The organism is Arthrobacter sp. R3-55 (assembly GCF_054161505.1).
The window spans coordinates 2343944-2401224 of sequence record NZ_CP096423.1 but is presented as its reverse complement, the minus strand read 5'-3'; the positions used below and the strand labels follow the sequence as shown (position 1 = coordinate 2401224).

The window sequence follows — 57281 nt, the reverse complement described above, 5'->3', positions numbered from 1 at the left end:
CCATGAACCGGACCTTGCCCGGATCATTGATCCCGTTGGTGTGCCACCACCCTGATGGTTTTCACCGTTGGATCCGCAGGATCCGGCAGGACCATCCCTGCCGCAGTTCCACTGCGCAGGTATTCGACCACCGCGGCGTTGATTCTTTCGCCGGGAAGGATTGCCGGCACTCCAGGAGGATAGGGCGTCAATTGTTCTGCCGCGATCCGGCCTGCAGCTTCTTCGGCCGGCACATTTTCCACGGGTCCGAAGAAAGCTTCGCGGGGCAGCAGGACGGTTTCCATTTCCAGATCTTCCGGAGCCGGAAGCTCCACCTTTGCCGGTTCGGGCATGTCCGGGGCCGCATCGATGAGCTGCCGCATGCCCTCGAGCAACCGAGCGGTGGTCTTGTCGTCGTCGGATTGGGACAGGGTCGCCTCGATGCGGCGGTGATCGTTGAGCCCCACGTCCAGTCGGCACTTATCACGCAGCCAATCCGCTGCCTGGTAGCCGCTAATGCCCAGCTCAGAGACATCGATCAGGACATGGAGGGGATCAAAGTCATGGGATGCTTCGGCCCGCACCAGTTCGGGTCCCAAAACATGGAGTCCGTCCAAGGCATCGAGCCCGGTTCGTACGTTCCCGGCAAGAGCCAGGGTCTTCTCCAGTACTGTTTGTCCCTCGAGGGCCATCTTCCGGCGCCAGCCGTCGATGGCCGCATAGATCATGACGTTGGCACTCGTGGTGGAGAGTAAGTCCGCGCACTGGCTGAGGCGGACGGGATCCACAAGATTGCCCTGGAGGTGGTAGACCGAACCCTGCTCGAAGCCCATGCCCATTTTGTGGACGCTGACCACACAGATGTCAGCGCCGGCGTCCATGGCCCAGGTGGGCAGCCGATCGTGGAATGGCAAGTGCGCGCCCCATGCTTCATCGATGATCAGTGGCTTTCCGCGGGAGTGGCAGATCTCGGCGATTTTTTGGATATCTGCGCATGTCCCGTAAGGAGTGGGGCTGGTAATGAGGGCCGCAGCAGCGTCCGGGTATCGCTGCCACATCTTCTCCACTTCCTCTGGAGACGGAGGGTGGGCAATGTGCAGGTCCCGGTCCCATTGGGGACGGATCCATCGGGGCTGCAGACCGGAAAGGATGATTCCGGCCACCACTGACTTGTGGGCGTCGCGCCCGATCAACAGATCGCCGCTGCCCTTGGTGACGGCCAGAATTGAGGCTTTGACCGAAAGAGAGCTGCCGCAGGTGGAGAAGAACGCTTTGTCCGCGCCCACCGCCTCGGCCATCAGTTCCTCCGCCTTGCTGAGGTACCCGCCTGAGGATTTACGATCATCGACGCCGGCCGTGGACAGGACATCGGAGCGGAAAGGGTCCGAACCCATGACTTCCAGGGAGCGGGGGTCGGCGCCGCGCCCTTGGCGATGGCCGGGTGGCGTAAAGCCATAACGGTCCAGGCGGTGGTAATCGGCCAAGGCGTCAACCAACGGTGCTTCGTTCTGGTCCATGGTCTTCTCCATCCCTCGCGCAGATCTGACTGACAATTCAGTGATCGGACTCTCCCTGTTAGTACCCGCCAAAGCACACGGTGAATCAGGAATGAATGGTGGGCAGGTTGGCCGAAGCTATGCTTCCGGCCCGCGGACATTTCACCGTCCCTCTCGCGGGTGAAGGGTGAAACTGAGTGAGAAGGGATTGAGGTTCGCCGGAAGACGTTCTGTTGGTTCCAGCCGCTTGGGCTCGTTGAGGAGAAAATCCGTGCGCTCTACGAGCTGGGCCAGGAAGGCACTTGTCAGCATCAGGACCAGTTGCCGGCCGGGGCAACGGACCGGGCCTTCGCTGAAGGGAACCAGTGCCCAATCCGGACTGTGATCCGGGCCCTGTCCGATCCAAAGCTCTGGTTGAAATAGCTCAGCTCCCGGAATCGCTCGAGCGTCCCGGTGGAAATAGGGTGCGAAGACCAGGACGCCGCAGTTCCCCGGCATCATGCCGTGGGGCCATTGAACCTCCCGGGTGGTTTGCCTCAGGATCATGGGGGTGGTGGGCCAAAGCCGGAGCGACTCCAGGACGCAAGCCCGGAGGTAGGGCAAATGGTGGTGCTCGGATGCGTCCCGGGAAAGTTCATGCCTGACGCTTTGGAGTTGGGGCCGGTGGGATGCCAGGAGGGCCAGCGTGCGGAAGGTGGCCATGCCCGCCGGGTCGAAAGCGAAGAGCCACTGCGGAATCTGGTCCGTCGGTGCCGTCTTTGGTGATCCATCATGTGCCTTCAAGGAATGCGCCAGGCTGCCAGGTTCTGCTGCAAGCATCCGTTGGCGGACTGTCGATAGGAAGGCCGCGCGCGTCGTGGAGCGCATGGGCTTCAAGGAGGACCAGTTGGCATCCTTGCGCAGGCGCGTAAGCTTCGCGGTCAAATCAACGTCGTCCGCGGCGTTGTTGCCGAAAACAATCCGTCGGACAACCCGGTCCCACGCGGCGGAAAACTGTTCCCAGTCCAGCTGCTTCTCCTCCGCCAGCCCTGCGATGAGGTGCCCGGCTTCCTCGTTGATGACTGGGAGGAAGTGGCTGGCAAGATGGTGAACCGGACTATGTGCGTCCAGGGCTTGTTCCTGCAGCGCCCGGCGGGCAGACCGTTCCCCGCCCGTGGAAATCAGCACGTTCCGAGGTTCAAAATGTGCCAAGGCGCCACGCTTTTCGCTGCTGGCGGGAGAAAAGGGATCGGGCGAGTTCTCCAGGACCAGGTGCACCTCTGAGGGGTGGAGGGCCACGGCCTGCTTCCGGAAAGGCAGGCGCAGGAGGAGGGGACCCTCCGGGTAGGTGCGGCTCAATTTCTGCATTCTGGCGACGGCCCTGGCATCCAGCCCGAACCGTTCGGCGGCGGCTTCCATCCGGGGCCTCCTCTTGATGGGCCCTTTGGCCACCGTGGGGAGGAACACTTCAGCAATGAATGCGGCCGTGTCCCGCACTGAGGCTTGAGGCAGTGAGGCAGGAGAACTCATGCCATAAGCATACTTAGTTTCTTTCGGCCAAGGCATTACGGCCGGATCGGGGATTACAGTGGATGTATGGCTGCAAGCCGCAATCCGCTCGATGAGTTGAGGGAAACCATTGGCCATCTGGCCAATCAGCTCAAGCTGCCAGGTTCAGAACGCGTCGATGACCTGGTAGGCGATCTTATGGGCGCCCGGCCCGGCCCGGCCCGGCCACTGTCCGAGGTGCAGGCTGAGCTCGATGCCCTGGTTGGGCTGGAGACGGTGAAGGAGCAGGTGCGGGCGCTGGTGGCACTGCTCCAGGTGCAGGCCCGTCGCAAAGCCCATGGCCTTCCTGAGGTGGCCACATCCCAGCATTTGGTGTTTCTCGGAAATCCAGGCACTGGCAAGACCACCGTTGCGCGGCTCCTGGCCGAGATGTACCGTGCGGTTGGCTTGCTGCAGAAGGGGCATCTGGTGGAGGTGGACCGATCCGGACTGGTGGGTCAGTACGTCGGGGCTACCGCCATCAAGGCGGACAGGGTGATCCGGCGGGCGCTGGATGGTGTCTTGTTCATCGACGAGGCCTACGCGTTGGCTCCGGAGGATGGCCGGATGGATTTTGGACCGGAGGCCATTGAGGTCTTGCTTAAGCGAATGGAGGATCACCGCCACCGCCTGGTGGTGATCGTGGCCGGGTACCCCCGGCTCATGGAGGCCTTTTTGCTCTCCAATCCCGGGCTTCGCTCCCGGTTTGCCCGGGAGATCACCTTCCCGGACTACTCCGTGGACGAACTCGAGACGATCTTTCATCAGATGCTGGCTCAACACCAGTACACGCTGGGGCCGGGCGCGGACCGGATGCTGCGGCGAATCCTCGCCGGGCTTCACGCCGGCGAGGATTCCGGCAACGCCCGGTTCGCCCGCACCCTGTTTGAGCAGGCCCTCAACCGTCAGGCGCTGCGGCTCTCACGCAATGAAGAGCAAAGTCTTGATGCACTTGATCGCGAAGCCGTTATAACGCTCACCGAGGATGACGTTGTTGAAGCCGCTCTGGCCCTTGGTCAGGAGCCGGAGCCTGAACCAACGCCGGAAGGTGCCCTGGAACGGCAACAACCGCGCTGGTGGCGCTGGCTGGCCTGAGGGAAATCAGGCCTGATCCTTGCGGCCGTGATCGTTCCCCGGCCGATGCCCGGAGATCGCGGCGCGGAGATCGCCTTCTTCGTGAGCGTCCTTCTTCTTCCCGAACGGCAGGACCTTGAGCAGCGGGTGGAGGATGACCATGATGACCAGACCCCAAATGGCGCCAAGAACAGCCGAGCACAACGTGTTCACCAACCAAGCCAGGAAACCGCCCACGACGGGGATCCCGGCAAAGGGTGACTCCAGGACATGCACGAGGTCGTAAGGGCCATGCCAGCCGAGATCGTACGCGCCCTGCAACATGATGTGGCCACCCACCCACAACATGGCAATGGTTCCGATGAGGGTGATCGCGGCCAGGACGGCGGGCATCCCCTTGACCAGTAGTCGTCCGAACCGCTGCGAACCTGCGGAGTCCTTGGTGGTCAGGTGCAGGCCGATGTCGTCCATCTTGACGATGAGTCCCACAGCGCCATAAACGATGACCGTGATGGCGATCGCGACAACGACGAGGATGAGCGCCCGGGCCCAGATGGATTCGGTGGCGACCTCATTCATGGCGATCACCATGATTTCGCAGGACAGGATGAAGTCGGTGGTGATGGCGCCCTTGGTTACTTTGGCCTCTGCTTCGGGGCCGCGTTGGACCGCGGGTGCCTTTTCGGTGGCAGCGTGGTGGCCACGGAGTTTGTGCCAGACCTTTTCAGCGCCCTCATAACAGAGGTAGCTGCCGCCCAACATGAGGATGAAGGGAATGATGCCCGGGATGAAGGCGCTGACCAGCAGCAGGGCCGGGAGGATGATCACCAGTTTGTTGCGCAGCGAACCCCAGAAGATCTTTTTGATCATGGGTAGCTCACGCGAGGGGTCCGCTCCGGACACGTACTGCGGGGTGACCGCGGCGTCGTCGATTACTACGCCGGCAGCTTTGGCGCCGGCCTTGGCGGCTCCTGCTGCGATATCGTCCACGGAGGCAGCCGCTATGCGGGCCAGGGCAGCGATGTCATCCAGCAGGGCGACGAGACCGCCGCTCACAGCGCTGCTCCGTCGTGGTTAGGGCAGGACGGCAGGGAATGGTCAACTGGTAAGAGGAGCGTGAAAGGCATGCTCGGAGTATACGTTGGCGGGCAAATATCCCGGAGGGCGTGACGCGCCTTTCAGTCGACATTGCCACGTGGAATTCACCTCGATGCGCGCAATGCGTGCCGGGCAACCCCGTGCCCTCGGCCTATGCTGGCTCCATGTCTACTGATGAAGAAAAAGACCCACCCGTCCCCGCTGACGTTGAAGGCAGGATGCCGAAAAAGGTTCACGACGCCCCCCGCAAAGCGGAGCCCGAAACCGGCAAAGAGGCGCCTGGGGAAAGGTAGCCGGCAGCGGCCTTGCAGGAGTGTTGACAGAGCCGAAGTAACGCGGGTAACCTAAGTCACATGCCCGGCAGGTAACGCGCGTTAGTCGCCTCATCTGCCGGGCTAGCCAAACAAGGAATGTTTGGCGCGGACCAAGAGAACACCGGAGCATTCGATGGCGAAAAGCACCACCCCTGGCAACCCCGCGGCTGTACGCCAGCGCGGGGTCACCATGAAGGACGTCGCCAAGCATGCCGGTGTCTCCAGGACTGCTGTTTCCTTTGTGTTGAGCAATCGTGAAAACGCGAGCATCTCGGAGGAAACCCGCACCCGGATCAATCACGCCGTGCAGGAATTGGGTTACCGCCCCAATGCAGGCGCCCGTGCGCTGGCATCCCGGCGCAGTGATTGGTACGGGATCGTGACGGAAATCGTCATGGCGCCCTTCGCTGTCGACATCATCAAAGGTGCCCAGGATCAAGCTTGGCTTGACCGCCGGTTCCTCCTCATCGCGCCCTCCGACCAGGCCGATGCCGTAGGACCGAACCAAGGCCTGGAAGATGCTGCGACTGAAAAGCTGCTTGAACAACGGGTGGAAGGACTTCTCTACGCAGCCACTTTCCACCGGGGCGTTCACGTTCCCGAGAGCGCCAATGAAGTGCCCACCGTTTTGATCAACTGCTTTGACGCTGACGGCAAGCTGCCCTCGATCGTCCCTGACGAGCGTGGCGGCGGCCGGGTCGCCGTCGAACGGTTGCTCCAAGCCGGCCACCAACGGATCGGAGTCATCAATCTTGACCCGGTTATTCCTGCTGCAGTGGGGCGATTGGAAGGTGCACGCGAAGCACTTGCCGTTGCCGGACTGGAACTGGACCCGGAACTGGTGGTGTCCGGATACGCAACGGCGGACGGCGGTTACGACGCCGCATGCCTGATCCTGGACCGTTATCCGCCGAAGGACAGGCCAACGGCGCTGTTCTGCCTCAATGACCGCATGGCCATGGGCGCCTATGACGCCATCAAGGAACGGGGCCTGACCATCCCCGGGGACATCGCTGTGATCGGCTTCGACAACCAGGAGCTTATTGCGGCCTACCTTCGACCGAAGCTGACTACGGTTGCCTTGCCCTTCGAAAAAATGGGCGCCTTGGGCGTCCAAACACTCTCCGCACTAACAGCAGGACAGCCGATCATTGCCGACCAGCAATTGGTCGACTGTCCGCTGCTAGAACGCTCTTCGGTCTGACCGCGAAATCAACGTCGAAGAGCAAACCCCTCACCCACCCCTTCACCTTGGACGATGAAGACAGGAAAGAGATAACCATCATGACACAACCCCGATACTTCCGGGCTGCCCGGATGACAGCGGCAAGCCTTGCCGTGGGCGCGATGCTGCTCACCGGCTGCACAGCCAATGTCACCAAGACAAGCACCTCCGACGCCGGAGCGAACGCCAGCGCATTCCTCACCATTCCCCGTGAGGACATGGGTACGTTCGTGCAGAACTTCAACCCGTTCGCTCCCACCGTGAATCCGATGGTTCAGCAGTCCATTTACGAATCCCTCCTGATTTTCAATCCGGCCAAGGGCGACACTGTGCCCTGGCTCGCCACCGAGTGGACGGCAGCAGAGGATGGCAAGTCCATCACCTTTACACTCCGTGACGGCGTGAAGTGGTCCGACGGACAGCCTTTCGTGGCCGACGATGTTGCCTATACCTTCGAACTCCAGAAAAAGATCAAGGGCGGCTTCGACTATCTGGACACCGTCACTGCTGAAGGCAACAAGGTCACCTTCAACTTCAACAAGCCATGGTCGCCTGCCCTGTACGACGTCGGTCAGCTCACCATCTTGCCCAAGCACATCTGGTCCGCGTTGCCGGACCCCGAAAAGGATGCGAACGCAAAGCCGGTAGGCACAGGACCGTACACCGAGATCGACAGCTTCCAGGCCCAGTCCTTCGTGCTGACGAAGAACCCCAACTACTGGCAGCCGGAAAAGCAGAAGATCGCAGGCATCAAGATGCTTGCTTTTGCAGGCAACGACGGCGCCAACCTCGCCGCTGCGAACGGCGATGTGGACTGGGCACCGCAGTACATCCCGAACATAGAAAAGACCTTCGTTTCAAAGGACAAGGAACACCGCCAGTACTGGTTCCCGGCTACCGGTGCCATGATCAACTGGCAGCTGAACACCACCAAAGCTCCGTTCAACGAAGTAGATGTCCGCAAAGCGCTGAGCATGGCCGTGGACCGTGACCAGGTCACCAAGATCGGCATGAGCGGCTACGCCAAGCCGGCGGACTGCACCGGGCTCTCCGGCAATTATGAGAAGTGGAAGAACTCCGCCGTCAAGGACAACTGCACGTGGACAAACCATGACGTCCAGAAGGCCAACGAGCTCCTGGACAAGGCAGGTTACCCCAAGGGAGCTGACGGGAAGCGCACGCTCAAGGACGGCAAGCCTTTCGAATTCAAAATCTCCGTAGGCGCCACGTCCTCGGACTGGCTCTCCGTAGCCAATGTCATCGCACAGAACCTGGCCGAAGTTGGCGTGACCGCCAAAGTGGAGTCTCCGGACTGGGCGGCAGTGGTTGCCGGCTACGAGACCGGGGACTTCGACTCCGGCATCGTCTGGAGCGCGAACGACCCCAGCCCGTACAAGTACTTCAACACTTCCATGGGCACCGCCAGTGTGAAGCCCGTTGGCACCAAGACGTTCGATAACTACCACCGCTTCGGCGATCCCAAGGCCGACGTCCTGCTTGCCGACTTCGCCTCAGAGGCGGACGAGTCCAAGCAAAAAGACCTCGCCAACAAGCTGCAGGAAGAGTACAACGACGTCGCACCGCTGGTGCCGCTGTTCTCCGGCCCTGAGTGGGGTGCCTTCAACGACACCCGCTTCACCGGATGGCCTACCGAAGGCAACCCCTACGCCACCCTCTCAGTGAAGTCGCCCACCACGGTCCTGGTTCTGACCACCTTGGAACCTCGCAAGTAATCCACCGGGTCATCTACGGCCTGACTTTGCACGCCCGGCGGCCCTGATGCCGAACCGCTCTTGCCGCCGGGCGTGCCGCCTTTCTTTCCGTAATTCCCGCAATTCCCGAATGGAGGGAAACCGTGCGCTTCATCCTGCGCCGCCTGGGTTTCTACCTGATCGCCTTCTGGGCGTCCATCACCCTGAACTTCCTGCTTCCGCGCTTCATGCCCGGGGACCCTGTCTCCCGGATGTTCGCCCGCTCCCAGGACCGAATGCAGCCCGAACAAATCGAAGCCCTGCGCAAGCTGTTGGGTGTTGACGACCGGCCCATGTGGGAGCAGTACGTCGATTACCTGCACAACGTCTTCACCGGGCAGATGGGTGTTTCCATTTCCCGTTTCCCCACCCCGGTCACGGAGGTCATTTCCTCGCAGATCGGTTGGACACTGTTGCTGGGCGGCACCGCCCTGGTGATTGCCGCCGTCGTGGGTAACTTGCTGGGCATCCTGGCCGCGTGGCGGCGTGGCGGAGCGATCGACTCCGCGCTTCCGCCGGTGCTGGTTTTCATCGGCTCGTTCCCGTACTTCTGGCTCGCCATGGGTGCGCTGTACCTCTTTGGCGTGGTGCTGGGCTGGTTCCCGATCCGCCACGCGTTCACCGACGGTTTGGAGCCGGCATTCACCTGGGAGTTCATCGGCGACGTCGGTGCGCACCTTGTGCTGCCGGCGCTGACGATCGTGCTGGTTTCGATCGGTGGCTGGATGCTGGGCATGCGAAACACCATGATCGCCACGAACTCCGAGGACTACATCACCATGGCAGAAGCCAAGGGACTCCGTCCGGGCCGCATCATGCTCCGCTACGCAGCACGCAACGCGATGCTCCCGTCGGTGACGAGTTTTGGCATGGGACTGGGGTTCGTCGTGGGCGGTGCGCTGCTCACCGAGGTGGTGTTCGCGTATCCCGGCGTGGGTTACCAACTCCTCAATGCCGTCCAAGGCCTGGACTACCCGCTCATGCAGGGTTTGTTCCTGACCATCACCGCCGCCGTCCTGCTCGCCAACTTCCTGGTGGACATCCTCTACGTCCGCCTCGACCCGCGCGTGCGCAGCAACTAGAGGACTGATCATGACAACCGCACTATTGAAGCAGCCAACATCAACACCGGCTGTCCGCAAGCCCAATCGCAGCTTCGTCCACGGCCTCCTCAGTAACAAGAAAGCATTGACGGGCTTGGCCGTGATGGTCATCTTCATTGCGCTGGCCCTGTTGGCACCGGTGCTGTTTCCCGGCGACCCGTCGAGGATCACGGCCATGGCTTCCATGGAACCATCAGCCGAACACTGGCTGGGCACCACGGCCAAAGGACAGGACGTGCTCGCACTGACCCTCCATGGCTCACGGAGTTCCCTGTTCGTTGGTTTGACCGTGGGCCTGGCATCCACGTTCATCGGCATCCTGGTGGGCCTCGCCTCCGCGTACTTCGGGAAGTTCATTGACGAAGCCCTTTCCTTGGTCACCAACGTCTTCCTTCTCCTGCCCGGCCTGCCGCTGCTGGTGATCCTGGCCGCCTTCCTTCCGCCGGGCCTGGGCACGGTGATCCTGGTACTCGTAGTTACAGGGTGGGCCGGTTCGGCCCGCGTCCTGCGCTCACAAGCGTTGTCCATCCGCTCCAAGGACTTCGTGGCCGCGGCGGTAGTGTCCGGAGAAAGGGCCGGCCGGATCATGTTCCGGGAAATTCTGCCCAACATGGCATCGATCGTCATGGGCACCCTGCTTGCCTGCGTGATCTACGGGATCGGCGCCCAAGCGGGCCTGGAATTCCTGGGCCTGGGAGATGTCAGTACGGTCTCGTGGGGCAACAACCTCTTCTGGGCCGGCAACGAAGGCGCCCTGCTCACCGGCAGTTGGTGGGTCTTCGTGCCCTCCGGCGTGTGCATCGCGCTGGTCGCCTTCGCCCTGGCCCTCATCAACTATGCCGTGGACGAGGTCACCAACCCACGGTTGCGCAAAATCAAAACGCCTCAATCAACACCCGTGAACACCGAAAGGAGCGCCGCCAAATGACCATCTCCCAAGTTTCCTTCGGTTCCCACGAACCTGTCCTGGACGTCAAGGACCTCACGGTCAAGTACATCGGCGATACCAGGTCCACCACCGCCGTCCAGCGCGTCTCCTTCAGTATTGGCACCGGTGAGGTGTTCGGCCTCGCAGGGGAGTCAGGCTGTGGGAAGTCCACTATTGCCAACTCGATCATGAGGCTCCTGAAGGATCCGGCAAAGATTGCTGGGGGCAGCATTTCCTTCGGTGGCAGGGACGTTCTGGCCATGAGCCCTGAGGAGTTGCGGCGTTTCCGTTGGCAGGACGTGGCCATGGTCTTCCAGTCCGCCATGAACTCGCTCAACCCGGTCCTGACCATCGGCGAACAGATCGTGGACATCTTCACCACGCATGCCGGCTACTCCCGCAAGGAATCCCTGCGGCGGGCCGGTGAGCTGCTGGAACTGGTAAGGATTGATCCTGCCCGGCTTAAGTCCTATCCGCACCAGCTGTCCGGAGGCATGCGTCAGCGGGCAGTGATTGCCATGGCCGTGGCCCTCAAACCGTCCCTGTTGATCCTGGATGAACCCACCACCGCGCTGGACGTAGTGGTGCAGCAGGAAATCATGGCACAAATCAAGGAACTCCAGCGTGAGCTCGGTTTTTCCGTTCTCTTTATCACGCACGACATGTCCCTCATGGTGGAACTCTCGCACCGAATGGCGGTGATGTATGGCGGCCGGATCGTGGAGACTGCGAAGGCCCAGGACGTTTACGCCAATCCCTGCCATCCGTACACGCAGGCCCTCATGGGCGCGTTTCCGCCGCTGACCGGCCCCCGGGTTCCACTGACCGGATTGCCCGACGGCGTGAAGTTCCGGAACATTCCGGACCTCGCCGAAGTGGCACCCGGCCATTTGGTGGCACCGTTTGGTGACGACATCCCGGTGATTGATTCAGTAAACCTGGAAGGAGCCGCACGATGAGCCACTCACTTATGACCCCATCGGCCGTGGCCGGGACCGGCACCCCCGCCCTTGAAATCCGGGGCCTGGGGAAGTCATTCCCTGTTGGCGGATTGTTTTCCAGGGATTCCGTCCGTGCCCTGCACGGGGTTGACCTGGCTATTGGCAGCGGCGAAATCGTGGCGCTTGTGGGGGAGTCCGGTTCCGGCAAAAGCACCTTGGCACGCTGCGTCGCCAGGCTCGAGAAACCCAGTTCCGGTGAGATCCTCATTGACGGCGTCGACGTCCTCAAACGGGATCGGTTCCAAGCTTCGCGTGCCTTTCGATCGCAAGTCCAGATGGTCTTCCAGGACCCTTTCGGGTCCCTGAATCCGGCGCACAGGATCGAACATTTCCTGCGGCGTTCGTTGGCGATCCACGGCAAGGGCGGCGGTTCCGAAGAAGCCACGCGGCGCCGGTTGGAAGAACTCATGACCACCGTTGGCCTGGAAGCGGATATGTTGAACTCGTATCCCCACGAGCTCTCCGGCGGCCAGCGCCAACGCGTCGCAATTGCCCGGGCACTGGCAGTTGAACCGCAGGTCATCCTGGCCGACGAACCCACCTCCATGCTGGATGTTTCGGTCCGCATCGGGGTGCTGAACCTCATGCGAAAGCTCCGCGATGAGCAAGGCATCTCCATGCTCTATATCACCCACGACCTCGCTTCCGCCCGTTACTTGGCGGACCGGACCGCGGTCATGTTCGCCGGTGAACTGGTGGAGGAAGGCGAGTCCTTGGACCTCCTGGCCAACCCGGCGCACCCTTACACCCAGCTCCTGGTCTCGGCCGTCCCGGACCCGGCCCGGGCAGGTTCCTACGATCCTGTCCGCAGGGCAGAACTGCGGCAAGCGGTGATGGCCTCGACGCGCTGCGCGTTCGACGGCGATCCGAACCAGCCCTGCTCCGCAGAGGAACCCGTCCGCCACCACGTAGGTGACCCCGCCAGCCGCCACTGGGTCCGCTGCCATCTCTATCGACCGTGGGCCGCCGCCGGCGCGCACGCATTGGCCAGCGAACCAACCAACCCCAGCCACCCGGCGTCGAACGCTCAAGAAGAGGCTCCCGCATGACTGAACTGACCCACCCGCTCGCTACCGTTCCGCAGGATGAGTTGGTGTCCCGCGCCGAAGCTGACTCCCTGAGGCCGCGCTTCCACTTTGTTTCACCGGCCGGTTGGCTTAACGATCCCAACGGTGTCAGCCAATGGGATGGCACCTACCACCTCTTCTATCAGTACAACCCGGAGGGTGCTTTCCACCATCGCATCCAGTGGGGGCACGCGACCAGCACCGACCTCGTCACCTGGAAGGACCAGCCGGTCGCCCTGGAACCGTCCGGTGGGCCTGACGCTGAGGGTTGCTGGTCGGGGGTTTTGGTGAACGACGACGGCACGCCCACCCTGGTGTACTCGGGACGATTCAATGACAGGGAGCTGCCCTGCGTTGCTGTGGGCTCCGCGGACCTGCTGACCTGGACCAAGGATCCCGGGAACCCCGTGATTGCAGCCCCGCCTGTTGGGGTAGACATCACCGCGTACCGCGATCACTGCGTGTGGCGGGAAGGAAGCACCTGGCGTCAGTTGGTGGGTTCTGGAATTCGTCACCGCGGCGGCACGGCGTTCCTTTATGAGTCTTCGGATCTGCGGTCCTGGGACTACGTCGGTCCGCTCTTCATCGGCGACGCCTCGAAGGGCGATCCTGCGGACACCGACTGGACGGGGACGATGTGGGAATGTGTGGACTTGTTCCGCGCCGGGAAGGGATCCTTGGGTTCTGAATCGGCTGAGGGCTCACCCGATGTGCTGGTTTTCTCGGCGTGGGACGACGGCGAAACCCGGCACCCGCTGTACTGGACCGGCCGTTACTCCGGCGATAGTTTCGAGCCCGAGGCGCTTCACCGGCTGGACTACGGCGGCCGGTTCTTCTACGCACCGCAGTCTTTCCAGGATGAGTCCGGCCGGCGTGTCATGTTCGGGTGGATGCAAGAAGGGCGAAGTGATGCAGCGATGGTCGAGGCCGGCTGGTCCGGTGTCATGAGCCTGCCCAGGGTCGCTACCCTGGGCGAGGATGGAACCTTGGAGTTCACTCCGGTCCGTGAAATCGAAAAGCTGCGCAGAAACCACCTCAGTGTTCCGGCCCGGGAGTTGGAGGAGCGTGATGCCCTGGCGGAAACCGGTGTGTCCGGCAACCAGTTGGACCTCGAGCTGGACGTGCAACTGGCTCCCGGTGCCGAAGTCCGGCTGGGAGTTCTTGGGTCCGCAGATGGTGCCGAGGAAACGGTGATGGTGCTGGGCCGGGATGCGGACGGAACAACCGCCGGCACCCTCCGTCTTGACCGTACCCGAAGCAGCCTTGATCCCGCCGTCGATGTGGAAGACAAGTCAGGCCCCGTTCCCATGCCGGACGGGCGGGTTCGGCTGCGTGTCCTGGTGGACCGGTCCGCCGTCGAAATTTTCGCCAACGGGAAGCCGCTCACGGCCCGGGTCTATCCGACCCTGGGCGGCGAGCGCGTGAGATTGACCGCCACCAAAGGTTCGGTGCGGCTCCTCTCCTTCGATGCCTGGACTATGGCCGGGGTGTTTGAAGAGACCCGCAGCCTGTTCCCGGAACGGAGCTAGGCCCATGGAAAAATCTCCGTCAGTATCACGCCGTGGTCTCCTGACCGGCGCCGGTGCCGCTGCCTTGGGCGGGTCCATTGCACTGTCCGCTCCTGGTGGACCTGCCATGGCAACAGGTGCCCCTCGAAAGGATCATCCCGAATGCGCCCCGTCTATCACTTCAGCGTGCCTGAGAACTGGAAGAACGATCCCCAGCGGCCCATTTACCTTGATGGTGAGTACCACTATTACTACTTGTACAACGCTGACTACATCAGTGGCGGTGGTGGCACATCATGGCGCCGGGCCACCACCACCGATCACGTGGCATTCAGGGACCGCGGTGTCGCGATTCCAAAGTTCAGCAACGGCAACGGTGACTGTTGGTCCGGATGCATGGTGGTTGATGAGGCCAACACTGCCGGATATGGAGCGGGGACGGTCATAGCCCTGGTAACCCAGGCGCCGGAAGGCCGGCAAGCACAGTACCTCTGGTATTCCACGGACAGGGGCCGCTCTTTCAAGCCCGGCGGTGAGGCTCCGGTGCTGCCGAATCCCGGTGTGCACGATTTCCGTGATCCCAAGGTTGTTTGGGATGCGGACCGTGGCCAGTGGTTCATGGCCAATGCCGAGGGGCAGAAGCTTGGCTTCTACACATCACCGGACCTGCGGTCCTGGAAGCGCGTTGGCGAGTTTGTCCGTGAGGACCTGGGCTTGCTGGAGTGCCCCGATCTCTTTCGGATGACGGCCGACGACGACACCTCGCATTGGGTCCTGGGCACCAGTGCGAACGGCAAGGGCCGCGGACTGCCAGCTACGTATGCGTATTGGACCGGAACGTTCGATGGCAGCTCCTTCACCCCGGACCGTCCGGAGCCGGAATGGCTGGACTATGGTTTCGATTTCTATGGTGCAGTTACGTACCCGCATTACGATGCATCGGGTGCGGAGGATCCAACCCTTCGCCGTGCGATCGGCTGGGCAAATTTCTGGGACTATCCCCACAACACGCCCACGCTTGCCACCGACGGCTACAACGGCGATGACATGATCGTCCGCGATGTGCGGCTTAAGCATGGAAATGGTGCCTACTACCTGGTCTCTTCACCCACATCTGCTCTGGGGGAGTATGTGAAGCGGACACATCGGCTCGGTGATGTGGCGGTTTCGGGCACTCATGATTTGTTGGTCCGCTCCAACGCCTATGACCTGAGCTGCGAGGTGGAGTGGGATCCGGCCGCACCGCCGGCCAATCTGGGCCTGGAAGTGTGCCGTGCACCAGGTGGCGGCAGGCATGTTGCTCCCGGCGCCTTCCTGCGGGGCCCGTTCACCTACGTCAATCGCCGCCCCACCATCAATCCCACCGCAGGGGAAAGCCAAGCACCTGTGGATCCCTCCACGGGGCGAGTCACACTACGGATCCTGGTGGATCGTTTGAGCGTGGAGATGTTCGTCGGGGATGGCCGTGTGGTGCACTCGCACCGCGTCTTCCCGCTCGAACGGGACGACGGCATCCGTCTCTATGCCCACGAGGGATCAGCCACGTTCCGGGACGTGACCATCCGTGAACTCAAGGCCGTGCGTTAGCCCGCCCCACCACGGGCCACCTGGAATGGATTCACCAAAGTCAGGGCCACTTTTACGGTGGCCCTGACTTTGTGCGTATGGTGCCGTTCCCTGCGCCCGCGGAGGCACGACTACCTCCAGTCAGTGGCCGGCGTCCGCATCGGCCTGCTTCCTGGCGGTCTTTTCCGCGTCCTTCCCGGCACGTACGGCTTCTGCGTCGTGCTGTTCTTCGGCCTTTTCCTGATGGATTACTTCAGCGAACAGCTTTTCCATTTCCTTGGCCACACCGGCGGCCGAGGCAGGATTTTGGCCGGTGACCAACCGACCATCCACCGCCACCTTTTCCTCAAAGACCCCAGCGGAGACGTGGCGCGCCCCCTGTTCCTCAAGCCGGTCTGCCAGGAAGAACGGGATGACCTTGTCTTTTCCTGCCGCAACTTCTTCATCGTTGGTGAAAGCGGCCACATCCCGGCCTTCGACCAGCCGGAACCCGTTGTCCAATTCGACGTTCAGCAAGCCGGCAGGCCCGTGGCAGACCGCCCCCACCAGTCCGCCGGAATTGTAGACACTGGCTATGAGATTCTGCAGGCCTTCGTTGTCGGGGAAGTCCCACATGGTGCCGTGGCCACCCACGAGGTAGATGGCGTCATATTGCGCGGGATCCACGACGTCCACACGGGCGGTGTTGTACAAGCCGGCCCTCGTTGTCTCATCTTGTGTGAAAGCAACTTGGATGGGGTCTCCCTCGTCCACCTCATCGCGTGGAGGCTGACCTCCCTTGATGGACGCAAAGTCAACAAAGTGGCCTGAATCTTTGAAGACCTTCCAGGGATGTGCAGCCTCGGCCACGTTGTAGCCGGTCTTTTCTCCCGTATCGCCGAGCTCGGAAACGCTGGTTAGTACCATGAGGATTTTCTTCATGAAGTGCTCCTTTCGTTCACCTTCCACCCTACGCCCACCTGTTTTCGGCATCTTGAGGAGGGCCTTGGTGCTGTCGCATGCTTAAGGTGTTCCCTCGATCAGGAGTGTGAGTGATATGCCCAAGACCGGCAAGAACGATCATGCCCGGAAAGACGAGTTGCCTTCGACCCTGCAACGCTCGGACCAGAAGGCGCAGGACACGTTCGCCAAAACGTACGACTCGGCCATGGATTCCTATGACGGCGATGAGAGCCGGGCCGCCCGGACGGCTTTTGCATCCCTGAAGCACAGCTATGAGAAGGTCGGAGACCATTGGGAACCCAAGGAAGAGCGGGGACCTTCCGATGACCGTGCTGAGGAAGGTTTACGCTCGGATAAGCCGTCGGCCGGAGGCGTGGATGCCAATGCTTCGAAGGAGCACCTCTATCGACGCGCCCGCGAGTTGAACATCAAGGGACGTTCAACCATGGACAAGGATGAGCTGGTCAAGGCACTGCAGAAGGCCAACGACGCCGCCACCCGAAAAGCGCGGGAAGGTTGATTCCTGCATTAGCACATGGAGCTCGGCTTCAAGGCACCTAGGGCGTTTTGCGGCACATTGTGACACGCGCGAGGAGGGTCTCGTTTTTGCTGCTGCAAGGAGGTAAGGCTAACCTAAATAGTCTCCCTTTCCCCATGCCCTCCCGTTCCGGGCATACATTGCAGGCGGTTCCCTTTGCGCACATTCAGCCGTTCCACAGCAGCCCTCGGGGTCGCTGCACTTCTTTCCTTGACCGGTTGCGGTCTCAGTGGGGGACAGACAGCCGCCACCGGGAAGGTGGCTGATACCAACCAGCGCATTGTGGTGGACAACTTCCGGGCACCCGTAGCCAACTGGGCATTGGAGTCCGACGCCGCCTACATCCTCTCGCTCTCCGGTTGCCTGGAGACCCTTACCAAATATGATTCCGCACAGGGCAAAGTTGTTCCGTTCCTGGCAACTGAGTGGAAGCAGGTCTCACCACTGGAGTGGGACTTCACCATCCGCGAAGGGGTGAAGTTTCAGGACGGCACCGACCTCACCGCAGAGGCGGTCGCTGCTTCACTGAATTCAGTCCTCAAGGCAAAAGTACCGGCCAGGGCTTTCAACCCGGGCATTGTCTCGGCCGTCCAGGCCACTGACGCCAAAACCGTTCGCGTGACCACACCGGCGGATAACCCCCTGGTGCCGTTCCGGCTGGCAAGCGTCAACACCGGCATCCTCGCCCCTGCTGCCTATGAAGGTGCCACGCTTGATCCCTTCGGCCACTGCACCGGACCGTTCACACCGGTATCGGAGAAAGCCAAGCAGTCCTTGACCTTGGACCGTAACGAGAACTACTGGGGTGGAAAGGTCCAGCTGGCCGGCGCCGAAGTCCGCTTCATCACCAACGGTGCTACCAGGGCGGCCCAGGTACAAACCGGCGAGGCGGATATCTCCCTGTCCATTCCAGCGTCCGCCCTCTCCACGCTGGAAGGGGTGCCGGATGTTTCTGTCCTGAAGGCAGACTCGCCCCGAACGGCGACTTTGTACATGAACAACGGCCGGGCACCGTTCAACTCCGTGGATTTCCGTAAGGCCCTCCGGTCCGCACTCAACCTCGAAGCGTTGGCAGCGAGCGTGTACGAAGGCGCTGCATTGCCGGCGGCTGGTCCGTTCGCACCTTCCGAGCCCTGGGCTTCCAGTGAAACCAACCCGCCCAAGCAGAACGTTGAAGAAGCGAAAAAGCTTCTGGCCGCTGCAGGGTACACCGCTGATAAGCCCCTGGAGATCATCGCAATCGTTGAGCGCACAGAGTTTGCCGACGTAGCAACAGTCATTCAGGACAACCTCAAGGACATTGGCGTTCCGGTGTCCATCCAGGCCAAGGAATATGCCTCGGCCGAGCCGGACGTCCTTGCGGGCAACTACGACATGATCTTGAGCCAGCGCAACAGGCTCATCGACATCGCCGATCCCATTGGCTTCCTCACCGCGGACTACACCTGCAAGGGCACCTACAACCTCAGCCACTTCTGCAACGAAGAGTACGACGCCATCATCAGCGAAGCCGCACGCACTTCCAACACCGAGGATCGGTACAAGCTCTACGCCAAGGCCGGTCAACTCCTGAACGACCAAGCCGTCAACTTGTGGTTGGTCAATGAACAAGCCACGGACGCCGTCCGCAGCAACGTTCTTTCCTACGTCCAGGATCCGCTGTCCCGTTACGTCCTGACCGCGCAAACGGCCCAGGCCGGCTCCTAGCAACGGGCTGAGACAACCAAAGCACGTATGATCACGTTCCTTGCGAAGCGGACGGCGACCCTGGTGGTCGCCGTCCTGTTGTCGTCTTTCGCCGTCTTCCTGATTCCGTTTGTTACTCCCGGCGATCCTGTCCGGAAAATCATCCGCTCCCGCGTGTCCGGAGACGTGGTGGACGAGGCCACAGTTCAGGCTCTGGCGGACAGCCTGGGCTTGAACGATCCCCTTCCGGTCCAATACCTGCGATGGCTGGGGGACTTCTTCACGGGGGACATGGGGTTATCGCACATCAGCAGGACCCCGGTCATTGATCAGGTGATGCCGGCTTTGGGCATCACCCTCAGCCTTGTGCTGGTGGCTTTGGGCACCGCCGTGGTGGTTTCCCTGCCCTTGGGCATCGTGGCGGCCTTGAAGCAAGGCAGCAAGACAGACAAACTCATCACCACTGTGACGCAGTCCTTTATCGCCATGCCGGAATACTGGTTGGCGCCCTTGCTGGTCTTGGTCTTTGCCCTGAAACTTGCCTGGTTGCCTTCGGCGGGCTGGAACACGGCGGCCTCCATTGTCCTGCCGGCCGCCACGCTCGCCCTTCGACCCATTAGCTTCTTCACCTCAGCTGTTCGCTCAGGCATGATCGATGCCTTGGAAGCGGAGCACATTCCTGCGGCCCGGGCCAGGGGCCTCAGCCGCGTGCAAACGGTCCTGCACCACGTCATTCCCAATGGCCTGGTACCCCTCTCCACCTTGTTCGCAGTGTGGTTCGCCGGTCTTCTGGGCGGTTCGGTCATTGTGGAAGTCATCTTCGCAATCCCCGGCATGGGTCGCCTGCTCTACGACGCCGTGATCAACAGTGATATCCCCTTGGCGCAGGGAGGCGTGGTGGTTGTGGTGGCGCTGGCCGTCGCGATCACCACCCTGGCGGACTTCCTGCACCGGATTCTCAGCCCTAAGGTGAGTGGCGCCCTTGCGTAAGCGGTCAGCGATCGACGGCGCCGCCGTCGTAATTCTTTTCCTGATAGTCGCAGCCGTGGCTGCTGCCCCGTTGCTGTCGCCTTTTCCGCCGAACGATCAGAACCTCGCCGCACGGCTTGCCTCGCCCAGCGCCGAGCATTGGCTGGGGACAGACCACCTCGGACGGGATACGCTCAGCCGCTTGCTCGACGGCGGTCGCTTCTCTTTGGTGGTGGCGGCACTGGCCACTGTGTTGACGGGAATCCTTGGGTTGGTGGTCGGCGTGCTCAGCGCCCGCCGTAAGGGTTGGGTAGATGAACTGTTTACCCGCACCAATGATGTCCTGTTGGCCCTGCCGGAGATGGTGGTGGCACTGTTTATTGTCGCTGCCATGGGCACGGGCTTTACTTCGCTGCTGGTGGCGCTGACTGTCACCGGGTGGACGCCGTTTGCACGGCTGGCCCGGACGCTTGCCTATGACGTCTCGGCACGTGGTTTTGTCGAAGCAGCACGGGTGGTGGGCTGTTCGCCGTCGTTCATTGTTTTTCGCCACATCATCCCGCACCTTGCCGCCCCCATGCTGGGGCAGGCAACGCTGCGCTTCGGGCAGCTCCTGATCAGCGTAGGAGCGCTGTCCTACCTGGGTCTGGGCGTCCAGCCGCCGCAGTCGGACTGGGGTTCCATGGTGGCGGCGGCCCAGCCTTACGCGGAACGGGCCCCGTGGGGGATTATCGCGCCTGGACTCACCATCTTCCTGGTTGCCCTGTGCGTGACGTTGATAGGTCAGCGGACATCGCGGCGGGCAACTGACCCTGTGGATGTCCTGGTGGTGGAGGGGCAGCATGCCTGAACTGGTGATCGAGGACCTGACGGTACTGGGGTCGGACGCAGGGCGGCCGGTCCTGTCCGGTGTCAGTCTCAACGTTCGTCCCGGTGAATTCGTAGCGCTCGTGGGAGGCTCGGGCTCCGGCAAGACCATGACGGCCCGGTCCGTCCTGCAACTATTGCCCCAACAATTGCGGATTGCCTCCGGCTCCATCCACGTGGGGTCCGTGGACGTGACCCGTGCCCCTGAGGCTGAACTGAACCGTATCCGCGGCGGCCGGCTGGGAATGCTGTTCCAACAGCCCAAAAAGATGTTCAATCCCAACAAGACCATCCGCGCCCACCTGAGGGAACCGCTCGGACTCCACGCGGGATTGCGCGGCACCGCCGCGGAGGCGAAGGTGCTTGAGTTGTTGGATGAAGTGGGATTCGACGATCCACTCTGGGGCGCAAAAGCATATCCGCATCAACTGTCCGGAGGCATGGCCCAACGTGCCATGACGGCCATGGCATTGGCGGGCCAGCCAGGAATCCTGCTTGCTGACGAACCGACCTCGGCTTTGGACAAAGTCCTTGAACGCCAGATCCTGCAGCTGCTGGATCGTGAACGGAACCAGCGCGGCCTGGGGATCCTTTACATCACCCACAACCTTGCCTCCGTGGCGGCTTTCGCGGACCGGGTGCTGGTGATGGACGCAGGGACAATCGTGGAGTCAGGCACCACTGAGGAAGTGCTGGGAAGTCCGAAGGTCCCGTACACGCAAAGACTCCTGGACGCATCGAACCTCCTGCCGTCGGGGTCTGTGAAGCAGCTTCCCCGGGAGGCAGGTGTGCTCACGTTGAACGGCGTGGTCAAGAATTTTGGACGCGGCCGGCGTCGACGGAGCCCGGCACTGGATGCTGTGTCCCTGGAGCTGAAGAAGGGTGAGATCCTGGGCGTTCTTGGTCAATCAGGATCAGGGAAAAGTACCCTCGCCCGCGCCATAGTGGGTCTCGACCAACTCAGCGGGGGCAGCATTACCCGGTCCCTGTCAGCAGAGCGTCTGAACGATCCGACTGCCGTCCAACTGGTCTTCCAGGAACCCCACGACGCCTTCGATCCCCGGATGACGCTCCGGGCCAGCTTGGAGGCACCGCTTCCCAGGAGGCTACCCGCCGGGGAAAAGGCCTCACGGTTGAAGAAAGCCATGACCGAAGTGGAACTGGATCCCGAACTGCTGGACAGACGTCCCGGGCAATGCTCGGGGGGTCAATTGCAACGGATCACCATCGCCAGGGCGCTCCTGTTGGAACCGGAAGTGCTCATTTGTGACGAAGCGACCTCTGCCCTGGACGCGCTGACGCAGCGGACCATCCTTGATCTGCTCCAACGCCTGCACGGGGACCGGGGACTATCCCTGATGATGATTACCCACGACATGGACGTAGTGCGCCATATGTGCCAGCGCGTAGCCGTCCTCTACCAAGGGCGCCTGGTAGAACTCACCGACACCGACAAATTCTTCACTGACCCGCAGCACCAGCACAGCAAGGACTTGGTCTCGGCCGCGATTCCCTGCCGAGGCCTGCACCTGAAAAAGATGAGGAATGCTCCCTAGGGGCGTTTCATGTCAGGTGATCGAAGTCTCCGCGTGCCCAGGCAGCGTGCCTCCGGGCCGAATCGCGCAGGATGGCCTTGGCGCTTGAGGCTATGACGTTGTTGAAATTTCCGTAGATACGGTCGAACTCCAGCGCATCCAACTGTGCTGCGATCCGCAACACCACGGGCCCTGAGAGCGGCAGGCGGTTCGGGTAGCTGCGCATGAAGGACACGGAGCGCCGATCCGGGTTGGGAAAGACGCTGTCCCCGCTCAAGAGAACCCCATTGCCGTTGGCTCCTGCCGCCCAATGCGCCACCGCGCTGCCGGGGAAGTGGCCGCCGGTCTGGTGCAGCACCAACCCGTCGGTGATCTGCCGGGCCCCTGACCAATGCACGATGTTTGCATCATCTACTCCCAGCCATTGTTTGTCTGCCTCAGCCACCAGCACAGGGACGCCGCCAAGGCGATGCGACCATTCCACCTGCACACCGAACATGTGCGGATGGCTGGCCGCAATCGCCAGCACGGGGCCTTGGTCAAGGACCATCTCCACCGCGGCGTCGTCGATGTATCCCACAGGGTCCCAGAGCAGTGAACCCCTCGGTGTCACCACCAATTGGGAAGTTTGGCCGATTCCAACTCCGGGTTCGGTGCTGATCCCGATCAGCCCGGGCTCGTTCTCCTGAAGAGAAATCTTCCGGCCCTCCTGTCTGAGAGCGTCGAGGGTGAGCCACCGTTGTCCTTCGTCAGGGATATATTGCCGTTCGTCCGTGCAGATGGGGCAAAGCTCCGGCACGGGTTCGGTACGTTCCACCGCGCAGGCTGCACAGATCAGCATTGAAGGTCCTTTCGGATCGGTCAGTGTCCTGCCATGCGGCAAAGCCACAGGGCAGTTGGCAGTGGACACAGGGCAGTGGGCACAGGGCAGTGGGCCAAGATTATTGCATGTGGGCCTCCGCCAGGAAGGGCAGGGTTCGATTCCACAGGTGTTGCCAAAGCCAAAGGACAGGCTCACAGTGGGTTACGTCAGGTCACGAACACGGCTGGGACCGTGTATGCGCCGTGGAGGTCACCCTATGAGCACCACATCCGACGATGTCTACCAGGCACCACCTTCAGATGGAGAACCGCAGCTCAAGCGCGTTCTTGGACCCAAGCTCCTGCTCCTGTTCATTGTGGGAGACATACTTGGGGCAGGTGTGTACGCGGTCACCGGAACGATGGCCGGAACAGTTGGCGGCATCGTCTGGCTGCCGTTCCTCCTGGCGTTCATCGTCGCGACGCTGACGGCGTTTTCCTACTTGGAGCTGGTGACGCAGTACCCCCAGGCGGCAGGCGCGGCCCTCTATACGCATAAAGCATTCGGGATCCACTTTGTCACATTCCTTGTGGCGTTCGCCGTTGTCTGTTCAGGCATTACCAGCGCGTCAACATCGGCCAACGTCCTCGCCCAGAACCTGTTCGGAGGCTTGGAGGTCAATGGGTGGATGGGAGCACCGGACCAAGGCATGATCACGCTGGTGGCCATGGCTTTCATGGTGTTGCTGGCAGTGATCAACCTCCGTGGAGTGGGCGAAAGCGTGAAGTTCAACGTTGTGCTGACTTCTGTAGAGGTGCTGGCCCTCTGCATCGTGATCGGCGTCGGTTTCTTCGTCATGGCGCAGGGAACCGGCAACATTCAGGAAATCACCGTCTTTACCGATTACCAGGACAAGGGGTTGTTCCTGGCCGTTACTGCTGCCACGTCCATAGCCTTTTTTGCTATGGTGGGCTTTGAGGACTCGGTGAACATGGTGGAGGAGACCAAGAACCCGGAGCGGATCTTTCCCCGCACCATGCTTACGGGCCTCGGCATCGCAGTGCTGCTCTACATGCTGGTGGCGGTGTCCGTAGTGAGTGTGTTGTCTCCTGCAGAATTGGGTGAGATCAGGGAATCCGAGGGGGCGGCGCTGCTCGAAGTGGTCCATAAAGGCTCCCCGGATTTCCCCATCGATAAGATCTTCCCGTTCCTGGCGGTGTTTGCGGTGGCCAACACGGCCTTGATCAACATGCTGATGGCGAGCCGGCTGATTTATGGGATGGCCCGCCAGCATGTCCTGCCCCGCGGTCTGGGCAAGGTGTTGCCCGGACGCCGTTCACCGTGGGCCGGCATCACTTTTTCCACCGTTCTGGCCTTGGGACTGATCTGGTACGTCAGTATTGATCCGGACAGCAATATTGTGGCCAACCTTTCAGGGACCACCGCATTTCTGCTGTTGTGCGTCTTTACGGTCGTCAACGTGGCATGTATGGTGCTTCGTCGCAAGAGGGACCCGAACCGCAAAGTGTTCTTCACCTCGCCCGGGCAGTTGCCGTTGGTGGCCGCAGTCCTCTGTGCGTTCCTCGCTGGTCCGTGGGTGGGCAGGAACCCCGTCCAGTACCAGGTGGCCGGTGGGCTGATGGCCATTGGAGTTCTGCTGTGGTTCATCACCTGGCTCATCACCAGAAAGGCCAACACCAAAAACCCTGACACCACAGCAGGGCCAAAGGACCACGTCCGGGAATGACAGGGAAGGGTTACGCCCAAAAGATCATCATGCTTACTATTGTGGAGCGGCGCTTGGCGTCAGAGCTTGAAACCACACATTGGAGCGGACATGGCACTGAGCAAGGGAACCCACGTGGAGTGGAACACCTCCCAAGGCAAGACGCACGGAAAAATCGTGGAGAAGAAGACCAGCGATTTCGTGCTGGACGGCAACACCCATCGGGCCACTGACGACGAGCCGCAGTATGTGGTGGAATCGGACAAAACCGGCGCACGAGCGGCGCACAAGGGCACCGCGCTGACGGAAAAGAAGTAGCGCAATGTCCCACCACCACGATGTAGTCATCATCGGCGGGGGCAATGCCGGGGTTTCGCTCGCGGCCCGACTGGGGCGTTACGGGGTGAAGAATATTGGCCTCATTGAGCCCAAGGACCATCACCTGTATCAGCCGCTGTTCTCCCATATTGCCGGCGGCCGGGCCCAGGTAAAGGAGGCCGTCCGCAGCCAGTCGTCAGTGACGCCCAAGGGGGTTGACTGGATTAAAGACAGGGCAGTGGGTGTAGATACCAAGGCAAACACTGTTCTGCTGGAGTCGGGCGCCGCTGTGGGTTACGAGCACCTGGTTCTCTGCCCCGGGCTGCAATATCGGTGGGATGACGTGCCGGGCTTGGCTGAGGCTGTCCATTCACCGTATGCCGCATCGCACTACGAATTCGAGCTTGCCTCAAAATCCTGGTCGCTTCTGAGCAGTGTCCGGTCCGGAACTGTGGTCTTCACCATGCCATCAGGGCCCATCAAATGCGCGGGTGCCAGCCAGAAGCCGATGTACCTGGCCTGTGACTACTGGCGTGAACAGGGCGTTTTGGACAAGATCCGGGTGGTGATGGTGCAGCCTTACCCCACCGTGTTCGGCATTCCGGACGTGGACAGGGAGCTCGAGCGGAAAATCGCCGAATATAGAATTGAACTCCGTACCAACAGTGAACTGGTGGCTGTGGATGCGGCCGGCAGGATGGCGAGCATCCGCAACAACGTCACCAACACTACCGAAGAGCTGGGGTACGACGTCCTGAACGCCGTCCCGCCACAATCGGCGCCTGACTGGCTCAAAGCCACGGACCTCCCGGCCCCAGGGCAGGGGGACGGATTTGTTGATGTAGACACTGAAACGCTGCGTCACAAGCGCTATCCCAATGTGTGGTCTCTGGGCGACGCTGCTGCCACCACCAACTCCAAATCCGGCGGGGCCCTGCGAAAACAGACCAAGGTGTTGGCGAAGAACCTCGTGGCGGCCCGCAAAGGCCTGGCGCCAACCATGAAATACAACGGATACTCGGTGTGCCCGTTCACTGTTTCCCGGCACACGGTGGTTTTTGCCGAGTTTGACCACAATTATGAGCCCAAGCCAACCATCCCCAAGGTTCCTACATGGAAGGAAAGCCGCTTTTCCTGGTGGGTGGACCGCAGCATGTTCCCCCAGGTCTACTGGCACTTGATCCTCAAGGGCCGGGCGTGAAGAGGGCGGTGCCGCCGAGCGTCCCAGGCCAGTGCTGCGCCGGCACCACGCGGGTCCATCACCCACGTGGTGCCGTTGCCGCCGTCCGCTAGGGCGTGGGGTTGCCTCCGTTGACGTTCAGCGTTTCTCCTACCACGTAACTGGATTCCGGCGAGGCAAGGAATACGTATGCCGGGGCGAGCTCTGCAGGCTGCCCGGCGCGGCCCAGGGGAGTGGAGTGTCCAAATTCGGGCAAGGCCTCCTTAGGCTGGCCGCTGCTGACCTGGAGTGGCGTCCAGATGGGACCCGGTGCCACGGCGTTGACCCTGATGCCCTTGGGGGCGAGCTGCTGGGCCAGTCCCTTGGTGAAGTTGTTGATGCTGGCCTTGGTGGTGGCGTAGTCAAGCAAGGTGGGCGAAGGATTGTAGGCCTGGATCGATGTGGTGTTGATAATGGTGGAACCGGCCGGCAGGTGGGGAAGGGCGGCCTTGGTCAGCCAGAACATCGCGTACACGTTGGTCTTCTGCGTGTGGTCGAACTGCTCGTCGGTGATGTCCACCAGGTCTTCCTGCGCTACTTGCTTGCCGGCGTTATTGACCAGGATGTCTACCCCGCCCAGGACGGCGACGGCGGTATCCACCACTTCCTGGCACGTGGCGGAGTCTTTGAGATCGCCGGGCACTTTGACGGCCTTACGGCCCGCGGCTTCGATGATGCCCGCGATCCGGTTTGCGTCCTCTTCCTCTTCGGGCAAGTAGGAAAGTACGACGTCTGCGCCCTCGCGGGCGAAGGCGATGGCTGTCGCCGCTCCGATGCCGGAGTCCGCTCCGGTCACGATTGCCTTGCGGCCCTCCAGCCTCCCGGTTCCGCGGTAGGTTTCCTCGCCAAGGTCCGCCTTGGGTGTCAAATCCGCATCCAGCCCGGGTTCGGGTTGGTGCTGTTTTGGCGGGGAAATCTGCTCGTAGGCGGTGACGGGGTTCCGGAACGTGTACTGATCAGTCATGGTGGTCCTCCAGATCTCTACGGGCAACGTTTCTTTGGGTACATCGCGACAAAGCTAAGGAAGCTTATGAATCCACCCTAAGCATGCCCGTGTCCGTCTGCAAAGCCCGGATCTCGTTCGTTGCCGATCCGGTGGCGGCTATCAGCCGCCGCTGCCTTTAGCGCCCGACGGCGGGAGGTCGCCGTCGGGCATCTGTTCCGTCGGCTCTGGATTGCTACTGGCTGGCAGTGCCGCTGCCGGGTCAATTGGCTCCTTGTGGTGGAGTTGCCGCAGGGCCAACAACGGAAACAGCAGGACGGAGAGCATGCCGGCCCCCACCAGCGCGGAGGCGAATCCGCTGGTGATGAAACCGTGCTCCCTGCCGATGGTGGTCACGGCCACGATGATCGGCAGGCCTGTTGCCCCTAACAGCATGAGCGCTCGTTTATCAGCCCGCGTGGAGCCTCGGGGCGCCGCCAGCAAGGACGGAATGCCGCGGATGATGAGCAGGAGTACCAGGAACAAGGGCACCAGGACGAGGGTCGCCGGACTCGAAGTCAGCGCGCCAAGGTCAAAGTCAATGCCGGTATCGATGAAGAAGACCGGCACCAGGAATCCGAAGGCAATGGCGTCGATTTTTGTTTCAATGACTTTTCGGTCAGCCTCGGGAGCACGCGCTATGGTCACCTGCCAGAGCACGCCGGCAGCGAAAGCGCCCAGCAGCATGTCCAGTCCCAGGATCATGCTCAAGACAACCAGCGAGCTAAGGATCAACATAATGGATCGCATGGCAAACTGGCTGCTGGTGTGGAGGGTCCGGGTGACCTGTGCGTGGAAGAGGGTGTGCCGTGCCTTTGAAGCGAAGAAGATGGCCACGCCAGTCAGGAGCACGAACCCCAACAACACCACTGATGCCATTCCCACGTGCTTCCCGCTGAAGAACAGCGAAATCGCAATCAGTGGTCCAAATTCCCCAACGGCACCCAGGGCGGCCACGGCCGTACCAATGGGTGACTTGGATTCGCCGGCATCGCGGATGATGGGCAGCAGGGTCCCCAAGGCTGTGGAGCACAGGGCCACTCCGATGATGACGGCGGCCTCCGGTGCGGGAGCCAGGACAAAGCCGGCGCCGATTCCTGCTGCCAGGGAGATGACCCAACCTGCCGAAGCGCGTCTTATGGGACGCCCCCTGATGGCCGTGAAATCTATTTCGTTTCCTGCAACAAAGAACAGCATGGCCAGGCCGAAATCTGCCAGGGTGTCTGTGAACGCTGTGGATTCGATCCACCCCAGCAGGCTCGGACCAAGCAGCATCCCCAGGGCAATCTCAAAAACCACGATCGGCACTTTGATCACACGATCAAGCAGTCGGACGGCTATAGGGGCAACAACTGCCAACGCTGCGATCAGGACCAAGGACGCGGACAGGCCCTGCATCTTAGGCTCCGGGCCGTCCGGGCCACTCCTTGCCTGCCCACGGATCGTAGTCGGCAAGCAGTTTCTCCTGCGGCGGGCGTTCGCTCTCCGGAACGTGCTGTAGGTTGACCCGAACCCTGTACCAGAGCGAGCTTGATCCCCTCATCCCGTCAACAAGGACATCCGCGGGGTGTAAGTGGGGGACAAGGTCCGGGTGCCGTTCCTTCCATTCCTCCAGTGAGGCGAGAGCCTCGGGTTTTGTTTTCGTACGTGCCACCTCCACCAGTGGCATGGTGGACATCCGGCGGCCGGAGCCGTCCCCGCTCCGCGGAGCTTTCTCTGCGGGGCCCAGTTCGGCAGCCAAGGCCAGCAGAGCATCAAGTGAACCCACGGCGTCGTCTATGCCCGCATGGGGATCGCCCACGTCGGCAAAGCGCCGGGGCACAGTGAGGACCGTGAAATCCTCCGGCCTGGCTGACCGTACTTCAGCCCAGGTCAGAGGTGTCGAGACGCGGGCATCGGGGAGTGAACGCACAGAGTAGGCAGAGGCAACGGTGCGGTCCTTGGCGTTTTGGTTGAAGTCCACGAACACGCTTTCGCCGCGTTCCTCCTTCCACCACCTGGCGGTAGCCATCCCCGGGGCCCGGTTTTCCACTTCACGGGCCAGGGTTTCGGCGGCGAGCCGAACATCCCGGTAGGACCAATGTGGAGCGATGCGCACCAGGATGTGGAGCCCGCGCGAACCGCTGGTCTTCGGCCACCCCACCAAGCCGACATCGTCAAGAACGTCCTGTGCGACGTACGCGACGTCCACTATCTGTGACCAATCCACCCCGGGCATGGGGTCGAGATCAACGCGAAGTTCATCAGGGTGGTCCAGGTCCTCGGCGCGCACCGGGTGGGGGTTGAGGTCGAGGCAGCCGAGATTCACCACCCAGGCAAGCCCCGCGGCATCCCGTATCACGGTCTCTTCAGCCGAGGTGCCGGAGGAGTAGTGAAGTGTAGCCGTGTCAATGAACGGGGGATGGTTTTCCGGCACGCGCTTCTGGAAGAACGGTTCATTATCAATGCCCTTGGGGAAGCGTTTGAGGACCATCGGCCGCCCGCCGGCTCCGCGCAGCGCGCCGTCCGCCACCGCAAGGTAGTACTGGACAAGATCGAGCTTGGTCAACCCGATTGCGGGGAAAACCACTTTGTCCGGGTTCGAGACTCGAACGTCGGCACCGTCGATGTCCAGAATCTCCGCCGGGGTCTTGGAGGGGCTCATGCGGTCACGCTAGCAACGAACGGCCGTCCCAGCCAGAGGTCCCGGAGGAAAAGTGCCCCGCGGGTTTTGCCAACAAGCCAATAATTTCACAACTGGCATTAAAAATAAAAGTAGGTATGGTGATGATAAAGCAACAACGAATGGAGTGATCGGAATGTCCGGAAAATCCCCTGATAGTGCAAAGTCGAAAAAGTCTGGAAAGACCATCCTGGAGAAACGGGCGGAAAAACGGGCCAAGACCGCCGGCAGCGAAAACATTTTCACCAAGCCACGGAAGAGCCAGCGATAGTTCCGGGCCCGCCAAGTTGGAGGCGGGTTGCCGGTCACCCTGCTGCCCGCCGCCAACCTTAACTTCGGGATGCCGACAATAAAATCGGCGGACTATTCTCACACTTATAAATGCCTTCATGAGACAAAATAATTGCAGCTTTGGCTGTGCCTGCCGGAATTTCATTGCCAATTCCCATGGTGCACCTTGGGCAGGATCTTCAAGTACGCCGGACACTGGAGCAGGGGAATGTGGAAACAATAAACGCCCCTTCGGGACCCTTTTGGCTCCATGGCTGCCATTCAGCGGCCACTGAGCCAAGCCGACTATTTTTGGCCATGTCAGCCCACCACCACACACTGAGGGAGTCTGCACAGTATGGCCAAGGAACTTGCCACCCAGCTCATCGAACAACTACAGGCTGCCGGGGTGCAGCGGATCTACGGAATCGTCGGCGACAGCCTCAATCCAATCGTGGATGCCGTACGCCAAACCGGAGGTTCGGCGAAGGGAGGCATTGACTGGATCCACGTCCGCCACGAGGAGGCGGCCGCCTTCGCAGCCGCAGCGGAGGCGCAACTGACCGGACGGCTTGCTGTGTGCGCAGGTTCCTGCGGACCAGGCAACTTGCACCTGATCAACGGGCTCTACGACGCCAACCGCACTGGAGCGCCGGTGTTGGCCATCGCCTCGCACATCCCCAGCAAGCAGATCGGAAGTGGTTTCTTCCAGGAAACCCATCCTGACCGGTTATTCACCGAATGCTCGGTGTATTCGGAATTGATCAGCACCGCGGAGCAGGCGCCAAGGGTCATGCACAGCGCCATCCAAAACGCCATTGCCCTCAGGGGAGTCTCAGTGGTCACCCTCCCGGGCGACATAGCCGGCCTCGAGGCCACGGCCCCCACGCCAGCGCCTGCGACGTTCAGGCCGGCCACTGTGGTGCCCCATCCGGCCAGCGTCCAGGACCTGGCCCAAGCTATCAACGACGCCGGTAAGGTGGCCATTTTCGCCGGCGCCGGTGTTGAGGGGGCCCACAGCGAACTCATGGCATTGGCCGAGCTCATCAATGCTCCGATTGGCCACTCGCTCAGGGGCAAGGACTTTGTCCAGTACCGGAATCCGTTCGACATCGGGATGACCGGGCTCCTGGGCTACGGCGCAGCGGCCGAGGGCATAGAAGATGCAGACCTCCTGATCCTGCTCGGTACCGACTTTCCTTATGATCAATTCCTGCCCGATACCCGGACGGCCCAGGTGGACCGGGCCGCCCAGCGGTTGGGCCGCCGGACCGACGTCGACATCGCAGTCCACGGCGACGTTCTGCCCACGCTCACAGCGTTGCTGCCCTTGGTGCAGCCGAAGAAGAACCGCCGGTTCCTGGACCAGATGCTCAAGAAGCACGACCGTCTCATGAACAAGGCGGTAGGCGCCTACACGCGCAAGGTGGAGAAGAAGCAGCCGATCCACCCCGAATATGCTGCCTCCTTGCTGGACCAGGTTGCAGCCGAGGACGCCATCTTCACCGCGGATACCGGCATGTGCAACGTCTGGACCGCTCGCTATATCAACCCGTTGGGCACGCGGCGCCTGATTGGTTCGTTCCTTCACGGCTCCATGGCGAACGCCCTTCCGCACGCGATCGGTGCTCAAGTGGCCTATCCCGGCCGGCAGGTGGTTTCCGTTTCCGGTGATGGCGGCCTGTCCATGCTGCTGGGCGAGCTCATCACGGTCGCCGCGCACAAGTTGCCTGTGAACGTCGTGGTGTTCAACAATTCCACCTTGGGCATGGTCAAGCTGGAGATGCTGGTGGACGGCCTCCCGGACTTTGGTGTGGACGTCCCGGATGCCAACTACGCCGAGGTTGCCAAAGCGCTGGGCTTCCATGCAGTGCGGGTGACGGATCCGGCGGACATCGAGGGGGCGTACAGGGAGGCATTTGCGCATCCGGGGCCGTCGCTGGTGGAACTCATCACGGACCCGAACGCGCTGTCCATTCCTCCGAAGATCTCCGGTTCGCAGGTCATCGGATTCGCTACCGCCATGTCCAAAGTGGTCCTGAACCGGGGAGCCGGTGAGGCCGTCAGCATGGCGCGCAGCAACCTGCGCAACATCCCGCGGCGCTGACTCACTGCCGGAGCGCGGCGGCGAGGTACGGGGCGGTCCGGCTGTGTGCGGAACGCGCGACGACGGCGGGCGGGCCGGTAGCGATCACCTCGCCGCCGGCGTCGCCACCGCCGGGCCCCAGGTCGATGACCCAATCGGCTTCGGCCACCACGTCCATCCCGTGTTCCACCACGATCACCGTGTTGCCGGCGTCGACGAGCCTGTGGAGCTGCTTCATCAGCAGCCGGACATCGGCGGGGTGCAAGCAGGTGGTTGGTTCGTCCAGCAGGTACAGGGTGTGGCCACGCTGGATGCGCTGCAGTTCGGTGGCGAGTTTGATGCGTTGGGCTTCCCCGCCGGAAAGCTCCGTGGCAGGCTGTCCCAGCCTCAGGTAACCCAGACCTACCTCTGCCAGGGTCTGGAGGCTTCGCGAGACGGACGGCAGATCGGAGAGGAAGTCCGCCGCCGCGCTGACAGTCATGTTCAGGACCTCCGCAATGTTCCGCCCACGGTAGGTCACTTCCAAGGTGGCGGGGTTGAAACGCGAACCTCCGCACTCCGGACAGGGGCCGTAGCTCCCGGGCAGGAACAGCAATTCCACCGCCACGAACCCCTCGCCCTGGCATGTTTCACAGCGTCCTCCAGCGACGTTGAAAGAGAACCTCCCGGCACCGAAACCACGGGCACGGGCGTCGTCGGTGGCAGCGAATTCCTTCCGGACACCATCGAAGAGGCCGGTATAGGTGGCCAGGTTGGACCGGGGAGTGCGGCCAATCGGTTTCTGGTCAACCTGCACCAGCCGGTCAATCCGGTGCAGCCCTGACACAGTCGCATTCCCCGGGACAGCGCCGGGCGAGTCGCCCTCCGTCGTATCCGGATGGAGTTTGGCCTTGACCATATCGGCTAGGACCTGGCTTACCAGGGTGGATTTGCCGGAGCCTGAAACGCCAGTCACTGCCGTCAGCACGCCCAGGGGAAATTCCACACCCAGGCCGCGCAGATTATGCCGGCTGACCCCTCCAAGGGTTAGCGACTTATCCCAGGAACGCGGACCGCCCTTGGGTGCATTGCTGCCGTCGGAGAAAAGGAAAGGCCGGGTCACCGAATCCTTCACCTGTTCCAGCCCGGCTACTGGCCCGCTGTAGAGGATCTCTCCGCCGCCCTCGCCGGCGTGCGGGCCCACGTCCACCAACCAATCGGCTGCTTGGACGAGCTTCATATTGTGCTCCACGACGAACACGGAATTTCCGGATGCCTTGAGTTGGTTCAGTACTTCAAGCAAGGGCTCTGCGTCGGCTGGATGAAGCCCTGCGGAAGGTTCATCCAACACGTAGATGACGCCGAACAGGCCTGAGCGCAGTTGCGTGGCGATCCTGAGCCGCTGCATCTCACCAGGGGACAGAGTGGGTGTTGCCCGCCCCAGCGCCAGGTAGCCCAGGCCAAGCTCCAGGAGCACGGTCACCCTGGCGAGCAGGTCCCGGGTGATGGCGACTGCCACTTCATTGCCTTCGCCCGTGGTCTGGGTGCGTGAAGCAGTCCCGGCGCCAATGAGCCCGGCTGTGGGCCTGATGAGTTCGGCGAGGTCGGTCATTGGCAGGGCGTTGATTTCAGCAATGGTTTTCCCTGCGAAGGTGACGGCGAGTGCTTCGGGCCGCAGGCCGCTTCCCTCGCAGCGGGGGCACTGGCCCGTTTCCATGAAGCGCAGCACCCTGTCACGCATGGTGGTGCTCTTTGAGTCCGCAAGGGTGTGGAGGACGTAGCTCCTGGCACTCCAGAAACGGCCCTTGTAGGGCTTGGCGACGCGGTCACGCTGCGGGGTCACTTCCACCACTGGCTGATCCTCGGTGAAGAGGATCCAATCGCGGTCCTTCCGGGCCAACTTCTTCCACGGCGTATCCACGTCATAACCCAGATGGGTGAGGATGTCCCGGAGGTTCTTGCCTTGCCATGCGCCGGGCCACGCTGCGATGGCACCGTCGCGGATGCTCAGCGAGGGATCGGGCACCAGGGTCTTTTCGCTGACGGTGTGCGCTACGCCCAGGCCGTGGCACTCCGGGCAGGCCCCGGCGGCGGTATTGGGGGAGAACGCATCAGAGTCCAGTTGGCCGGCGCCGTCGGGATAGCGCCCAGCGCGGGAGAACAGCATGCGAAGGGAGTTGGAGAGGGTAGTGACTGTTCCTACGCTGGACCGTGCAGTGGCCGTGCCGCGGCGTTGTTGAAGCGCGACGGCGGGTGGCAGCCCCGTGATGGTCTCCACCTTGGGATTATGGCCCTGTTGGATGAGTCGGCGTGCATAGGGTGCCACGGACTCGAAGTAGCGGCGCTGCGCCTCGGCATAAATGGTACCGAAGGCGAGGGATGACTTTCCCGAGCCGGAGACCCCGGTGAATGCGACGATTGCGTCCCGGGGCACATCCACGTCCACGGAGCGAAGGTTGTTCTCCCGAGCCCCCCGGACTTTAACAAAGCCATCCCCGGGATCGGCAAACGGCGCGTCCGGCGCATCGAAAACGCGCCGTGGGGAAATTGTCAGTTTACTGTCCATTCCTATGACTCTATCGGCGTTAGCATCCGGGCGCTTCGCGGGGCCGGCTCCGCAGCTAAGGGCGGGAATGATGAAGTCGTGCCTACCGGCAGGTGTTGCTTTGCTGTGGTGGTTGAGGGTAGTGCAACAGGATCCCCAGGAGGAGAATGCGGATCATGGCTGACGAAATCCTGGATGAACAGCGCACCAACGAAAATGTGGTCAAGCGGCTGATCGACTGCATCAACGATCGCCATATCGAGGTCATGGATGAGCTGTTCCATGACGACGCCGTGATGCATTGGCCCCAATCCGGGGAAGTGGTTCGCGGGGCGGAGAACCGCAGGGCCATCTATGGCGCCTTCCCGGAACTACCCACCATTACGCCCCGCCGCCTCCTAAGCGGCGGCAACCTGGTGACTGCTGAGGCTCTGCTGGACTATGGCGGACCTACCTTTGAGACAGTCTTCATCTTCGAATTCCGCGACGGCCGGATCGCCAAGGAAACCGCCTACTGGAGCGACGCCTTCCCAGCTCCCGAGTGGCGCGCGCAGTGGGTTGAGGTCAGTAAGGCCTAGTCAGGCTCAGGACCGCCCGCAATCGTTGTTACTCAGCCGGTGGTCGGCGTCGTTGTTGTTTGGTGGCTGACCTGAGTTCCTTGGCTGCCCGGTGCCTCCTGGCTGAGCCGCGGGTGGGTTTGGAGGCACGGCGAACGGATTGAGGAACAAGACCTGCCCTGACGATCCCGGCGAGTTTGACCAGCGCGATCTCGCGGTTGCGCAGTTGTGACCGTTCCTCGGAGGCGGTGACGGTGATGACTCCATCAACGAGTTTCCGTTCCAGCCTCCTGAGCAGCAGCTCGCGCTGCCCTTCTGTCAGTGCGGCGGTCTGTGCGACGTTCCACCGGAGCTCGGCACGGCTGTCCGTGGTGTTGACATGCTGGCCGCCGGGTCCCGAAGAACGCGAAAACCGCCACGACAATTCCGATGCCGGAACCGTCACGGTGGGGGAGATTTCCAAGTCCATGGGTCAAGCCTTGCACGCTGTGAATCAATCGTGCTCTGCCGTGGCTGGACATGCTCCGACACGTTTTTAGAAATTAGGTAAGCCTAAGCTAATCTTTCATTTTGTGATTGAACTGAGCGAACTCACCGGTCTCGAGGCCACAGACCTTGTTCTCCGCTATGGGGACAAGGACGTGGTGCATGGTGCCGGCCTCCGCCTTGAACCGGGACGCATCGTTGCGCTGGTGGGACCCAACGGCAGCGGTAAGTCGACTTTGCTCCGGGCACTCGCCCGATTACATGAGGCTTCCTCCGGAACCGTGATGGTCCGGGCTGACGGCGGCGAGGCGTCGGACGCGCTAATGATGAAGCGCAGTGACTTTGCCCGTCACGTGACGTTGTTGTCGCAGAGCAGGCCCGTGCCGCACGGCCTGAGTGTTCGTGACGTGGTGGAGTTCGGCCGCCACCCCTACCGGGGACGGTGGCGTGCCGCCGATCCCGAGGGACCTGCCGCCGTTGACCGCGCCATGGAACTGACAGGTGTCGCCGAACTTGCCGGTCGTGGCGTCCAGGAACTCTCGGGCGGGCAACTGCAGCGGGTGTGGCTGGCCAGTTGCCTTGCACAGGACACCTCGGTACTCCTGCTCGATGAACCAACCAACCATCTGGACCTCCGGTACAAGGTGGAGATCTTTGACCTGGTGTACGACCTCGCCCGGGTCCACGGTGTGGCCATTGGCGTGGTCCTGCACGATCTCGACGAGGCTGCAGCATTGGCCGACCACGTAGTGGTGCTGTCGGAGGGCCGCATAGCGGCTGCAGGACCGGCGCACCAAGCCCTCGATGCCGCACTGCTCAGTGACGTCTACTCAATTCCCATTGTCACCCACACCGATCCGCTGACCGGCAGGCTCCGCACCCGCGCGGTGGGCCGGCACAGCGGCAGCTGAACACCGCCAAAGAACGTCCTTCCCCCAACACGAAAGGGACCTCTGTGTCCATGAAGATCCATAAGGCCCTCGCCGTCACCGCCGTATTGGCGGTCCTGATCACCGGCTGCGGAACCACTGAAGGGCCCGCCAGCCAGCCATCCAACAGTGCCGCCGCCGGAGGGCCGGTCACTGTGACCGACGCCCGCGGAACAGAAGTTAAGCTCGACGCCCCTGCCAAGCGCGTGGTCGGCACCGAATGGAACGTCGTGGAGAACCTGACCACCCTCGGTGTCATGCCGGTAGGCGTGGCTGACGTGAAGGGCTACAGCGCCTGGGTCACCGCAGGCAAACTGGACAGTACTCCCACCGACATTGGAACCCGCAACGAGCCCAGCTTCGATACCATTGCCTCCCTCGATCCGGACCTGATCGTTGCGACCACGGATCTGGCCGAGCCCGTGATCAAGCAGCTCGAAGAACTCGCTCCCGTGGTGGTGGTGAAGTCCGCCGATGGCAGCCGCCAGATCGCCCAGGCGGAGGACAACCTGAAGCTCGTGGCCAAAGCAACCGGCACGGAGAAGAAAGCCGACGAGGCCATCGCCGCGTTCGACGCCGCCGTTAGCAAGGGCAAAGCTGACCTCGAGAAGGCCGGCCTGGGCGGTTCCCGTGTTGCGTTCGCAGACGGCTGGGTTGCTGACGGCAAGGTCTCCATCCGTCCCTTCACCAAGGGTTCACTGCTGGCTGACATCAACACTGAGTTGGGCCTTGTGAACCCCTGGACGGTTGAAGGCGATCCGGCCTATGGGCTGGGCTCCACCGACGTCGAAGGCCTGACCGCCGTCAACGCCGACCACTTCGTCTACATCACCAACAACGCCGATGGCGATTTCACCGAGCAGTTGGCTGACAACGCGGTGTGGAAGTCGCTTCCGTTCGTCTCGGCCGGCAAGGTGCACCGCCTGACCGACGGCATCTGGATGTTCGGCGGCCCTGCCTCCATGACCCAGTACGTCGACGCCATCGTCGCGTCCCTCACCAAGTAATTCCACCCGAATGACCGACACCGTGAAGAGGCCCGTCACGACCGTTCCCGCGGTCGTGGCGGGTGCTCCCGTACCTGCCACGCCAACCGGGCAAGGTGTCCGCCGGCGCTCCGGCCCCGTCCTGGCAGCCGGCGCCGGAATTGTTATCCTGGCCCTGTTTTCGATGATCCACCTCACGCAAGGAACGGCCGACGTCGGCCCTTTCCAGCTGTTGGGGCTGCTCACCGGAGGCGGAACAGACCAGGAAACCGCAGTGTTGGTCGCTTCGCGGGTACCGCGGCTTTCCGCCGGCCTGTTGGTCGGCATCGCGTTGGGGGTGGCCGGTGCAGCACTGCAGTCGGCCACCCGCAACGTCCTTGCTTCCCCGGACACCTTGGCGGTCAATGCCGGAGCCCACTTTGCCATCGTGGCAGTAGCGGCTTTCGGGTTGACACTGCCTGCGCTGCTGTCCGGCGGCATTGCCTTTGTGGGCGGACTTGCTGCAGCGCTCCTGGTGCTGGCGTTGTCCGGCGGGGGAGCCAACGGCAACGGCGGTCCCATCAGGTTGGTGCTGGCCGGAACAGCACTGGCCCTCGGCCTGCATTCGGCCACCAGCGCCCTGTTGCTGTTGTTCAGCCAGGAGACCACAGGTCTTTACGCGTGGGGCCAAGGCAGCCTGGCCCAGTCACGAACCGATGAGCTGTTCCAGTTCACGCCGATAGTGCTCCTGGCCATCGCCGGCCTTTTCCTTCTGGCACGGAGGATGGATCTGCTTGGCTTGGGCGACGATGCTTCGAGGCTGGCAGGCGCGGATCCGCGCCTGGCCCGGGTTGGCGCCGTCGTACTCGCAGTAGTCCTGTCCGCCGCAGCGGTAACCATCGCAGGACCCATTGGTTTCGTGGGCCTCTGCGCTCCTGCGATCGTGAGGCTCCTGGCTTCCCGTTTCCGCGGACTGGGACGGCACCGGGCGCTGCTGCCAATCTCCGGTGTGGCCGGTGCCGTGGTGGTCATCGGAGCCGACGTCCTGGTTCGTGGTCTTTTCGGTGCCCAGGCGGGCGTGGAAGTCCCCACCGGGGCAGTTACTACAGTCTTCGGTGCCGTTTTCCTGGTGATTTTGGCCCTGAAGATGTCCGACGCAGGCTTGAGTGTTGCCGGTGATGCCCTGGCAAGGCTTCGTTCACGGCGGTTCTTCCTTACCGTGCTGATCGGGCTTCTGGTCCTCCTCACTGGCTTGCTGGTGGCCGGAGCGTTGCTGGGTGATGCGAAGCTCCTGCTCGGTGATCTGGTCAATTGGCTCACGGGCCAGTCCGGGAACCGTGTCAGCGCCGTGCTGGGCACCCGCATGCCACGGGTCCTGGCTGCCGTACTTGCCGGAGCGGCCCTGGCCCTTGCCGGTGCGCTGATTCAGGCGGTTTCCCGGAACTCCTTGGCCGAGCCCGGTATCCTGGGCGTCTCCGGCGGCGGTGGCCTGGCCGCAATCATTGTCATCACCACTGTCCCGGCGGCGGGTTCGTGGGTCATTACCGGCTCCGCGCTAGGGGGCGCTGCGTTGTCCGCACTGCTGGTCTTTGGTCTGGCCTTCCGCGGAGGACTGCAACAGAACCGCCTCGTATTAATCGGCATCGGTGTGTCCGCGGCATTGGCGGCAATGATTACCGTCCTGCTGGTGAGCACGGACCCGTTCAACCAGACGAAGGCGCTGACATGGTTGTCCGGCTCCACCTACGGCCGCAACTTCGCCTCAGTCCTGCCGCCACTCCTTGCCTTGCTGGTGTCCTTGCCGGTGCTGGCGGGAATGCGGCGGGATCTGGACCTCATAGCCGTGGACGACGACTCTCCCCGCGTGCTGGGCATCGGACTCTCCGGATCCCGCCTGCTCCTGCTCTCGGTTGCTGTGCTCTTGACCGCGGGTGCTGTTTCATCCGTGGGTGTGATCGCGTTCGTGGGATTGGTGGCACCCCACGCTGCCCGCACCCTGGTGGGGGCGAGGCACTCCCGGGTCCTTCCCGTGGCCGCCCTCATCGGCGCCTGCACCGTGGTTTTCGCGGACGTAATCGGTCGCACGGTCATTGCGCCGGCACAGATTCCGGCCGGCATCATGACGGCTTTGGTAGGCGCGCCGTACTTCGTTTATCTGCTGTGGCGTTCCCGGGTGGACCGAAACTTCTGACCGCCTGCTTCATGTCCTGCCGGACATTGGCCTCCACCACATAGGATCAACCTTATGGCCGGTACCGTGGACGTTCTTGGCCCCATCCTGGAAATGATGACCTGGGTGGGGTTCGTCCCGGGTGTGCCTCTGCTGATCAGTGCCTGGATCATCGCCAAACGCCGATGCGTGTGGGTCACTGCGGACGGTGAGCGATTCGCCGCCGGAGGATTCATGGGCCTTCACTGGGTTGACCAGGACCACGAGGAACGCAAAGTCCTGTTGGACGTCCCCGCCGCTGACGGAAGCTATGAGCCCCGGGCGGTGGTGGTCCATTACGACCCCTGCCATCCTTCCCGGTGTTCGCTTCAACCACCCAGGTTCGATCACACAGTGTTGATTCTGGGCTGGATCCTCACCGGAGTCGGCATCTTGAGCACGCTTGGCGGGTTTGCGCTCCTGGTTTTATAAACACGGACCTCTTGAATGGCTCTTTGCCGCGGGGCTAGCATGGCTCCGCACGGCAGTTCCGAGGAGGCAGCCGCATGAGCCAGTCAACACCAAGCGAGCCATCGGCAACCCTGATGGTGGACCTGATCATCTCCCTGGACGGCTACGCCTCCGCGGAGGGATGGCCCGGGTGGTGGGGCCTTGAAGGTCCTGAGTACCTGGCATGGCTTGAGGAAGAGGGCAAGAAGGACGTCACCTTGTTGATGGGTGCCACCACGTATCGGGTCATGTCCAGCATGTCTGACCAGGCTTCTTCAGACAGTTCGGGTTTCTCGGAGGAAGAGGGGGCCAGCTTGACAGGGCTGGCCGCCATGCCCAAGATCATCTTTTCGTCCACTGTGAAGGAACCCCTGGCGTGGCCCAACTCGGAACTTATTCCCGGTGACGCCGTGGAAGCCGTACGCGAACTGAAAAGGACTCGGGCGGGCACGTTGAGCACGCTGGGCAGTTTGAGCTTGTGCCGTTCCTTACTGACTGCCGGACTGGTGGATAGATACCGCCTGGTGATCTTTCCCGTGATCACCGGGAAAACCGGTAGTGAGCGCATCTTTGATGGCTACCCCGACGTTGCACTGGAACTGGTGGATAGCAGGACCTTCGATGGCCGGTCTCAACTGCTCGAATACATCCCGAGGGTCATTGACGGCCCGCCGGCAAGCCGACAGCCATGAACCGGGATCTGGAGGTCAACGTCCAGCACGTGCACTTGCCTGCGGGTATGGCAGGCCCCACAGAGGTCAGTTTCGATGTCAGGTCTTTCATTCTCCCCATGGCGCAGAACTCCAAGATCCGGGCTCCCGGCTCCAGGCCTTGCTTAATGAGCCTGCGGGAGGGTGGTAGCGTCGGTGTTCCGTTGTGCCGCCGTATGAATCTTCAGTGTGGTTGCTGGGCCTGTTCCTCGAAGAAAGGTGCCAGGCATTCGGCGTAGTGGTTCATGGTCTCGGCGAAGGTGAGCAGCCTTATGGTCTCCACGCCGGCTGTGACCGGTTGCCCCTTACTGTCGCCAACAGAGCACAACAAGGGCTCTGCGCTGAGTCCGTTGGCTGTGAGCGTGGCGATCCCCCAGGGGTGGTCGGGATCGGCTACCGCAATGCCTGCCGCGTCAAAAGTGTCCCTGAGGACATTGCCCGTCACGGTGCGCCACGACTGGAGATACTGTGGCTTCAGGAGTTCAATCAGGTCCTCGTCCCTGGCTTCGTAGGCGGACCCCAGTGCCGTGGTAAGGCCATCCCATTCCTGCGTGTCACGGACCATCAGGTGCGCGGCACGGAGGTGGGCAAGTGTTTCATTCAACGTCATGGCAGTCCCCAAACTTCCAGTCCCATTGCATACCCCTCAGGGCAGGCCTGACGCCGTCGGCGGTCATTACCAAGAAGAACGGTCGGGGGACCGGCAAGATTCCCGATTTCCCGTGAGCCCGTGATTCCTGACCTTTTTGCGACATTCCTTGGCCGCCTAGTAAATCAGTAGTCTTACTATTAGGCTGGCGGCTTGGGGAAATTCCCCGGCACGCAGAAAAGGGAGGCAAGCATGGCCGACGAGCAAAGCATCACCAAGGTGACGGAGATTATCAACGACTCCAAGATCGGAATGCTGACCACCATCAACGAAGACGGCGCACTGGTCAGCCGCCCGCTGGCCGTTCAGGAAGTCCAGGACGACGGCGACATGTGGTTCTTTACAGGGCTGGACACCTCGCAGGTTGCGCATGTGAGGCAGGATCCCAGAGTCAACGTTTCTTTCGGCAAGAACACTGAGTGGGTTTCGGTGGCTGGTACAGCCGAGGTTGTCACCGACCGCCAGAAGATCCGGGACATGTGGAACCAAGTGGTTGAGGCCTGGTATCCGGAGGGGCCCGATACTCCCGAGGTCTGCCTGCTCCATGTTGACTCGGATTCGGCAGAGTATTGGTCCAGCCCGGGCGGGACCGCCGCTACTGTGCTGCAGTGGGTCAAGTCCAAGGTCACCAATTCCCGGTTCAGCGTGGGCGAGAGCGGGACCGTGGAGCTCTGATCCATCCATGACGGACACCGAGCGGTTCCGCGTCCTCCTTGAGGAGGAGCGGGACCGCAAACGGAAGCTGCTGAACGCGCTGCGCAGTGACATCACCTCGGTGAGCCTTGCACGCCAGGACTCCAATGTGGACGACGAGCATGATCCAGAGGGCAGCACCATAGCGTTCGAGCTTTCGCAGGCCGAAGCCCTCCTTGACCAAAGCCGCGTCGGCTTGACGGAGATCGATGCTGCCTTGGGCCGGATTGCCGAGGGCAGCTATGGAAGCTGCCGGGTCTGCGGATCAGATATCCCGGAAGCCAGGCTCGAGGCCAGGCCCTGGACGCCCTACTGTGTGGAGCACGCCTCCGGCCGCCGATAGTCAAGCCACGGAGCCAACCGTTGACAGCGAATGTTCAGGGCAAGCCATGGGGACAGCCGGCTAGGCGGACATGCCAGGGGCGACGGGAATAAACTCGATGGTTTCCTGGACCTTCTTACGGGGTCCGCGGTTGAACCCTTTGGCGTCCAAGTGGTTGCCGGCCCGGTAGGCCGCCAGCGCCTGGTCATAGATGTCATTGAGGCGTTGCCCGGTGAAGACTTCCTGGGTTCCATCAGTGAAAAGTATGGACACTGAGGCACCGCCCGGGAAGTGTCTTTTCATCCGTACGAAACCTTCAGGGTCTTGCTGCAGGGAGATCAAAACGGGACCGCGCTTTCTTTAGTGGTTAGTGACAGTCTCCCGCACATTGTGGCTGCCGCGCTCTTTGCTGCCTGGCCGGTTGCGGGCAGGCACCCTGGTCAGGGCTTCGCGCCGCTCACCTACGGTATTGAGGATCGAGCCGATGCCTTCCACTGTCATTCGCACTGAATCGCCGGTCTTCAAGGGCGGGGGAGTCTTGGCGCCGTTCCGTCCCCATAGTTCGGCCAGGCAGCCGCTGCCGCAGGTTCCCGAACCCAGCACGTCGCCAGGCCGGACCACGGAGTCCTGGGAGGCATAAGCCACAAGCTCAGCAAAGGGCCAGCCCATGTTGGACAGCAGGTCCTGGCCAATGGCCTGGCCGTTGACCTCGACGGCCATGCTGAGGGGCAGGAATCCTTGGTGGTCGTGGAGGTGCTCGAACTCATCGGCTGTCACAATCCAAGGACCGAGGGTGTTGGCGAAGTCCTTCCCCTTGCAGGGGCCAAGGCTGACCTTCATCTCCCTCCGTTGCAAGTCACGTGCCGACCAGTCATTGAGAATCGTGTAGCCGAAAATGTGCCGGTGCGCGTCTGCCGCGGTCAGGTTCCTGCCATCACTGCCCGGTACGTACCCGACGACGGCCGCTACTTCGGTCTCAAAGTCCAGTTCGCTGGAACCGGCAGGAATACCGATCACCTCGCCCGTGCCGGTCACCGTATGCGGATTCGTAAAGTAGAACGTTGGTGCTTCGTACCATTCGGCCACCACGCCGGCTACGCCATCTATGCTCTTGCGCACCCCCTCAACATGCTCCTCGAAGGCAACAAAATCCCTGATGGTGCCAGGTAGCAGCGGAGCCAGCAACTGCACGTCCTGCAAAGGAACAGGTGCGGTGCTCCGAAAGGATTCCGCCGCTATGGCCAGAGTCTCCTCCAAGCCGGCGTGCAACAAGTACTGAACCGAGCGTCCCTCGGCCAACGCGTAGCAGTTGTGGTCGCCGACGAACCCTTCGTACGTTCCGCCGTCGTGATTCCAACGGGCAATCTTGACCATGGTGGCTTCCTTAAACGGTGGGGCGGATGGTGAGGGCGGCTGCCGCAGCGAGGCCAAGCCGCGCGGCGTTGCCGGCGAGAATCCCGGCAGTGTCCGCTTGGGCGAGTCCGGCCGCATGGACCTCATCAACAGGGTGTTCCGAACCCATATCGAAGGGGTAATCGGAACCGAGCAAAACCTGGGAAGGCCCTGCGGCCCGGAGCAATGCCGCGAGTTCGCGGGGGTTGTGCACCAACGAGTCGAAGAAGATCCGGCGAAGATACGACGACGGCGGTTCGGCGCAGCGCCGTGCTTCGGGGCGCACCTTCCAGGCGTGGTCCGAACGGCCGATGGTGGTGGGAAGGTAACCCCCGCCATGGGCGGCGAGGATCAACAGGCCAGGGTGGCGGTCCAAGACCCCGCTAAAGATGAGGTGGGACAGGGCCACGGCGTTCTCGGCCGGCTGGGACACGGTGTTGGCCAAGTAAAACCGGTCAAGACGTTCATCAAGCGAACAGCCGAACGGATGAAGGAAGACCAGCGCCCCGAGTTCCTCCGCCCGGCTCCAGAAGGGTTCCAAGCGGGGATCGGAGAGCTCAACGGTGGTGCGTTCGGGATCGCCGGGAGTACCGGCGAAAGAGCCGATTTCCACGCCCGGCAGTCCGCAGTCCACCACGGCGTGCTCCAACGCTTCGACCATGAGGTGGGGATGTTGCAAGGGCACCAGCCCCAGTCCGTTCAGCCGGTCCGGAGCCTTCTGCACGAGTTCGCGGACAGCCTCATTCGCCTGCCTGGCCAGCGTCATGGCGAGCTCCGGACCGGCAAAGTAGTAGAAGTGCGACGGCGAGGGCGAGACCAGTTGGACGTCCACCCCCTGAGCGTCCATGTCTGCCAGGCGCCTGTCGAGGTCGGTGAGCTGCTGCCACCGCTCCTTGATCATGGCGCCGGAGGCGGCCATGGATTCGGGCCCGTTCCTCCGGATTTCAAGGGCTTGGAGGGCTTTGAATCCTTCCGGATCACCCTCTGCCGCTCTTTGCTGGAGGGCCGGAATAAGCACGTGCGCGTGGACGTCGATCACGGCTTGTTGCGCGCTGGCGGGGGTGTTCATGCGGGTTCCTTCAGCATGGTGGAGAGTGAATTCATCAGTCCTGGCACATCGGCATCACGCACACCGTCCAGCATCCATTGACCCAATTGCACAGACGCCTTGACCACAGCGGCTGCCCGGTCCAGGCGGCGGTCCGTGAACTCTTTCCACAATGTCTCGGTGAGGTGGTCGGCCGAGATCAGGAGCTCCGCAAGCACCGCGGCGTCTTCCAATGCCATGGCGGCCCCTTGGGCAACGGTAGGAGGGCAGCTGTGGGCAGCATCGCCAATGATGACCGTGCGGCCCCTGTTCCATGGACCTTCCACAAGATGCGAGGTGAACCAGGTGTAATTGATGCGGGCGCTGTGGTCCAGGTTGGCGCGGATCTCGTTCCAAGGACCACCGTAGGCCGCAGCAAGTTCGGACATAACCCGGGGGCCGTCCTCGTGCCTGCGTTCCTGTGCCCTCTCCACGAGGTAGGCGTAGATGGTCTCCGGTCCCGTGGGGCAGTAGCCGGCAATGAAGCAGGGGCCGCCGTAGGTGAGGTCCGTGCGGACGACGTCTTCGGGGCGCTCAACAAACGCCCGCCAAATACCCATGCCGGTGGGTTGTGGCTCGACGTCAATGTCGATTGCTTTCCGTACTGCCGAGTGAAGGCCATCAGCCCCGATGAGGAGGTCGTAGGAGGAGCTCCCACCGTCGGCCGTGAGGACGGTGACGGTGCCGCCGTCGTCGGCTATTTCGGTGACTGTCTTGCCATAGGTGATGCGGGTGCCGGCTTGCTCGGCGCGCCCACGGAGAATGGCAGTCAAATCAGGGCGATACATTCCCAGTGTTGCGGGAAGGTCCTCGCCGCCGGTCCGGATGTCCTCAAGGACTGCAACGACGGTTCCGGCGGGGTCGGGAGCCCGCAGGCCCAGGGTGCTGAACGAGTACCCTTTCGATTGCACCTGCTCCCAAACGCCCAGGTCGCGGAGAATCCTCAGGGCGTTGCCCTGGAGCGTGATGCCGGAGCCCAGGGTTTGGGGTTCAGCGGCCTTCTCCAGGACCTCAACCTCAACACCTGCCTCGGCCAGGAGGATGGCTGCAGTAAGGCCGGCGGCCCCCGCTCCAACGATTCCAACCCTCTGTACTGCTGCCATCTCTGACTCCTTTGTGGTGACGGCTTTACTGCCTATTGTGCTGCTTGCGGTGACGGAAGCGTCAGCGGACTGCGATGGGATTGACCGGCGAACCCACAGCCCCGGTGATGGGAAGCGGGGCGGCGGTCAACATGAAGTCGTACCTGCCATCGGCGGCACATGCCTGAGCAAGCGCATCCGGATCCCACATTTCCCCCAGGAACAATCCAAGGTTGGGAATGGCGATCTGGTGCAGGGGCTGGAAGGCTCCGTCAAACTCATTCGGCCGAACCTCAAACCCCCACGTGTCCGTAGCGATTCCGGCGATTTCGGAGGTATGCAGCCATCGGGCCGTGCTGAAGGACAAGCCCGGGGCGGACCCGCCAGCGTAATCGCCCCATCCCTCGCGTCGGACCCGGCTGTACTGACCCGTACGGATCACCACGATGTCGCCCCGGCGAACCTCAGCGCTGGAACCCTGACGTTCGATGGTCAATTCCAGATGTTCCGGGGTGATGGCGAAACCGTCGGGCAGTTCGCCGTCGGTCCTTCCCAGATCCGGACCCAGCGCGCGCCCCACATCCAGGAGCACGCCGCGGGTCACGATCTTGGCCGCTGCCGTTTCGATCCCTGTGAAGAGGTCGCCCTCGGACGTAACTACATCCCCCGCCGCGCGGCCGTTCCATGCTTTGCCGCGGTCAAAAATATGGCCAAGCCCGTCCCACTGGGTGGAACATTGCAGCGGCATGGCGATGACGTCATCGGCGCCCCCGAAGCCGTGCGGGAAGCCCTGGTTCCCCCGCTCGGCGTCCACACCGGTATCGGTCATGGTGTGGACCGGGTTGGTGCGGCGGCGCCACCCCTTCTGGGGACCGTTGGTGTCGAACGGCTGGGACAAGGAGAACGCCTCCCCGGACTTCACCAGCTGTGCCGCTTCCACGCGCTTGCCGTTATCAACGAAGTTCAACGTACCGAGCACATCATCTTCGCCCCAGCGGCCCCAGTTGTTGTACTGCTTGGCGGCGGCGGTGATACTGCCCAACGGATCATCCCGCTGGATCAGGTCAACGTTCACGGCATCGGTGGTCACTGTTCGTCCTTGCAGTGGATCAGTTGGGTTCCCAGCCCTGTGATGGTGCCTTCCATGACGTCGCCGTCCTGCAGGAGTCGCCCCCAGTGCTGGCCGTTTCCGGCCGGACTGCCTGTCAGCACCAGGTCACCTGGCTTCAAAGGCATCGTCCGGGACGCTTCACTGACCAGCTTGGCGACGCCGAAAATCATGTCTTGGGTGGATTCATCCTGCATGGCTTTGCCGTTGAGTTTCAGCGTGACGTGGACGTCCTGCGGGTCACCGAAGAACTTGGCCGGCACCAGCAGTGGTCCCGTGGGCAGGAAACCGGGTGCGTTTTTAGCCCGGTACCAGTCCGAGCCAATAGCCGGCATGTCCTTCCGGAAGACGTACTCGCGCGTGGTGATGTCGTTAACCATGGTGTACCCGAAGACGTACTCCAGGGCCTCCTCGGGACTCACCCGGAAAGCCTCTTTGCCGATCACGGCCGCGAGTTCCAACTCCCAGTCGTGTGACTTGCTGTAGGCCGGGAGGGTGAGGTCATCCGTGGCTGATGCGATGGCCGTAGGAAGACCAATGAAGAAGTACGGGGTGCCCTGGCCGGCGCGCTGGTCCATCATTGCCGCGGTCTTGGCGCGAACTTCTTCCGCGTCCTGGCCGGCTTCCCGGTGAGCCACGGCGAGGTCGATCACGTGCTTGCGGTAGTTGGCGCCGGTTTGGAGCACTTGGGCTGGTTCCACCGGAGCGAGGACCTCGACGCCGGACAGCTCAAAGCCTGCCTCGTGTCCCGCAGAGGCGGCCAGGGTGTCCAGTTCGGCTTCGATGGTGGCCCAGTGCTGGATGATCGAGTTGATGTCTCCGTCTAACGGGAGGACACGTTCTCCCACCACAAGACCGGTTTTGGGCTTGGCTTCGCCGGGCTCCTGGAAGCGGATCAATGCATAGTTTGGCTGCGTCATTAGCCCCGGCCCTGCTTGGCGTAGGGGTTCAGGAGGGCTTCCTTCATCTCGGCGGAAGCACCTTCCTCGGTGGCGGTGAATCCGTCGGCGGGCGGGAAGGACTCGGTCATGGAGTGCGGCATGGCACCGTTCTTGTAGAAGTTGTTGGAACCTTCCGAGGGCTTCCAGGTGTTGGCATCCCAGTCCGGCACGTAGTTGCGGTAGCCGCCGGAGTTCAGTTCCACGCGCAGGCCCGAGGGGTCGCGGAAATAGAGGAAGTTCTGTTCGCCCACACCATGGATGGACGGTCCGTATTCCATGGGGGTGCCGTTTTCCATCATCACATCTGCCGTGCGGAGCAGGTCCTCGGTGGCGTCCACCCAGAAAGCGATGTGGTTGACACGGCCGGCACGCTTGGAGGTATCCAGGACCACGCCGAGGTCGTGGGACTTTTCGTTGGTGGTGAGGACAGAGAACACGGTGATGGGTGCTTCGTCCAGATCGACAAACGCCATGACCCGGAAGCCGAGTGCCTCGTTGTGCCACTGGGCGAATCCGCGGACGTCCGAGGCAGCGACGGTGACGTGGTCCAGGAAACGGGGAGCTGCTGCATGGCTGCTGCGGCGCTCGGGGCGGTCCGGGTAGGTGGATTCGAAACCTGGCTCGGCGACGAACTTTTCCACGTCGTAGAAGAGACGCATGTGATGACCGTAGGGACCCGTGAACTCGTAAGCCTTGCCAAAACCGTGGCCGCCGGCTGACCAGCCACCCTGGACACCGGTTGCTTCAACCCTGGCAGCAGCTGCCTCCAGGGCAGCCTGTGAGTTGGTGCGCCACGCCATGCGGCCCAAGGATGCTTCCGGGCCCTCGGTGATGACCAGGCTGTAGCGGTAATAGTCGCCCCAGCAGCGCAGGTAGACGTTGCCATCCACGCGGTCGATGATGCGCATGCCGAACTTTTCCTCATAGAACCGTGCCGAGGCTTCGACGTCCGGAGCGGTGATCTCGAGGTGGGCAAGATGGGAGAGGGGAGTTTCCACGATGAATTCCTTCTTTGTGCTGGTGGCTCGGACAGTTCTCTGCAGGTCCTGTAACCACCATGAGCCACATCACGTATTCGGAGAAGAGCAAGTATTTGATAGGAGATATCCGTCAAACAAATAGTTCAGTGGTGAGGGATCTATCAACCACACGAATACCTGCTATACCCAAACAGGTATTCTCCGCTTGCGTGAGCCTTGCCACAGTGATGGGATCCCATCGGCGCCCCTGCCGGTACCAGGGACTCTTCAACGGCGAAGGAACACCCATGAGCACCATTGATCCCACTGCGCTCCAGTCGCGCCGTCCGGCTTCCCCGAGAGAGGCGGGCAAAGCCCAGGCCGCACTGCTTGTTGCCGGAAGTTGCATGCCGGTCCTGGGTGCAGTCCTGCTGGCGCCGGTCCTACCCACCCTGAACCAGGTCTTCGCTGATACGCCCGGTGTCGCCATTCTTGTGCCCTTGGTCCTGACCCTTCCAGCGCTGTTCGTGGCGCTGTTTTCGCCCTTGGCAGGCTATGTCGCTGACAGAATGGGCCGCAAGCAGTTACTGATCTACGCCATGCTGGCCTACGCACTTTTTGGTACGGCACCTTTATGGTTGGAAAGCCTCGAATCCATCGCGGTCTCACGGATCGGTGTAGGTATTGCCGAAGCGGCCATCATGACGTGCTGCACAACGCTAATCACGGACTACTACGCGGGGCAGCAGCGGAACAAGTACCTGGGCCTCCAGACCATGGTCAGCGCACTGGCCGCCACAGCATTCTTTGCCTTGGGCGGCGCGTTGGGCAGCATCAGTTGGCGGACACCGTTCTGGCTCTACGCCGTCAGTGCGGTCCTGGTGGTACCTATGATCTTCAACCTTTGGGAACCGGCCAAGAGCCAAGGCGCAGCAAACCTTCCGGGTGCAGCGGTGCTGAAACAGCCGGTGCCGTGGCGCCGCATCGGAGCCCCTGCCGCCGTGACACTGTTCGGGGGCATCGTCTTCTATGCCCTGATCGTTCACCTTCCCTACGTCATCACGGGTTTGGGCGTCCAGGATGCCGCCCTCATCGGGGGAGCCGCCGCGATCGCTTCGCTTGCTACTGCCGCAGGGGCAATATCTTTCCGTTTTCTCGCGAAGTCGGGCACCCGGAAGCTGTTGGCCGGCGCATTCGGCCTTGCCGCCGTCGGACTGTGTGTTGTCTCTGTGGCGGGCAGTGTTCCGGTGGCAGTCCTCGGTGCAGTAATTGCCAGCGCGGGAACGGGTGTTCTGTTGCCGACGCTGCTGACGTGGGCGGTCAACGGGCTGGAATTCTCCCAGCGCGGCCGGGGTACCGGCATCTGGACAGGCACCTTGTTCATTGGCCAGTTCCTGACGCCCATTGTCCTGGGGGCAACCGCTGCCGCATTGGGCAGCCTGGCTCTCGCCCTCGGTGCGTTGGGCGTCGCTTGCGGCCTGGCGCTGCTGATCGTCCTGGCCCGGGGGCCGCGGTTGGTGCCGGTGGGCCATTGAGGGTGGTCGTGGCTGGATAACCTAGGGGGATGAAGAACCTGGATCTGAACCTGTTGCCCCAACTGCAGGTCCTGCTGGAACTGCGGAACGTTTCCCGGGCGGCTGAACGGCTCCAGCTCAGCCAGCCGGCTACCAGCGCGGCAATGGCCAGGTTGAGGCGGCACTTCGATGACGAACTCCTGGTACGACATGGCCGCACCTACGATCTCACGCCGTTTGCGCAGTCGTTGGTCCCCCTGGTAGACGAGGCCATGCTCCATGTCCAGCGGGCCACGCGCGTCCGTTCGGGTTTCGATGCGACCTCGAGCACGCGGGAGTTCGTTATTGCCGCATCCGACTACGCGGCAGCCCTGATTGTGGGGCCGTTGCGGGGCATCCTGCAGAACGAGGCGCCTGGCGTGCTGGTGGACTTCGTTCCTACCTCGGGCCTTGCGGGAACCTTGGCCGAGTACTCCAGGATGGACCTCTTGGTGGGGCCTACCGGTTACAGGATGCAGGGCGAATCAAAACAGCTGTTCCGGGACAGTTTTGTAGCGGTGGTTGATGCGGGCAACCCACTGCTGCAGCGTTCCACGGTGGCCCTGGCCGACCTGGTGGAAATGCCGCACGCTGTGGGCTATTTCGGAGAGGGTATCAGCACTCCCGCTGACAAGCTTTTTGAGTCCAGGGGCGTTCGACGCCGGGTGGCTGCCACTGTGGCCGGCTTCCTGTCCCTGCCCCTTCTGGTGGAGGGTACCGATTTGGTGGCCTTGGTGCCGCGGATGCTGGCGTCCCGGGCCCGCCGCGGAGCCGATATCGAAGTCCTGGACTTCGATGCAGAGCTTGAAGCTGCATTGGTGGAGGCGATGTACTGGCACCCCTCGCGAACGGAGGACCCCGCCAACGCCTGGCTCCGCTCGGTGGTTCAGCGGGCCTGTTCACAGTTGCATCAGATTTTCCCGGTGACGGCACATCCGGTCACCATTTCTGACCGTGACGGCAATTGACCGGTCCCGGTCTTACTGCTCACGGGAGGGTTCCTTGTTCCGTTTCAGTCCCGGCTGTGCTGCCCCGATCGGCCGCAGCCTTCTGCCTCCGGCTGGCCAGCAGGAAGGGCACGGCAACAACTTCGATCACACCTGCCATGGCCAAGGATGCAGGGTAGCCGTAGAGGTCGGCTCCCCGGCCGAGGAGGGGCTGGATCACCACACCGCCGCTTGAACCCATGAGGGAATCGAAGCTCAGGACCGTGGCCCGCTGCTTGGATGGAATCATGTCATTGATATAGGCCTGCCGTACCGGCATGGCAGCAGAATTCATCACTCCCCAAAGCGCCAGCAGCGCCAATGCCGCCCAAAAGTTGCTGGTAAACCCGAGGATCAGCAGGATAGCGGCACCTGCCAGCGCACCGAAGACCAGCACAGACGTGCGTCTGTGGAAGAGGCGCCGAGCGTGCGGAGCCAACCATCCGCCCAGGATCTGTGAGCCTGCCACGATCGCTGCGGCCAGCCCGGCAATGGAGTAGGCGCGGGGGTCGCCAAAGAGGTTGAGGAGGTACGGCTGCAGTGCGTAGAAAACATAGATTCCGACGCCGGCACTGAAGGGGGCTGCCAACATCACGTAGCGAACGGGCGGATTCTTCACACCGTTCTCGATGGACGCTGTCAGCACGGCACGGGTTGCACGGAGCGGGTGCGTGGAGCGTTCAGGCGTGAATCCGACGTCGTGCATTAAGGCAAAGGCCACAGCGAACATGGCAGCCAATACACCCACCCGGAGGAGAAACGGCACTCCCAGACTTGTCGCTTGGGCAATGACGCCGCCGGCTACAGAACCTGCCAACATGGCGACACCCTGAACCATCTGGCCGCGGCCCAAAACGGATTCCAGCCCGCCGTCGTAACCGGAATATCTTAGGGCGTCAACGAGCCAGGCTTCTACGGCGCCGGAAAAGAAGGTGAACCCCAAGCCCAGCAGCACCGACACCACAGCCCACATCCAGAACGGGGCCGAGACCTGCCACAGCACAAAGTACAGGTAGGTCGATACCGCCAAGGTGATCGTGCCCAGCAGGAAAGAAATCCTCCGACCCCATCCGTCAGCTATGACGCCGGTGGGGATTTCAAACAACACCATCCCTGCTGTGAAAAATGCGTTGGCGGCAAATGCCTCCAGGTTGCTTAAACCGGCATCCAGCAGGAAAAGCGTATTGATGCCCCAGATGAAGGAAGCTGCAATGGTGTTCCCCAGCGTCAGCGTGAGATAGACCCGCTGAATCTTCCTTGCGGCGGAGTTCAGCGTGTCACCGCCCGGGTTGGTGCGAGGAGGGACCACACCTCATTGTCTTCCTCGTCACCAGGTTTTGACAGGGTGGTTAGGTCAGAATGACCTAACCCCTGCAACCCCTGGTCCGCCTGGTCCCTATGCCCGGAGCAGCCCGGCTCCCGGGCGGGAAGCCAGCAGCGGGGCAAAGAAGGCGCCGAGTTCCGCCGTCGCGGTCAGGGGCAGGACGTTGGCGACGTATTGGTCCGGCCTGACCACCACAACCACACCTTCGCGGCTCAGCCCGCGCATCTCGAAGATATCCGCGTTGGGGTCTGCGCCGAAGACTTTCTCGAGGTAGGTCAGTTTGAACGGCCCGACAGTGGGCTTGAAGGCCGAAGGTACAGCGTTGATGTCCACGTTGGTGTGGTCTTGCTGGTAGATCACCTTGACGTCGAACCAGGCGTCGCGGTCAAAGTTCGACGGCGTTGCCGCCAACGGCGAGTCCGGCGAGTTCGCGATCCACTCGGCAAAGTCCGCGACAGGTCCCGGAGCGCCCGCCTGCGCGGAATCGGCGAACACGTAGATACGCCAGCGCCCGTCCGCTTTCGCATGATGGCCCAGATGCATGGGATTGGTGTCGCAGACCCGCAGGACGGGGGCCGACTTGAAACGCTTGCCCACGGGGAAGCCGGCAGCGAGCTCCTGGTGCTGTGCCTCCGCTACCAGCATGGAAGGTGCGTACTGGGTCATGAAGCCGGCAGGGAATTCGGCGGTACTGGTGTAGAAGGTTTCCAGTTCTGCCGGGTCCTCGAACTCTTCAGGTTTCTTGGCCATCAGCGTGGACCACTGCTTGTCGAAGTCTATGAGGTTCTTGGCCACCACTTGCCGCTCAGCCGAGTAGGTATCCAGCAGGCTTTCGGGGCTGCGGCCTTCGAGGACGTGGCCAAGCTTCCAGCCGATGTTGAAGCCGTCCTGCATGGAAACGTTCATCCCTTGGCCGGCCTTCGCGGAGTGAGTGTGGCAGGCGTCGCCGGTGATGAACACCCTGGGGGTGCGGGTACCGCGGTCCTCCGGCAGAACGTCGTCGAACCTGTCCGTGAGCCGATGGCCTACTTCATAGACGCTGTGCCATGCGACGTTGCGTACGTCCAGGGTGTAGGGGTGAAGAATGTCGTTGGCCTTTTGAATGATCTGCTCGATGGTGGTTTTCCGCACGGCGCCTTTGTCATTGGGGTTGACTTCGCCCAGGTCCACGTACATGCGGAACAGGTGACCGCCCTCGCGCGGGATCAAGAGGATGCTGCCACCTGCGCCGGACTGAATGGCGCATTTTGTGCGGATGTCCGGGAAGTCGGTGACGGCGAGAACGTCCATGACACCCCAGGCGTGGTTGGCCTGATCGCCGGCCAAGTGGCAGCCGATGGACTCACGAACCTTGCTGCGCGCACCGTCGGCCCCCACGACGTACTTGGCTCGAATGATCCGCTCCTGGCCTTCGTTGGGTCCTGAGGTGTGGAGCAGGGTGACGGTCACCGGGTAATCGCCCTCGCCGGTGACGTTGAGGCCTTGGAATTCGTAGCCATAGTCAGGGGTCATGCGAGTGGGGGAGTTGGCCATGAACTCCGCAAAATAGTCCAGCACGCGTGCTTGGTTCACGATCAGGTGCGGGAATTCGCTGATGCCGGCGGGGTCATCCACTGCCCGGGCCGCCCGGACAATACGTGAATGGTCTGCGGGGTCCGGCTTCCAGAAAGCCATCTCCGTGATGCGGTAGGCCTCCGCGATGATCCGCTCGGCAAATCCGAACGCCTGGAAAGTCTCCACGCTGCGCGCCTGGATGCCGTCAGCCTGACCGATAGCCAGACGACCCGGGCGACGCTCAACTATGCGTGTGGTGACGTCCGGGAACTGGGACAGCTGGGCGGCCGTCAGCATGCCGGCAGGGCCGGTACCCACAATGAGGACATCAACTTCGTCCGGAAGTTCTGCTGGGCGATTGATTCCGACGCCGGCCGCGGGCTCGACCCGTGGGTCGCCGGATACGTAACCGTGGTGGTGGAACTGCACGGGCTTTCCTCACTTCTTTGTGGGTTACTGCACTGGGGGTGTTCGATAATAGAACACACTGTTCTATTATCGCTCAGATCATCGTAATCCGGCTCACACTCGTGTTCAAGTCCCTGACGCCTTCCGAGCCGGAAATGCTGTGTAGTTTCCCGCAGATCGGGCTACGGCATGTCAGGATCAGGTATGCCCCGATTGATGCTGCTGGACACCGCCTCGCTGTACTTCCGAGCCTTCTACGGTGTTCCCGATTCCATTCGCCGATCCGACGGAACACCTGTGAATGCGGTGCGGGGATTGATGGACATGATCGCCCGCCTCACTACCGACTACGAAGCCACACATCTGGTGGCGTGCTGGGACAACGATTGGCGCCCGCAATGGCGCGTGGACCTGATCCCCGGCTATAAGTCCCACAGGGTTGCGGAGACTGTACCGAATGGCCCGGACGTTGAGGTTGTCCCGGACCCTCTTGAAGCTCAAATTCCCATGATCCGGCGCGTATTGGACCTTGCCGGTATTGCTGTGGTGGGCGTTGACGAGCATGAGGCCGATGACGTCATCGGAACCTATGCGAGCCAAGCGAGCTTCCCAACGGACGTGGTGACCGGTGACCGCGATCTTTTCCAGCTCGTCGACGACGACCGCGGCGTCCGCGTCATATATACGGCCCGCGGCATGAAGAATCTGGAGGTACTCACCGACGTCGTAGTGGTGGGCAAGTACCGCGTCCTGCCTCAGCAATATGCAGACTTCGCCACGCTCCGGGGCGATGCTTCGGATGGACTCCCAGGCGTCGCCGGCATTGGAGAGAAAACGGCGGCGTCATTGCTCGGCGCCCACGGATCACTGGAAGGACTGCTTGAGGCGGCGGACGCTCCCGACGGCGGGTTGTCGGCCGGCATCCGGGCCAAACTGTCCGCGGCGGCCGACTACCTCAAGGTAGCCCCCGCCGTCGTCAATGTCGTGCGCGACCTGGAGGTGCCCACACTGGAGGAAGCGGGTGCCAAACTGCGCCCCGTTACCGGCGACGCACGCGCTGAACTTGAGCAACTGGCCACCGACTGGAATTTGGGAGGATCGGTCAAGAGGCTGCTTGAGGCGTTGGACCACATTCCTGAGGTTCTGTCCGCTGATGACGCCCGCTGAGGACGTCCCTCACAGGGTCCGGTTCGCTTTCACAGCCGAATGACAGGTTCGCAACAGCCCGGGCTGTGGTGGGTCTCGCATGGTGTTGGAAGGGCGGTCTTTCACGGACCGTTCCTCAGACACCAGCCGTAGCAACGGCTCATTGAGGAGAGGCATATGTCGAAGTTCAAGAGAATCACCCTGGGTGTGGCAGCCGGAGCACTGGCGCTGGGCGCAGGACTGGGAGTAACCAGCATCGCGACGGCGGCCACCACACCGTCGCCGAGCGCTACGTCCTCCGCAGATGCCACCACGCCTTCAGACCGCGGCGGAAAGCCCGGAGGGCACGGCCATGGACGGGACGGGGGTCAGATCGCCGCCCGGTTGGCCGACAAACTGGGCGTTGAGGAGGCCAAAGTCACTGAGGCTTTGAAAGCGTTCCGCGAGGCGAACAAACCCAGCACGCCGCCCGCCGAAGGAGCCGAAGGAACCAAGCCGGACCGTACGGAACAGGACGCAGCCCTGGCTTCGTCGCTCGCCGAAGCGTTGGGCGTGGACGAGGCCAAGGTCACTGCGGCTTTGGAGGAAATTCGCGCCGATGCCACGGCGGAGCGGTCGGCCGCGCTGAAGACCAGACTGGATAAGGCCGTCACTGACGGAAAACTCACCCAGGCTGAAGCTGATGCTGTTGCCAAGGCTGTTGAAGCAGGGGTCATAGGAGGAGGCGGCCGCTAGGGGCACTCCCTCATCACCTGCCAAAGAGGGATCCTCCGGCTAGAACCGGGGGATCCCTTTTTCGGAAACGGATGGGCACCGAATCGTTGTTTTGCACGAGACCTTGGCAAACGGTGCGCTGAAAGCCTCATACCTGGTTCCAACGGTACGAAATCAGCTCTTGGCCCGCAGGGGTCGTCTCGTGGAGGCAAGTGCGTGCCGAACGCTCCGCCTTGGAGCGAAAAACCGGGGGGCTGGCGGACAGAGCCGGCCGAGATCCCGGCACGAGGCAGG

General features: G+C 62.2%; 51 protein-coding genes. 30 read left to right on the top strand and 21 right to left on the bottom strand.

The window, feature by feature from the left end:
• Nucleotides 1-23: 23 nt before the first annotated feature.
• Both M1D51_RS11180 and M1D51_RS11175 read right to left on the bottom strand, forming a co-directional pair.
• Nucleotides 24-1496: an aminotransferase class I/II-fold pyridoxal phosphate-dependent enzyme gene (locus M1D51_RS11180; protein WP_458106502.1), complete on the bottom strand. Its 1473-nt coding sequence runs from the start codon at nucleotides 1494-1496 to the stop codon at nucleotides 24-26.
• Between the two features lie 141 nt (nucleotides 1497-1637).
• Nucleotides 1638-2984: a cytochrome P450 gene (locus M1D51_RS11175; RefSeq protein ID WP_458106501.1), complete on the bottom strand. Its 1347-nt coding sequence runs from the start codon at nucleotides 2982-2984 to the stop codon at nucleotides 1638-1640.
• A 66-nt stretch (nucleotides 2985-3050) separates the two neighbouring features.
• Here M1D51_RS11175 and M1D51_RS11170 point away from each other — a divergent pair, with 66 nt between their 5' ends.
• A complete protein-coding gene (locus M1D51_RS11170; protein WP_458106500.1) occupies nucleotides 3051-4097 on the top strand; it encodes an AAA family ATPase in 1047 nt (348 codons plus the stop codon).
• 6 nt (nucleotides 4098-4103) lie between these two features.
• Here the strand turns inward: M1D51_RS11170 and M1D51_RS11165 are convergent, their stop codons facing one another.
• Nucleotides 4104-5132, bottom strand: coding sequence for a DUF808 domain-containing protein (locus M1D51_RS11165; protein ID WP_172322180.1), 1029 nt, complete (start codon nucleotides 5130-5132; stop codon nucleotides 4104-4106).
• A 489-nt stretch (nucleotides 5133-5621) separates the two neighbouring features.
• On the opposite strand from M1D51_RS11165, the gene M1D51_RS11160 reads away from it, so the two are divergent.
• From M1D51_RS11160 to M1D51_RS11125, 8 genes are all read left to right on the top strand, one after another.
• Entirely contained in the window at nucleotides 5622-6692 is a 1071-nt protein-coding gene (locus M1D51_RS11160; RefSeq protein ID WP_458109526.1) for a LacI family DNA-binding transcriptional regulator, read from the top strand.
• An 80-nt stretch (nucleotides 6693-6772) separates the two neighbouring features.
• Nucleotides 6773-8446 carry an ABC transporter substrate-binding protein gene (locus M1D51_RS11155; protein WP_458109525.1) on the top strand — a complete coding sequence of 558 codons (1674 nt, stop codon included), beginning with the start codon at nucleotides 6773-6775 and terminating at the stop codon, nucleotides 8444-8446.
• A gap of 122 nt (nucleotides 8447-8568) precedes the next feature.
• Entirely contained in the window at nucleotides 8569-9546 is a 978-nt protein-coding gene (locus M1D51_RS11150; RefSeq protein WP_458109524.1) for an ABC transporter permease, read from the top strand.
• A gap of 10 nt (nucleotides 9547-9556) precedes the next feature.
• On the top strand, nucleotides 9557-10495 hold the full coding sequence (locus M1D51_RS11145) for an ABC transporter permease (RefSeq protein ID WP_458109523.1): 939 nt from the start codon (nucleotides 9557-9559) through the stop codon (nucleotides 10493-10495).
• On the top strand, nucleotides 10492-11454 hold the full coding sequence (locus tag M1D51_RS11140) for an ABC transporter ATP-binding protein (RefSeq protein ID WP_458109522.1): 963 nt from the start codon (nucleotides 10492-10494) through the stop codon (nucleotides 11452-11454). The genes M1D51_RS11145 and M1D51_RS11140 overlap by 4 nt, the downstream gene beginning before the upstream one ends.
• A complete protein-coding gene (locus M1D51_RS11135) occupies nucleotides 11451-12545 on the top strand; it encodes an ATP-binding cassette domain-containing protein (RefSeq protein ID WP_458109521.1) in 1095 nt (364 codons plus the stop codon). The genes M1D51_RS11140 and M1D51_RS11135 overlap by 4 nt, the downstream gene beginning before the upstream one ends.
• On the top strand, nucleotides 12542-14092 hold the full coding sequence (locus tag M1D51_RS11130; RefSeq protein ID WP_458109520.1) for a glycoside hydrolase family 32 protein: 1551 nt from the start codon (nucleotides 12542-12544) through the stop codon (nucleotides 14090-14092). The genes M1D51_RS11135 and M1D51_RS11130 overlap by 4 nt, the downstream gene beginning before the upstream one ends.
• A 141-nt stretch (nucleotides 14093-14233) precedes the next feature.
• Nucleotides 14234-15658 carry a glycoside hydrolase family 32 protein gene (locus M1D51_RS11125; protein WP_458109519.1) on the top strand — a complete coding sequence of 475 codons (1425 nt, stop codon included), beginning with the start codon at nucleotides 14234-14236 and terminating at the stop codon, nucleotides 15656-15658.
• 120 nt (nucleotides 15659-15778) lie between these two features.
• Here the strand turns inward: M1D51_RS11125 and M1D51_RS11120 are convergent, their stop codons facing one another.
• Nucleotides 15779-16558 (bottom strand): type 1 glutamine amidotransferase domain-containing protein, encoded by a 780-nt coding sequence (locus M1D51_RS11120; RefSeq protein WP_458109518.1) that lies wholly within the window; start codon nucleotides 16556-16558, stop codon nucleotides 15779-15781.
• A gap of 115 nt (nucleotides 16559-16673) precedes the next feature.
• Between M1D51_RS11120 and M1D51_RS11115 the strand changes: the two genes are divergently transcribed.
• The 5 genes from M1D51_RS11115 (at nucleotide 16674) to M1D51_RS11095 (ending at nucleotide 22195) form a co-directional block, all read left to right on the top strand.
• Complete coding sequence (locus tag M1D51_RS11115; RefSeq protein ID WP_458109517.1) at nucleotides 16674-17099, top strand: ChaB family protein; 426 nt, start codon at nucleotides 16674-16676, stop codon at nucleotides 17097-17099.
• 174 nt (nucleotides 17100-17273) lie between these two features.
• Nucleotides 17274-18824 (top strand): ABC transporter substrate-binding protein, encoded by a 1551-nt coding sequence (locus M1D51_RS11110; protein WP_458109516.1) that lies wholly within the window; start codon nucleotides 17274-17276, stop codon nucleotides 18822-18824.
• A gap of 27 nt (nucleotides 18825-18851) precedes the next feature.
• Nucleotides 18852-19793, top strand: coding sequence for an ABC transporter permease (locus M1D51_RS11105; protein WP_458109515.1), 942 nt, complete (start codon nucleotides 18852-18854; stop codon nucleotides 19791-19793).
• Nucleotides 19777-20622: an ABC transporter permease gene (locus M1D51_RS11100; protein WP_458109514.1), complete on the top strand. Its 846-nt coding sequence runs from the start codon at nucleotides 19777-19779 to the stop codon at nucleotides 20620-20622. The genes M1D51_RS11105 and M1D51_RS11100 overlap by 17 nt, the downstream gene beginning before the upstream one ends.
• Nucleotides 20615-22195 (top strand): ATP-binding cassette domain-containing protein, encoded by a 1581-nt coding sequence (locus M1D51_RS11095; protein WP_458109513.1) that lies wholly within the window; start codon nucleotides 20615-20617, stop codon nucleotides 22193-22195. The genes M1D51_RS11100 and M1D51_RS11095 overlap by 8 nt, the downstream gene beginning before the upstream one ends.
• Before the next feature lie 7 nt (nucleotides 22196-22202).
• Here M1D51_RS11095 and M1D51_RS11090 read toward each other — a convergent pair whose 3' ends face one another.
• Nucleotides 22203-23015, bottom strand: coding sequence for a hydrolase (locus M1D51_RS11090; RefSeq protein WP_458109512.1), 813 nt, complete (start codon nucleotides 23013-23015; stop codon nucleotides 22203-22205).
• Nucleotides 23016-23253: 238 nt separating this feature from the next.
• On the opposite strand from M1D51_RS11090, the gene M1D51_RS11085 reads away from it, so the two are divergent.
• From M1D51_RS11085 to M1D51_RS11075, 3 genes are all read left to right on the top strand, one after another.
• Entirely contained in the window at nucleotides 23254-24723 is a 1470-nt protein-coding gene (locus tag M1D51_RS11085; protein ID WP_458109511.1) for an APC family permease, read from the top strand.
• Nucleotides 24724-24813: 90 nt separating this feature from the next.
• The gene (locus M1D51_RS11080) at nucleotides 24814-25020 is read left to right on the top strand and encodes a DUF2945 domain-containing protein (protein ID WP_458109510.1); all 207 of its coding nucleotides are present in this window, start codon (nucleotides 24814-24816) and stop codon (nucleotides 25018-25020) included.
• Nucleotides 25021-25024: 4 nt separating this feature from the next.
• A complete protein-coding gene (locus M1D51_RS11075) occupies nucleotides 25025-26221 on the top strand; it encodes an NAD(P)/FAD-dependent oxidoreductase (protein WP_458109509.1) in 1197 nt (398 codons plus the stop codon).
• Between the two features lie 88 nt (nucleotides 26222-26309).
• On the opposite strand, the gene M1D51_RS11070 is transcribed toward M1D51_RS11075, so the two are convergent.
• The 4 genes from M1D51_RS11070 to M1D51_RS11055 form a co-directional block, all read right to left on the bottom strand.
• Entirely contained in the window at nucleotides 26310-27203 is an 894-nt protein-coding gene (locus M1D51_RS11070) for a glucose 1-dehydrogenase (RefSeq protein ID WP_458109508.1), read from the bottom strand.
• Between the two features lie 141 nt (nucleotides 27204-27344).
• On the bottom strand, nucleotides 27345-28619 hold the full coding sequence (locus tag M1D51_RS11065; RefSeq protein ID WP_458109507.1) for a cation:proton antiporter: 1275 nt from the start codon (nucleotides 28617-28619) through the stop codon (nucleotides 27345-27347).
• 1 nt (nucleotide 28620) lies between these two features.
• Entirely contained in the window at nucleotides 28621-29865 is a 1245-nt protein-coding gene (gene ligD, locus M1D51_RS11060) for a non-homologous end-joining DNA ligase (RefSeq protein ID WP_458109506.1), read from the bottom strand.
• Nucleotides 29866-29869: 4 nt separating this feature from the next.
• Complete coding sequence (locus tag M1D51_RS11055; protein ID WP_458109505.1) at nucleotides 29870-30370, bottom strand: hypothetical protein; 501 nt, start codon at nucleotides 30368-30370, stop codon at nucleotides 29870-29872.
• A gap of 141 nt (nucleotides 30371-30511) precedes the next feature.
• On the opposite strand from M1D51_RS11055, the gene M1D51_RS11050 reads away from it, so the two are divergent.
• A complete protein-coding gene (locus M1D51_RS11050; RefSeq protein ID WP_458109504.1) occupies nucleotides 30512-32260 on the top strand; it encodes a pyruvate dehydrogenase in 1749 nt (582 codons plus the stop codon).
• 1 nt (nucleotide 32261) lies between these two features.
• On the opposite strand, the gene uvrA is transcribed toward M1D51_RS11050, so the two are convergent.
• The gene (uvrA, locus tag M1D51_RS11045) at nucleotides 32262-34784 is read right to left on the bottom strand and encodes an excinuclease ABC subunit UvrA (RefSeq protein ID WP_458109503.1); all 2523 of its coding nucleotides are present in this window, start codon (nucleotides 34782-34784) and stop codon (nucleotides 32262-32264) included.
• A 155-nt stretch (nucleotides 34785-34939) separates the two neighbouring features.
• On the opposite strand from uvrA, the gene M1D51_RS11040 reads away from it, so the two are divergent.
• Nucleotides 34940-35341 (top strand): nuclear transport factor 2 family protein, encoded by a 402-nt coding sequence (locus M1D51_RS11040; RefSeq protein WP_458109502.1) that lies wholly within the window; start codon nucleotides 34940-34942, stop codon nucleotides 35339-35341.
• Between the two features lie 28 nt (nucleotides 35342-35369).
• Here the strand turns inward: M1D51_RS11040 and arfB are convergent, their stop codons facing one another.
• Nucleotides 35370-35789 carry an alternative ribosome rescue aminoacyl-tRNA hydrolase ArfB gene (arfB, locus tag M1D51_RS11035; protein ID WP_458109501.1) on the bottom strand — a complete coding sequence of 140 codons (420 nt, stop codon included), beginning with the start codon at nucleotides 35787-35789 and terminating at the stop codon, nucleotides 35370-35372.
• A 103-nt stretch (nucleotides 35790-35892) separates the two neighbouring features.
• Between arfB and M1D51_RS11030 the strand changes: the two genes are divergently transcribed.
• The 5 genes from M1D51_RS11030 to M1D51_RS11010 all read left to right on the top strand — a co-directional run bounded on the left by M1D51_RS11030 (nucleotide 35893) and on the right by M1D51_RS11010 (nucleotide 41051).
• Nucleotides 35893-36717, top strand: coding sequence for an ABC transporter ATP-binding protein (locus M1D51_RS11030; protein WP_458109500.1), 825 nt, complete (start codon nucleotides 35893-35895; stop codon nucleotides 36715-36717).
• 44 nt (nucleotides 36718-36761) lie between these two features.
• Nucleotides 36762-37742, top strand: a complete 981-nt coding sequence (locus M1D51_RS11025) for an ABC transporter substrate-binding protein (protein ID WP_458109499.1) — start codon at nucleotides 36762-36764, stop codon at nucleotides 37740-37742.
• 10 nt (nucleotides 37743-37752) lie between these two features.
• Nucleotides 37753-39891 (top strand): iron ABC transporter permease, encoded by a 2139-nt coding sequence (locus M1D51_RS11020; RefSeq protein WP_458109498.1) that lies wholly within the window; start codon nucleotides 37753-37755, stop codon nucleotides 39889-39891.
• Between the two features lie 54 nt (nucleotides 39892-39945).
• Nucleotides 39946-40341: a hypothetical protein gene (locus M1D51_RS11015; protein WP_458109497.1), complete on the top strand. Its 396-nt coding sequence runs from the start codon at nucleotides 39946-39948 to the stop codon at nucleotides 40339-40341.
• 74 nt (nucleotides 40342-40415) lie between these two features.
• A complete protein-coding gene (locus tag M1D51_RS11010) occupies nucleotides 40416-41051 on the top strand; it encodes a dihydrofolate reductase family protein (protein ID WP_458109496.1) in 636 nt (211 codons plus the stop codon).
• Nucleotides 41052-41253: 202 nt separating this feature from the next.
• On the opposite strand, the gene M1D51_RS11005 is transcribed toward M1D51_RS11010, so the two are convergent.
• Nucleotides 41254-41679, bottom strand: coding sequence for a hypothetical protein (locus M1D51_RS11005; protein ID WP_458109495.1), 426 nt, complete (start codon nucleotides 41677-41679; stop codon nucleotides 41254-41256).
• A gap of 231 nt (nucleotides 41680-41910) precedes the next feature.
• Here M1D51_RS11005 and M1D51_RS11000 point away from each other — a divergent pair, with 231 nt between their 5' ends.
• Together M1D51_RS11000 and M1D51_RS10995 are read left to right on the top strand one after the other, a co-directional pair.
• Nucleotides 41911-42393 (top strand): pyridoxamine 5'-phosphate oxidase family protein, encoded by a 483-nt coding sequence (locus M1D51_RS11000; RefSeq protein WP_458109494.1) that lies wholly within the window; start codon nucleotides 41911-41913, stop codon nucleotides 42391-42393.
• 7 nt (nucleotides 42394-42400) lie between these two features.
• A complete protein-coding gene (locus M1D51_RS10995) occupies nucleotides 42401-42754 on the top strand; it encodes a TraR/DksA family transcriptional regulator (RefSeq protein WP_458109493.1) in 354 nt (117 codons plus the stop codon).
• 60 nt (nucleotides 42755-42814) lie between these two features.
• On the opposite strand, the gene M1D51_RS10990 is transcribed toward M1D51_RS10995, so the two are convergent.
• From M1D51_RS10990 to M1D51_RS10960, 7 genes are all read right to left on the bottom strand, one after another.
• On the bottom strand, nucleotides 42815-43075 hold the full coding sequence (locus tag M1D51_RS10990) for a hypothetical protein (protein WP_172326268.1): 261 nt from the start codon (nucleotides 43073-43075) through the stop codon (nucleotides 42815-42817).
• An 18-nt stretch (nucleotides 43076-43093) separates the two neighbouring features.
• A complete protein-coding gene (locus M1D51_RS10985) occupies nucleotides 43094-44107 on the bottom strand; it encodes a fumarylacetoacetate hydrolase family protein (RefSeq protein ID WP_458109492.1) in 1014 nt (337 codons plus the stop codon).
• A gap of 10 nt (nucleotides 44108-44117) precedes the next feature.
• Nucleotides 44118-45194, bottom strand: coding sequence for an amidohydrolase family protein (locus M1D51_RS10980; RefSeq protein ID WP_458109491.1), 1077 nt, complete (start codon nucleotides 45192-45194; stop codon nucleotides 44118-44120).
• Nucleotides 45191-46315: an FAD-dependent monooxygenase gene (locus tag M1D51_RS10975; protein ID WP_458109490.1), complete on the bottom strand. Its 1125-nt coding sequence runs from the start codon at nucleotides 46313-46315 to the stop codon at nucleotides 45191-45193. Before M1D51_RS10975 ends, M1D51_RS10980 begins: the two co-directional genes overlap by 4 nt.
• A gap of 61 nt (nucleotides 46316-46376) precedes the next feature.
• Complete coding sequence (locus tag M1D51_RS10970) at nucleotides 46377-47384, bottom strand: cyclase family protein (protein ID WP_458109489.1); 1008 nt, start codon at nucleotides 47382-47384, stop codon at nucleotides 46377-46379.
• A complete protein-coding gene (locus tag M1D51_RS10965) occupies nucleotides 47381-48322 on the bottom strand; it encodes a fumarylacetoacetate hydrolase family protein (protein ID WP_458109488.1) in 942 nt (313 codons plus the stop codon). The genes M1D51_RS10970 and M1D51_RS10965 overlap by 4 nt, the downstream gene beginning before the upstream one ends.
• A complete protein-coding gene (locus M1D51_RS10960; protein ID WP_458109487.1) occupies nucleotides 48322-49341 on the bottom strand; it encodes a VOC family protein in 1020 nt (339 codons plus the stop codon). The genes M1D51_RS10965 and M1D51_RS10960 overlap by 1 nt, the downstream gene beginning before the upstream one ends.
• A 269-nt stretch (nucleotides 49342-49610) precedes the next feature.
• Between M1D51_RS10960 and M1D51_RS10955 the strand changes: the two genes are divergently transcribed.
• Both M1D51_RS10955 and M1D51_RS10950 read left to right on the top strand, forming a co-directional pair.
• Nucleotides 49611-50837, top strand: a complete 1227-nt coding sequence (locus M1D51_RS10955) for an MFS transporter (RefSeq protein WP_458109486.1) — start codon at nucleotides 49611-49613, stop codon at nucleotides 50835-50837.
• Nucleotides 50838-50866: 29 nt separating this feature from the next.
• A complete protein-coding gene (locus tag M1D51_RS10950) occupies nucleotides 50867-51823 on the top strand; it encodes a LysR family transcriptional regulator (protein ID WP_458109485.1) in 957 nt (318 codons plus the stop codon).
• A 19-nt stretch (nucleotides 51824-51842) separates the two neighbouring features.
• On the opposite strand, the gene M1D51_RS10945 is transcribed toward M1D51_RS10950, so the two are convergent.
• Entirely contained in the window at nucleotides 51843-53150 is a 1308-nt protein-coding gene (locus tag M1D51_RS10945; RefSeq protein WP_458109484.1) for an MFS transporter, read from the bottom strand.
• 87 nt (nucleotides 53151-53237) lie between these two features.
• The gene (locus tag M1D51_RS10940; protein ID WP_458109483.1) at nucleotides 53238-55148 is read right to left on the bottom strand and encodes an FAD-binding monooxygenase; all 1911 of its coding nucleotides are present in this window, start codon (nucleotides 55146-55148) and stop codon (nucleotides 53238-53240) included.
• A 168-nt stretch (nucleotides 55149-55316) separates the two neighbouring features.
• On the opposite strand from M1D51_RS10940, the gene M1D51_RS10935 reads away from it, so the two are divergent.
• A complete protein-coding gene (locus M1D51_RS10935) occupies nucleotides 55317-56294 on the top strand; it encodes a 5'-3' exonuclease (protein ID WP_458109482.1) in 978 nt (325 codons plus the stop codon).
• A gap of 156 nt (nucleotides 56295-56450) precedes the next feature.
• Nucleotides 56451-57008 (top strand): Clp protease N-terminal domain-containing protein, encoded by a 558-nt coding sequence (locus tag M1D51_RS10930; RefSeq protein WP_458109481.1) that lies wholly within the window; start codon nucleotides 56451-56453, stop codon nucleotides 57006-57008.
• Nucleotides 57009-57281: the final 273 nt, after the last annotated feature.

Excerpts from the sequence above, each read along its gene's own strand:
- M1D51_RS11180 (WP_458106502.1), bottom strand. The coding sequence starts at position 1,496 with ATGGACCAGAACGAAGCACCGTTGGTTGACGCCTTGGCCGATTACCAC.
- M1D51_RS11175 (WP_458106501.1), bottom strand. The coding sequence starts at position 2,984 with ATGAGTTCTCCTGCCTCACTGCCTCAAGCCTCAGTGCGGGACACGGCC.
- M1D51_RS11170 (WP_458106500.1), top strand. The coding sequence starts at position 3,051 with ATGGCTGCAAGCCGCAATCCGCTCGATGAGTTGAGGGAAACCATTGGC.
- M1D51_RS11160 (WP_458109526.1), top strand. The coding sequence starts at position 5,622 with ATGGCGAAAAGCACCACCCCTGGCAACCCCGCGGCTGTACGCCAGCGC.
- M1D51_RS11155 (WP_458109525.1), top strand. The coding sequence starts at position 6,773 with ATGACACAACCCCGATACTTCCGGGCTGCCCGGATGACAGCGGCAAGC.
- M1D51_RS11145 (WP_458109523.1), top strand. The coding sequence starts at position 9,557 with ATGACAACCGCACTATTGAAGCAGCCAACATCAACACCGGCTGTCCGC.
- M1D51_RS11140 (WP_458109522.1), top strand. The coding sequence starts at position 10,492 with ATGACCATCTCCCAAGTTTCCTTCGGTTCCCACGAACCTGTCCTGGAC.
- M1D51_RS11135 (WP_458109521.1), top strand. The coding sequence starts at position 11,451 with ATGAGCCACTCACTTATGACCCCATCGGCCGTGGCCGGGACCGGCACC.
- M1D51_RS11130 (WP_458109520.1), top strand. The coding sequence starts at position 12,542 with ATGACTGAACTGACCCACCCGCTCGCTACCGTTCCGCAGGATGAGTTG.
- M1D51_RS11125 (WP_458109519.1), top strand. The coding sequence starts at position 14,234 with ATGCGCCCCGTCTATCACTTCAGCGTGCCTGAGAACTGGAAGAACGAT.
- M1D51_RS11120 (WP_458109518.1), bottom strand. The coding sequence starts at position 16,558 with ATGAAGAAAATCCTCATGGTACTAACCAGCGTTTCCGAGCTCGGCGAT.
- M1D51_RS11115 (WP_458109517.1), top strand. The coding sequence starts at position 16,674 with ATGCCCAAGACCGGCAAGAACGATCATGCCCGGAAAGACGAGTTGCCT.
- M1D51_RS11105 (WP_458109515.1), top strand. The coding sequence starts at position 18,852 with ATGATCACGTTCCTTGCGAAGCGGACGGCGACCCTGGTGGTCGCCGTC.
- M1D51_RS11095 (WP_458109513.1), top strand. The coding sequence starts at position 20,615 with ATGCCTGAACTGGTGATCGAGGACCTGACGGTACTGGGGTCGGACGCA.
- M1D51_RS11090 (WP_458109512.1), bottom strand. The coding sequence starts at position 23,015 with ATGCTGATCTGTGCAGCCTGCGCGGTGGAACGTACCGAACCCGTGCCG.
- M1D51_RS11085 (WP_458109511.1), top strand. The coding sequence starts at position 23,254 with ATGAGCACCACATCCGACGATGTCTACCAGGCACCACCTTCAGATGGA.
- M1D51_RS11080 (WP_458109510.1), top strand. The coding sequence starts at position 24,814 with ATGGCACTGAGCAAGGGAACCCACGTGGAGTGGAACACCTCCCAAGGC.
- M1D51_RS11075 (WP_458109509.1), top strand. The coding sequence starts at position 25,025 with ATGTCCCACCACCACGATGTAGTCATCATCGGCGGGGGCAATGCCGGG.
- M1D51_RS11070 (WP_458109508.1), bottom strand. The coding sequence starts at position 27,203 with ATGACTGATCAGTACACGTTCCGGAACCCCGTCACCGCCTACGAGCAG.
- M1D51_RS11065 (WP_458109507.1), bottom strand. The coding sequence starts at position 28,619 with ATGCAGGGCCTGTCCGCGTCCTTGGTCCTGATCGCAGCGTTGGCAGTT.
- ligD (WP_458109506.1), bottom strand. The coding sequence starts at position 29,865 with ATGAGCCCCTCCAAGACCCCGGCGGAGATTCTGGACATCGACGGTGCC.
- M1D51_RS11050 (WP_458109504.1), top strand. The coding sequence starts at position 30,512 with ATGGCCAAGGAACTTGCCACCCAGCTCATCGAACAACTACAGGCTGCC.
- uvrA (WP_458109503.1), bottom strand. The coding sequence starts at position 34,784 with ATGGACAGTAAACTGACAATTTCCCCACGGCGCGTTTTCGATGCGCCG.
- M1D51_RS11040 (WP_458109502.1), top strand. The coding sequence starts at position 34,940 with ATGGCTGACGAAATCCTGGATGAACAGCGCACCAACGAAAATGTGGTC.
- arfB (WP_458109501.1), bottom strand. The coding sequence starts at position 35,789 with ATGGACTTGGAAATCTCCCCCACCGTGACGGTTCCGGCATCGGAATTG.
- M1D51_RS11020 (WP_458109498.1), top strand. The coding sequence starts at position 37,753 with ATGACCGACACCGTGAAGAGGCCCGTCACGACCGTTCCCGCGGTCGTG.
- M1D51_RS11015 (WP_458109497.1), top strand. The coding sequence starts at position 39,946 with ATGGCCGGTACCGTGGACGTTCTTGGCCCCATCCTGGAAATGATGACC.
- M1D51_RS11010 (WP_458109496.1), top strand. The coding sequence starts at position 40,416 with ATGAGCCAGTCAACACCAAGCGAGCCATCGGCAACCCTGATGGTGGAC.
- M1D51_RS11005 (WP_458109495.1), bottom strand. The coding sequence starts at position 41,679 with ATGACGTTGAATGAAACACTTGCCCACCTCCGTGCCGCGCACCTGATG.
- M1D51_RS11000 (WP_458109494.1), top strand. The coding sequence starts at position 41,911 with ATGGCCGACGAGCAAAGCATCACCAAGGTGACGGAGATTATCAACGAC.
- M1D51_RS10995 (WP_458109493.1), top strand. The coding sequence starts at position 42,401 with ATGACGGACACCGAGCGGTTCCGCGTCCTCCTTGAGGAGGAGCGGGAC.
- M1D51_RS10985 (WP_458109492.1), bottom strand. The coding sequence starts at position 44,107 with ATGGTCAAGATTGCCCGTTGGAATCACGACGGCGGAACGTACGAAGGG.
- M1D51_RS10980 (WP_458109491.1), bottom strand. The coding sequence starts at position 45,194 with ATGAACACCCCCGCCAGCGCGCAACAAGCCGTGATCGACGTCCACGCG.
- M1D51_RS10975 (WP_458109490.1), bottom strand. The coding sequence starts at position 46,315 with ATGGCAGCAGTACAGAGGGTTGGAATCGTTGGAGCGGGGGCCGCCGGC.
- M1D51_RS10965 (WP_458109488.1), bottom strand. The coding sequence starts at position 48,322 with ATGACGCAGCCAAACTATGCATTGATCCGCTTCCAGGAGCCCGGCGAA.
- M1D51_RS10955 (WP_458109486.1), top strand. The coding sequence starts at position 49,611 with ATGAGCACCATTGATCCCACTGCGCTCCAGTCGCGCCGTCCGGCTTCC.
- M1D51_RS10950 (WP_458109485.1), top strand. The coding sequence starts at position 50,867 with ATGAAGAACCTGGATCTGAACCTGTTGCCCCAACTGCAGGTCCTGCTG.
- M1D51_RS10935 (WP_458109482.1), top strand. The coding sequence starts at position 55,317 with ATGTCAGGATCAGGTATGCCCCGATTGATGCTGCTGGACACCGCCTCG.
- M1D51_RS10930 (WP_458109481.1), top strand. The coding sequence starts at position 56,451 with ATGTCGAAGTTCAAGAGAATCACCCTGGGTGTGGCAGCCGGAGCACTG.